Annotated in this window: 52 protein-coding genes, 2 tRNA genes and 5 pseudogenes; 48 read left to right on the forward strand and 11 right to left on the reverse strand. The window is 62.3% G+C overall.

The features are described 5' to 3' along the window. The first annotated feature begins 9 nt into the window (after positions 1-9). Both M1B35_RS28640 and M1B35_RS28645 read left to right on the forward strand, forming a co-directional pair. Positions 10-85, forward strand: a tRNA-Glu gene (locus tag M1B35_RS28640). A 3-nt stretch (positions 86-88) separates the two neighbouring features. After that, positions 89-164, forward strand: a tRNA-Gly gene (locus M1B35_RS28645). Between the two features lie 115 nt (positions 165-279). On the opposite strand, the gene M1B35_RS28650 is transcribed toward M1B35_RS28645, so the two are convergent. Beyond that, positions 280-915 (reverse strand): LysE family translocator, encoded by a 636-nt coding sequence (locus M1B35_RS28650; protein ID WP_268263729.1) that lies wholly within the window; start codon positions 913-915, stop codon positions 280-282. A 62-nt stretch (positions 916-977) separates the two neighbouring features. After that, on the reverse strand, positions 978-1,604 hold the full coding sequence (locus tag M1B35_RS28655) for an alanyl-tRNA editing protein (protein WP_123330305.1): 627 nt from the start codon (positions 1,602-1,604) through the stop codon (positions 978-980). Positions 1,605-1,692: 88 nt separating this feature from the next. Here M1B35_RS28655 and M1B35_RS28660 point away from each other — a divergent pair, with 88 nt between their 5' ends. Next, a complete protein-coding gene (locus tag M1B35_RS28660) occupies positions 1,693-2,658 on the forward strand; it encodes a LysR family transcriptional regulator (RefSeq protein WP_268263730.1) in 966 nt (321 codons plus the stop codon). Positions 2,659-2,745: 87 nt separating this feature from the next. Here M1B35_RS28660 and M1B35_RS28665 read toward each other — a convergent pair whose 3' ends face one another. After that, positions 2,746-3,153 carry a PA2817 family protein gene (locus M1B35_RS28665; RefSeq protein WP_123330309.1) on the reverse strand — a complete coding sequence of 136 codons (408 nt, stop codon included), beginning with the start codon at positions 3,151-3,153 and terminating at the stop codon, positions 2,746-2,748. Between the two features lie 86 nt (positions 3,154-3,239). Then, positions 3,240-5,686: pseudogene (locus M1B35_RS28670) on the reverse strand (acyl-CoA dehydrogenase). Positions 5,687-5,903: 217 nt separating this feature from the next. Between M1B35_RS28670 and M1B35_RS28675 the strand changes: the two are divergent. The 4 genes and pseudogenes from M1B35_RS28675 to M1B35_RS28690 all read left to right on the forward strand — a co-directional run bounded on the left by M1B35_RS28675 (position 5,904) and on the right by M1B35_RS28690 (position 9,069). Continuing rightward, positions 5,904-6,562, forward strand: a pseudogene (locus M1B35_RS28675) (transglutaminase-like domain-containing protein). A gap of 42 nt (positions 6,563-6,604) precedes the next feature. After that, positions 6,605-7,228 carry a glutathione S-transferase family protein gene (locus tag M1B35_RS28680; RefSeq protein ID WP_268263731.1) on the forward strand — a complete coding sequence of 208 codons (624 nt, stop codon included), beginning with the start codon at positions 6,605-6,607 and terminating at the stop codon, positions 7,226-7,228. 132 nt (positions 7,229-7,360) lie between these two features. Then, positions 7,361-8,293 (forward strand): ABC transporter ATP-binding protein, encoded by a 933-nt coding sequence (locus M1B35_RS28685; RefSeq protein WP_268263732.1) that lies wholly within the window; start codon positions 7,361-7,363, stop codon positions 8,291-8,293. After that, the gene (locus M1B35_RS28690) at positions 8,290-9,069 is read left to right on the forward strand and encodes an ABC transporter permease (RefSeq protein WP_268263733.1); all 780 of its coding nucleotides are present in this window, start codon (positions 8,290-8,292) and stop codon (positions 9,067-9,069) included. The genes M1B35_RS28685 and M1B35_RS28690 overlap by 4 nt, the downstream gene beginning before the upstream one ends. Before the next feature lie 57 nt (positions 9,070-9,126). Here M1B35_RS28690 and M1B35_RS28695 read toward each other — a convergent pair whose 3' ends face one another. Then, a complete protein-coding gene (locus M1B35_RS28695) occupies positions 9,127-9,642 on the reverse strand; it encodes a DUF2062 domain-containing protein (RefSeq protein WP_123330320.1) in 516 nt (171 codons plus the stop codon). Positions 9,643-9,783: 141 nt separating this feature from the next. Here M1B35_RS28695 and M1B35_RS28700 point away from each other — a divergent pair, with 141 nt between their 5' ends. The 12 genes from M1B35_RS28700 (at position 9,784) to M1B35_RS28755 (ending at position 21,238) form a co-directional block, all read left to right on the forward strand. Then, positions 9,784-12,015, forward strand: a complete 2,232-nt coding sequence (locus M1B35_RS28700) for a DNA internalization-related competence protein ComEC/Rec2 (RefSeq protein ID WP_268263734.1) — start codon at positions 9,784-9,786, stop codon at positions 12,013-12,015. 102 nt (positions 12,016-12,117) lie between these two features. Continuing rightward, a complete protein-coding gene (locus tag M1B35_RS28705) occupies positions 12,118-12,753 on the forward strand; it encodes a MotA/TolQ/ExbB proton channel family protein (protein WP_185039164.1) in 636 nt (211 codons plus the stop codon). Beyond that, positions 12,750-13,178, forward strand: coding sequence for an ExbD/TolR family protein (locus M1B35_RS28710; RefSeq protein ID WP_123330327.1), 429 nt, complete (start codon positions 12,750-12,752; stop codon positions 13,176-13,178). The genes M1B35_RS28705 and M1B35_RS28710 overlap by 4 nt, the downstream gene beginning before the upstream one ends. Next, on the forward strand, positions 13,178-14,188 hold the full coding sequence (lpxK, locus tag M1B35_RS28715; RefSeq protein WP_268263735.1) for a tetraacyldisaccharide 4'-kinase: 1,011 nt from the start codon (positions 13,178-13,180) through the stop codon (positions 14,186-14,188). Before M1B35_RS28710 ends, lpxK begins: the two co-directional genes overlap by 1 nt. Before the next feature lie 24 nt (positions 14,189-14,212). Continuing rightward, entirely contained in the window at positions 14,213-14,398 is a 186-nt protein-coding gene (locus M1B35_RS28720) for a Trm112 family protein (RefSeq protein WP_003442540.1), read from the forward strand. Continuing rightward, positions 14,395-15,159 carry a 3-deoxy-manno-octulosonate cytidylyltransferase gene (gene kdsB / locus M1B35_RS28725; protein ID WP_123330330.1) on the forward strand — a complete coding sequence of 255 codons (765 nt, stop codon included), beginning with the start codon at positions 14,395-14,397 and terminating at the stop codon, positions 15,157-15,159. The genes M1B35_RS28720 and kdsB overlap by 4 nt, the downstream gene beginning before the upstream one ends. Then, entirely contained in the window at positions 15,159-15,623 is a 465-nt protein-coding gene (locus M1B35_RS28730; protein ID WP_123330332.1) for a low molecular weight protein-tyrosine-phosphatase, read from the forward strand. Before kdsB ends, M1B35_RS28730 begins: the two co-directional genes overlap by 1 nt. Beyond that, on the forward strand, positions 15,620-16,639 hold the full coding sequence (murB, locus tag M1B35_RS28735; protein WP_268263736.1) for a UDP-N-acetylmuramate dehydrogenase: 1,020 nt from the start codon (positions 15,620-15,622) through the stop codon (positions 16,637-16,639). Before M1B35_RS28730 ends, murB begins: the two co-directional genes overlap by 4 nt. A 246-nt stretch (positions 16,640-16,885) precedes the next feature. Next, positions 16,886-17,356: a (2Fe-2S)-binding protein gene (locus tag M1B35_RS28740; RefSeq protein ID WP_268263737.1), complete on the forward strand. Its 471-nt coding sequence runs from the start codon at positions 16,886-16,888 to the stop codon at positions 17,354-17,356. Beyond that, positions 17,353-19,671, forward strand: coding sequence for a xanthine dehydrogenase family protein molybdopterin-binding subunit (locus M1B35_RS28745; RefSeq protein WP_268263738.1), 2,319 nt, complete (start codon positions 17,353-17,355; stop codon positions 19,669-19,671). The genes M1B35_RS28740 and M1B35_RS28745 overlap by 4 nt, the downstream gene beginning before the upstream one ends. Then, the gene (locus tag M1B35_RS28750) at positions 19,671-20,654 is read left to right on the forward strand and encodes an XdhC family protein (protein ID WP_268263739.1); all 984 of its coding nucleotides are present in this window, start codon (positions 19,671-19,673) and stop codon (positions 20,652-20,654) included. The genes M1B35_RS28745 and M1B35_RS28750 overlap by 1 nt, the downstream gene beginning before the upstream one ends. Continuing rightward, positions 20,654-21,238: a nucleotidyltransferase family protein gene (locus tag M1B35_RS28755; RefSeq protein ID WP_268263740.1), complete on the forward strand. Its 585-nt coding sequence runs from the start codon at positions 20,654-20,656 to the stop codon at positions 21,236-21,238. Before M1B35_RS28750 ends, M1B35_RS28755 begins: the two co-directional genes overlap by 1 nt. Positions 21,239-21,331: 93 nt before the next feature. Here the strand turns inward: M1B35_RS28755 and rne are convergent, their stop codons facing one another. Further along, the gene (gene rne / locus M1B35_RS28760) at positions 21,332-24,556 is read right to left on the reverse strand and encodes a ribonuclease E (protein WP_268263741.1); all 3,225 of its coding nucleotides are present in this window, start codon (positions 24,554-24,556) and stop codon (positions 21,332-21,334) included. A 715-nt stretch (positions 24,557-25,271) separates the two neighbouring features. Here rne and rluC point away from each other — a divergent pair. Genes rluC through sppA form a run of 3 tightly spaced genes read left to right on the forward strand, consistent with a single transcriptional unit; the run spans position 25,272 to position 27,891 of the window. Further along, complete coding sequence (gene rluC / locus M1B35_RS28765) at positions 25,272-26,228, forward strand: 23S rRNA pseudouridine(955/2504/2580) synthase RluC (protein ID WP_123330346.1); 957 nt, start codon at positions 25,272-25,274, stop codon at positions 26,226-26,228. After that, positions 26,218-26,880: an HAD-IA family hydrolase gene (locus tag M1B35_RS28770; protein ID WP_123330348.1), complete on the forward strand. Its 663-nt coding sequence runs from the start codon at positions 26,218-26,220 to the stop codon at positions 26,878-26,880. The genes rluC and M1B35_RS28770 overlap by 11 nt, the downstream gene beginning before the upstream one ends. Before the next feature lie 21 nt (positions 26,881-26,901). Next, complete coding sequence (sppA, locus tag M1B35_RS28775) at positions 26,902-27,891, forward strand: signal peptide peptidase SppA (RefSeq protein WP_123330350.1); 990 nt, start codon at positions 26,902-26,904, stop codon at positions 27,889-27,891. Positions 27,892-27,960: 69 nt separating this feature from the next. Here the strand turns inward: sppA and M1B35_RS28780 are convergent, their stop codons facing one another. Next, entirely contained in the window at positions 27,961-28,539 is a 579-nt protein-coding gene (locus tag M1B35_RS28780; RefSeq protein WP_268263742.1) for a Maf family protein, read from the reverse strand. Between the two features lie 104 nt (positions 28,540-28,643). On the opposite strand from M1B35_RS28780, the gene M1B35_RS28785 reads away from it, so the two are divergent. From M1B35_RS28785 to M1B35_RS28910, 26 genes and pseudogenes are all read left to right on the forward strand, one after another. After that, on the forward strand, positions 28,644-29,174 hold the full coding sequence (locus M1B35_RS28785; protein ID WP_123330354.1) for a YceD family protein: 531 nt from the start codon (positions 28,644-28,646) through the stop codon (positions 29,172-29,174). Positions 29,175-29,187: 13 nt separating this feature from the next. After that, positions 29,188-29,370: a 50S ribosomal protein L32 gene (gene rpmF / locus M1B35_RS28790; protein ID WP_003179396.1), complete on the forward strand. Its 183-nt coding sequence runs from the start codon at positions 29,188-29,190 to the stop codon at positions 29,368-29,370. Between the two features lie 4 nt (positions 29,371-29,374). After that, the gene (gene plsX, locus M1B35_RS28795; protein WP_268263743.1) at positions 29,375-30,385 is read left to right on the forward strand and encodes a phosphate acyltransferase PlsX; all 1,011 of its coding nucleotides are present in this window, start codon (positions 29,375-29,377) and stop codon (positions 30,383-30,385) included. Between the two features lie 126 nt (positions 30,386-30,511). Further along, positions 30,512-31,450 carry an ACP S-malonyltransferase gene (gene fabD, locus M1B35_RS28800; protein ID WP_268263744.1) on the forward strand — a complete coding sequence of 313 codons (939 nt, stop codon included), beginning with the start codon at positions 30,512-30,514 and terminating at the stop codon, positions 31,448-31,450. Between the two features lie 16 nt (positions 31,451-31,466). Further along, entirely contained in the window at positions 31,467-32,207 is a 741-nt protein-coding gene (gene fabG, locus M1B35_RS28805) for a 3-oxoacyl-ACP reductase FabG (RefSeq protein WP_268263745.1), read from the forward strand. Between the two features lie 196 nt (positions 32,208-32,403). Further along, positions 32,404-32,640, forward strand: a complete 237-nt coding sequence (gene acpP / locus M1B35_RS28810; protein WP_003175607.1) for an acyl carrier protein — start codon at positions 32,404-32,406, stop codon at positions 32,638-32,640. A 110-nt stretch (positions 32,641-32,750) separates the two neighbouring features. Next, positions 32,751-33,995, forward strand: coding sequence for a beta-ketoacyl-ACP synthase II (gene fabF / locus M1B35_RS28815; protein ID WP_123330362.1), 1,245 nt, complete (start codon positions 32,751-32,753; stop codon positions 33,993-33,995). Next, positions 33,995-34,809 (forward strand): annotated as a pseudogene (pabC, locus tag M1B35_RS28820) (aminodeoxychorismate lyase). Before fabF ends, pabC begins: the two are co-directional and overlap by 1 nt. A 3-nt stretch (positions 34,810-34,812) precedes the next feature. Then, complete coding sequence (gene mltG, locus M1B35_RS28825; RefSeq protein ID WP_268263746.1) at positions 34,813-35,964, forward strand: endolytic transglycosylase MltG; 1,152 nt, start codon at positions 34,813-34,815, stop codon at positions 35,962-35,964. 19 nt (positions 35,965-35,983) lie between these two features. After that, positions 35,984-36,616, forward strand: coding sequence for a dTMP kinase (gene tmk / locus M1B35_RS28830; RefSeq protein ID WP_268263747.1), 633 nt, complete (start codon positions 35,984-35,986; stop codon positions 36,614-36,616). Beyond that, positions 36,609-37,595, forward strand: coding sequence for a DNA polymerase III subunit delta' (locus tag M1B35_RS28835; RefSeq protein WP_123330370.1), 987 nt, complete (start codon positions 36,609-36,611; stop codon positions 37,593-37,595). Before tmk ends, M1B35_RS28835 begins: the two co-directional genes overlap by 8 nt. A gap of 85 nt (positions 37,596-37,680) precedes the next feature. Next, positions 37,681-38,472, forward strand: a complete 792-nt coding sequence (locus M1B35_RS28840; protein WP_268263748.1) for a TatD family hydrolase — start codon at positions 37,681-37,683, stop codon at positions 38,470-38,472. Between the two features lie 786 nt (positions 38,473-39,258). Then, on the forward strand, positions 39,259-39,897 hold the full coding sequence (locus tag M1B35_RS28845) for a TetR/AcrR family transcriptional regulator (RefSeq protein ID WP_123330374.1): 639 nt from the start codon (positions 39,259-39,261) through the stop codon (positions 39,895-39,897). 138 nt (positions 39,898-40,035) lie between these two features. Continuing rightward, positions 40,036-41,004 carry a GTP 3',8-cyclase MoaA gene (locus M1B35_RS28850; RefSeq protein ID WP_123330376.1) on the forward strand — a complete coding sequence of 323 codons (969 nt, stop codon included), beginning with the start codon at positions 40,036-40,038 and terminating at the stop codon, positions 41,002-41,004. Positions 41,005-41,176: 172 nt separating this feature from the next. Beyond that, positions 41,177-41,779 carry a DUF4823 domain-containing protein gene (locus M1B35_RS28855; protein ID WP_123330378.1) on the forward strand — a complete coding sequence of 201 codons (603 nt, stop codon included), beginning with the start codon at positions 41,177-41,179 and terminating at the stop codon, positions 41,777-41,779. A gap of 19 nt (positions 41,780-41,798) precedes the next feature. Beyond that, positions 41,799-42,362: a DUF1285 domain-containing protein gene (locus tag M1B35_RS28860; RefSeq protein WP_268263749.1), complete on the forward strand. Its 564-nt coding sequence runs from the start codon at positions 41,799-41,801 to the stop codon at positions 42,360-42,362. A gap of 127 nt (positions 42,363-42,489) precedes the next feature. Then, positions 42,490-43,218 (forward strand): FadR/GntR family transcriptional regulator, encoded by a 729-nt coding sequence (locus M1B35_RS28865; RefSeq protein WP_268263750.1) that lies wholly within the window; start codon positions 42,490-42,492, stop codon positions 43,216-43,218. A 37-nt stretch (positions 43,219-43,255) separates the two neighbouring features. Continuing rightward, entirely contained in the window at positions 43,256-44,131 is an 876-nt protein-coding gene (locus M1B35_RS28870; protein ID WP_268263751.1) for an SMP-30/gluconolactonase/LRE family protein, read from the forward strand. Between the two features lie 267 nt (positions 44,132-44,398). Then, the gene (locus M1B35_RS28875; RefSeq protein ID WP_123330386.1) at positions 44,399-45,217 is read left to right on the forward strand and encodes an SDR family oxidoreductase; all 819 of its coding nucleotides are present in this window, start codon (positions 44,399-44,401) and stop codon (positions 45,215-45,217) included. Positions 45,218-45,371: 154 nt separating this feature from the next. Further along, positions 45,372-46,376, forward strand: a complete 1,005-nt coding sequence (locus tag M1B35_RS28880) for a substrate-binding domain-containing protein (protein WP_123330388.1) — start codon at positions 45,372-45,374, stop codon at positions 46,374-46,376. A gap of 75 nt (positions 46,377-46,451) precedes the next feature. After that, entirely contained in the window at positions 46,452-47,984 is a 1,533-nt protein-coding gene (gene araG / locus M1B35_RS28885; RefSeq protein ID WP_268263752.1) for an L-arabinose ABC transporter ATP-binding protein AraG, read from the forward strand. 25 nt (positions 47,985-48,009) lie between these two features. Further along, complete coding sequence (gene araH, locus M1B35_RS28890; protein WP_123330393.1) at positions 48,010-48,978, forward strand: L-arabinose ABC transporter permease AraH; 969 nt, start codon at positions 48,010-48,012, stop codon at positions 48,976-48,978. A gap of 148 nt (positions 48,979-49,126) precedes the next feature. Beyond that, positions 49,127-49,841, forward strand: a pseudogene (locus tag M1B35_RS28895) (GntR family transcriptional regulator). Then, on the forward strand, positions 49,838-50,836 hold the full coding sequence (locus M1B35_RS28900; protein WP_268263753.1) for an ADP-ribosylglycohydrolase family protein: 999 nt from the start codon (positions 49,838-49,840) through the stop codon (positions 50,834-50,836). The pseudogene M1B35_RS28895 and the gene M1B35_RS28900 overlap by 4 nt, the downstream one beginning before the upstream one ends. 148 nt (positions 50,837-50,984) lie before the next feature. After that, positions 50,985-52,451 carry a purine-cytosine permease family protein gene (locus tag M1B35_RS28905; protein WP_123330397.1) on the forward strand — a complete coding sequence of 489 codons (1,467 nt, stop codon included), beginning with the start codon at positions 50,985-50,987 and terminating at the stop codon, positions 52,449-52,451. Continuing rightward, positions 52,444-53,370 (forward strand): PfkB family carbohydrate kinase, encoded by a 927-nt coding sequence (locus M1B35_RS28910; RefSeq protein WP_123330399.1) that lies wholly within the window; start codon positions 52,444-52,446, stop codon positions 53,368-53,370. Before M1B35_RS28905 ends, M1B35_RS28910 begins: the two co-directional genes overlap by 8 nt. 49 nt (positions 53,371-53,419) lie before the next feature. Here M1B35_RS28910 and M1B35_RS28915 read toward each other — a convergent pair. From M1B35_RS28915 to M1B35_RS28930, 4 genes and pseudogenes are all read right to left on the reverse strand, one after another. Continuing rightward, a pseudogene (locus tag M1B35_RS28915) lies at positions 53,420-53,799 on the reverse strand (Rho termination factor N-terminal domain-containing protein). A 38-nt stretch (positions 53,800-53,837) separates the two neighbouring features. Next, positions 53,838-54,164, reverse strand: a complete 327-nt coding sequence (locus M1B35_RS28920; RefSeq protein WP_123330403.1) for a hypothetical protein — start codon at positions 54,162-54,164, stop codon at positions 53,838-53,840. An 86-nt stretch (positions 54,165-54,250) separates the two neighbouring features. Beyond that, complete coding sequence (locus tag M1B35_RS28925; protein ID WP_425273459.1) at positions 54,251-55,468, reverse strand: MFS transporter; 1,218 nt, start codon at positions 55,466-55,468, stop codon at positions 54,251-54,253. A gap of 117 nt (positions 55,469-55,585) precedes the next feature. Then, positions 55,586-56,236 (reverse strand): HD domain-containing protein, encoded by a 651-nt coding sequence (locus tag M1B35_RS28930; protein WP_268263754.1) that lies wholly within the window; start codon positions 56,234-56,236, stop codon positions 55,586-55,588. Positions 56,237-56,270: the final 34 nt, after the last annotated feature.

A 56,270-nucleotide genomic window follows, 5' to 3' on the forward strand; every position in this document is an offset into this window, starting at 1 on the left:
GGGGTTTGCGTCCCCTTCGTCTAGTGGCCTAGGACACGGCCCTTTCACGGCGGTAACAGGGGTTCGAGTCCCCTAGGGGACGCCATTTGCGGGAATAGCTCAGTTGGTAGAGCACGACCTTGCCAAGGTCGGGGTCGCGAGTTCGAGTCTCGTTTCCCGCTCCATTTTCACAAAAACGCCGCTCATTGAGCGGCGTTTTTGTTTGTCTGCGATTTATACCGCTTTGCAAAAAAAAGCCCGTCAGCTTTGCTGTGAGGGCTTTTGCGTGTGTGGCGCGGGTTATATCGAGAGAATCAGGCGGCCAGCGAACAGCACCAGGATCAGCCCCATGCTTCGTTCAAACCAATGCCCCAGGCGCATAAACAGCGAGCGCACGCCGGGTTTGGAGAAAAATAGCGCCACGGCGATAAACCACAGGGCGTTCACCAAGCACATCCAGGCCCCGTAGAGTGCCTGGACCTTCAGCGGTGTCGAGGCGCTGATCACGGTGGTAAAGATGGCCAGGAAAAACAGCGTGGCCTTGGGGTTGGTGGCGTTGGTCAAAAAGCCGGTCATAAAGGCTTTGCCGGCGGTCTGTTGCAACTCCAGTTGTTCGAGGGCTTCTCCCGGCAGCGAGGCTTTGGGTTGGCTGCGCAGCAGGCTGACCCCCAGGTAAAGGATGTAGGCGCCGCCCAGTACTTTGGCCGCACTCAGTAGCCAAGGCGTGCTGTGCATCAGGGCACCGACGCCCAGCAGCGTATAGAGCACGTGCACCGAGATCCCGGCGCCGATCCCGACGGCGGTGCAGATGCCGATCAGTCGACCAAAGCGCACGCTTTGGCGGATGGTCACCGCGAAGTCGGGTCCTGGGGCAACCACCGCCAGAAAGTGGATGGTGGCCAGAGCGATAAATTCGCCCAGATAGGGGGAAGGCATAAAGAAGCTCCGCGAGGCGCAGGGGACGATTGACGAGGTAAAAGGGGGCAGGGGAGCGGGTTTCAGTCCAGGTCGTAGAGCACGGCCAACACACCTTTTTTCTGGGTGATCGAGGTGATTCTCACCTGGCCCAGTTCCAGCAGGCTGCGCACGTGGGTGCCGCCACAGCCATAGGCGGGCAGGCTGCCAAAACCAATTTGACGCAGGCCGATGTCCAGGCTGATTTGCCGTTCCAGGTCTTCGGCGATCCACTGGTCGAGGCGTTGTTGCACCTGTTCTATGTCCACTGGCTGCGGATCGTCGCCCGGCTTGAATGACACCTTGCCCTCACCAGGCCAGTGATGCGCCTTGATCGGCGTCCAGCCCAGCGCTTGTACGCAATGGCCGATCAAGTGCCCGGCCGAATGCATGCGGCTGTTGAAGAGGCGCCGGGCTGCATCGACGTGCGCGGTCAGCAGCCCCGGTTCCACGGCCTGGCTGACGTAATGCAGGACGCGTTCGCCGTCTTGGAGTACCCGCAGCACCTGACTGTTGCCGATCCAGCCGGTGTCCCAGGGTTGGCCGCCGCCTTGGGGATGAAAGATCGTCGCCTGCAACTCCACGACGAACTCATGCTCGTGGGGCGTGCAGTGCAGCACCTGTACCGGGTGTTGCAGAAGGTCGTGCTGGAAAAACAGGCGTTGCGTCATGTTCCGGGTCCTGAGTGGAGGAGGTTTTTATTATGTGGCCAGGCGGATTGCGTGATAATCCGTTCACATCTCAAAGGACTGTTGCGCTATGAGCATAAATCTTCCCCTGCCGCTGCTCGGTGAAATGGCGATTTTCGTCAAGGTCGTGGAGACCGGCAGCTTCTCCGAGGCGGCCCGGCAAATGGGCACTTCGCCGTCGGCGGTCAGCCGCAGTATTTCCCGGCTGGAGAAGGCCCTGGCCATGAGGTTGCTGCAACGCACCACGCGCAAGTTGCGCTTGAGCGACGGCGGAGAGGAGGTGTTCAAGCGTTGCAGCGAAATGGTCAGCGCCGCCCGTTCGGTGATGGAGATCAGCGGGCAGTTCACCCAGGAGCCCGAAGGTATTGTGCGAGTCAGCGTGCCCAAGGCCGTGGGGCGTTTTGTCGTCCATCCCCATATGCCGGAGTTTTTGCGGCGCTACCCCAAGGTCGATGTGGAACTGCTGCATGAAGACCGCGATGTCGACCTGATCGACGATCACGTGGACCTGGCTATTCGCATCACTGATCGCCCGCCGGTGGGGTTGATCGGGCGCCAGCTATTGCGCATCGACCACTTGCTGTGTGCCACGCCGCGCTACCTGGAGGAGCGCGGAACGCCTGCCCATCCCCATGACTTGCTCGAACACAGTTGTATCTACCTGGGTGAAACCCCCAGCGATGCCCGCTGGAAATTCCGCCGGGGCAGCAAGTCGGTCACGGTCGGGGTGCGCGGGCGTTACGCGGCCAACCATACCGGCGTGCGCCTGGATGCGGTGTTGCAGCATTTGGGGATTGGCAGCTTGCCGTATTTCACCGCCCGGCATGCTCTGGAGCAGGGGTTGATCGTGCAGGTGTTGCCGGAGTGGACCTTTCTCGCTTCCTACCACGGGGGGGCCTGGTTGCTGCATTCGCCCACCCGCTATCTGCCGCCCAAGCTACGGGTGTTTATCGACTATCTGGTGGAGTGCCTGGCTCGGGAACCGACCTTGGGGCGGCCGAGCCTCGGGGTGGCGGCGCCGGGCAGCGGGCAATAGGCCAGCCTGGGAATCGCTTGCACCTGACACCATAAAAAAGGCCCGCCGGTCGAACCGTGCGGGCCTTTTGTGTACCTGGCGCAGCAATCAGTGCTTGCTGTCGTCGGCGGAAAGCGCCAGCAACTGTTTTTCCTGGTTCCAGTCGAAGGGCTCGTCGTTCTGTTCGGCTTCAAAACGGCGTTCTTCGAGGGCCTGGTACAGGTCGATTTCTTCGTCGGGCATGTAGTGCAGGCAGTCGCCGGCGAAGAACCACAGCAGGTCCCGTGGCACCAGGTGCGCCACTTGCGGGTAGCGTTGCATGACCTGGCACAGCAGGTCCTGGCCCAGATACTGGCTTTCAATCGGGTCGATGGGCAGCGAAGCGCGCAGTTCGTCGAAGCGCTCCAGGAACAGGGCATGGCTTTCTTCGGGAACCTGTTCGGCTTCACCTACCGCGACCAGGATGCTGCGCAGGTGGTCCAGCAGGACCAGATGATCGGCGACGACGTTGGACATGACAGGGGGCCTCAAGAGCAAAACGGGCGCGGGAGTATATAGCTCCCGCGCCCGGTTTCATAATCGCCCCGCTGTGGGGCCAGGGTTCAGCGGACTTTGCCTTCGCTCAAGGTCAGCTCGTCTTTGGCGAAGTCGTCCACATCGATGACCTTGCGCCGCGCCGCTTCCGCCTCGCGCAGGCTCTGTGCCTCGGCCGGTTGCAGGACCCCGGCTTCCAGTGCCGCGTCGATGGCGTGTTCGCCAGCAGCGGGTTTGACCTGGCCGCTTTTCAGCGCTTCGTGCAGGGTCTTCTGCAGGGGATGGGCAGCGCTCAGCAAGTCGCAGGCATGTTGCAGGGCACCCACCGGATCGTCGTTCGATTGCGGGCGATAGCAACCGGCAAGCACGGCTTCCAGGGCCGGATCGCCCTTGGCGCGACCAATGATCGCGGCCACTTCTGCGTCCAGTCGGTCCGACGGGCCTTTGTGCCGGCGACCGAAGGGGAAGACCAGCACCCGCAGCAGGCAACCGAGGGTACGGCTGGGGAAATTGCTCAGCAGTTCGTCCAGGGCCCGTTCCGAGTGGCCGAGGCTTTCTTCCATGGCCCAGGCGAACAGCGGCTGCAGATACTGCGGCGAGTCCAGGTCGTGGTAGCGCTTGAGCGCGGCAGAAGCCAGGTACAGATGGCTGAGCACATCACCCAGGCGCGCCGAGAGGCGTTCACGACGCTTCAGTTCGCCGCCCAGAAGCATCATGGACAGGTCCGCCAGCAAGGCGAAGGCGGCAGCCTGGCGATTGAGGGCTCGGAAGTAGCCCTGGCTGAGCTTGTCGCCCGGGGCCTGCTCCAGGTGGCCAAAGCCCAGGTTGAGCACCAGGGTGCTGGCGGCGTTGCTCACAGCAAAGCCGATGTGCTGCAGCAGCAAGCCGTCGAATTCTTTCACGGCCTGGTCATGGTCTTCGCGACCGGCCAGGGCCATTTCCTTGAGCACGAAGGGGTGGCAGCGGATCGCCCCCTGGCCAAAGATCATCAGGTTGCGCGAAAGGATGTTGGCGCCTTCCACGGTGATGAAGATCGGCGCCCCCTGCCAGCTACGGCCCAGGTAATTGTTGGGGCCCATGATGATGCCCTTGCCGCCGTGTACGTCCATGGCGTGGCCGATGCATTCACGGCCGCGCTCCGTCAGGTGGTATTTGAGGATCGCCGAGAGCACCGAGGGTTTTTCCCCCAGGTCGACGGCATTGGCGGTGAGCATGCGGGCGCTGTCCATCAGCCAGGCGTTGCCACCGATGCGGGCCAGGGCTTCCTGGATGCCCTCGAAGGCCGAGAGCGGAACGTTGAACTGCTCGCGAACCTGGGCGTACTGGCCGGTCACCAGGCTGGTGAACTTGGCGGCGCCGGTGCCCACGGCCGGCAGGGAGATGGAACGGCCCACGGACAGGCAGTTCATCAGCATCATCCAGCCTTTGCCGAGCATGTCCTGGCCACCGATCAGGAAATCCAGGGGGATGAACACGTCCTTGCCGGAGTTGGGGCCGTTCATAAAGGCGGCGCCCAGGGGCAGATGGCGGCGGCCGATGTCCACGCCGGGGGTGTCGGTGGGGATCAGCGCCAGGCTGATGCCCAGGTCTTCCTGGTCGCCCAGCAGGTGGTCGGGGTCATGGGCCTTGAATGCCAGGCCGAGGAGGGTGGCGACCGGGCCCAGGGTGATGTAGCGCTTTTCCCAGTTCAGGCGCAGGCCGAGGGTTTCCTCGCCTTGCCATTGGCCTTTGCAGACAATCCCGGTGTCGGGCATGGCGCCGGCATCAGAGCCGGCCAGGGGGCCAGTGAGGGCGAAGCAGGGGATGTCGTCGCCCCGGGCCAGGCGCGGCAGGTAATGGTTGCGTTGTTCGTCGGTGCCGTAGTGCAGGAGCAGTTCGGCTGGGCCCAGGGAGTTGGGGACCATCACCGTGGACGCCAAGTCACCGCTGCGGGTGGCCAGTTTCATCGCCACTTGCGAGTGGGCGTAGGCGGAAAAACCCTTGCCGCCAAACTCCTTGGGAATGATCAGGGCAAAGAAACCGTGCTCCTTGATATGGGCCCAGGCTTCGGGCGGCAGGTCCATGGACTGGCCGATCTGCCAGTCGCTGACCATGGCGCAGAGCTCTTCGGTCGGGCCGTCGATAAAGGCCTGCTCTTCCTCGGTCAACTGGGCCTTGGGGTAGGCCAGCAGTTTGTTCCAGTCCGGGCGCCGCTAAATAGCTCGCCATCCCACCACACGGTGCCGGCATCAATGGCATCACGTTCGGTCTGGGACATGGGCGGCAGGACTTTCTGGAACCAACCGAACATGGGGGCGCTGAAGTATTTACGGCGCAGGTCCGGCAGCAACAGGGGCGCGGCGACGGCGGCCAGCAGCACCCAGAAAATCAGCAGGAGCCAGCCCGGTGAGCGGCTGAAGGCACCCATCGCCAGCAGGTAGACCGCCACGGCGCCGAGGGCGGCCAGGGGCGCGACGCGGCGGTGCGCCAGGTAGGCGATCCCGAGTACCAGAACCAGTATCCACAACAACAGCATATGCAATCCTCCATGAAGCCAGGGGCAAAATAACCCTCAGAGCTTAGTCGGCATCCGCTGAAGCGGATGGCCGGAACGGTGCGTTGGCAGCGATGAAAAAACAGCCGCTGGGGCGCGCTTGGGCAGGTGGGTGCCGGCACTGAGATTTGGCCGAAACGTCGTTATCGCTGTGGCGGACGCCCCGATAGACTCGGAGCTTCACTTGGAGGTCATCCTCATGCGCCCGTACCTGAGTCCCAGTCGCTTCATCGATAGTGACCACCCTGCGGTGGTGGAGTTCGCCGAAACTCACCGCGGTGCCAGTGCCGATCCACAGCAGCAAGCTGTCAGCCTCTATTACGCCGTGCGCGAAGCGGTGCGCTAAACCCCTACACCTTCAGCCTGGACCCGCAGACCTTGCGCGCCAGTCATGCCCTGGCCACCGGTGAAAGTTACTGCGTGCCCAAGGCCACGCTGTTGGCCGCCTGCGCGCGGCACTGCGGGATTGCCGCGCGGATCGGCCTGGCGGATGTGCGCAATCACCTGTCCACCCCGCGTCTGCTGGAGTTGCTGCGCAGCGATGTGTTTGCCATGCACGGCTACACCGAGTTGTACCTGCAGGGGCGTTGGGTCAAGGCTACCCCGGCATTCAATCAGGGCCTGTGCGAACTGTTCGATGTGGCACCGCTGGAATTCGATGGGCTCAATGACAGCGTGTTTCACCCGTTCAATCGCCAGGGCGCGCAGTTGATGGAGTACCTGGTGGATCACGGCCAGTTTGCCGACGTACCGCTGCCGTTCTTCTTCGAGCACCTGGAAAAATGCTATCCCCATCTGTTCGCTGACCACCTGCCCCAGAGCCTGGGCGATATGCAGAGCGATTTGAGTCGCCTGTGAACCGGCGTAGACTGCCCCGGCATTCATTAGCGAGGAGCGGTCATGCTGAAGATCTGGGGTCGGAAAAACTCGTCGAACGTGCGCAAGGCACTCTGGTGCGCCGAGGAGCTGGGCTTGGCCTACGAGGCCGTGGACGCGGGAGGTGCCTTTGGTGTGGTGAACACCCCGGAGTACCGGGCGCTGAACCCCAATGGCCGCATCCCTTTGCTGGAAGACGATGGTTTTGTGTTGTGGGAATCCAACACCATCGTGCGTTACCTCGCGGCTCGGCATGTTGCCAACAGCCATTGGTATCCCGCCGATGTGCAGGTCCGGGCCAGCGCTGAAAAGTGGATGGACTGGACCACCTCGACTTTTGCTGAACCCTTCCGCCAGGTGTTCTGGGGTGTGCTGCGTACCCCGGCCAAGGAGCAGGACTGGGACAAAATCAACGCCGCGAAAACTACCTGCTGTGAACTGTTGTCGATGGTCGAGCGCACCTTGAGCGAGCAACCTTATCTGTCCGGAGCTGAAATTGGCGTGGGCGATATTCCTTTGGGCAGTTTTATTTATGCCTGGTTCGAGATGCCCATCGAACGTCCGTCGATGCCCGCCCTAGAGGCGTGGTACGGGCGTTTGCAGGAGCGTCCGGCTTACCGCAAAGCCGTTATGACCGCGTTGACTTAATAGCCAATATCAACACGCGTGACTGTACTTGTGGGGCGTCGGCAAGCACCATTGGTGGCTTCCGGCGCCGTTGCAATGCTGACGAGCTGCCCTTATCTCTAATGCTTTCCCTTCCTTGGTGCGTAATCCTTTATGAGTTCCGCTCTGTCCATCCGGCAGCTAACCAAAACCTACGGCAACGGTTTCCAGGCCCTGAGTGGTATTGATCTGGACGTCGCCGAAGGTGACTTTTTCGCCTTGCTCGGCCCTAACGGTGCCGGTAAATCCACGACCATCGGCATTCTCTCGACCCTGGTGAACAAGACCAGCGGCACCGTTAATGTCTTCGGCCACGACCTGGACCGCGAGCCGGCGGCGCTCAAGCGCTGCATCGGCGTGGTGCCGCAAGAGTTCAACTTCAACCAGTTTGAAAAGACCTTCGACATTGTCGTGACCCAGGCCGGCTATTACGGCATTCCGGCGAAAATCGCCAAGGAACGGGCCGAGCAATACCTGACCCAGTTGGGGTTGTGGGACAAGCGCGATGTGCCGTCGCGTTCGCTGTCCGGCGGCATGAAGCGGCGGCTGATGATCGCCCGGGCCCTGGTGCACGAGCCGCGCCTGCTGATTCTCGATGAGCCCACCGCCGGCGTGGACATCGAACTGCGCCGGTCGATGTGGACCTTCCTCACCGAACTGAACCAGAAAGGCATCACCATCATCCTCACCACCCACTATCTGGAGGAGGCTGAGCAGCTGTGCCGCAACATCGGCATCATCGACCATGGCACCATTGTCGAGAACACCAGCATGCGTAATCTGCTGGGCCAGTTGCATGTGGAAACCTTCCTGCTTGACCTGAAAAACAACCTGTCGGTGGCGCCGCAACTGCTGGGCTACCCCAGTCGCATGCTGGACAGTCACACCCTGGAAGTGCAGGTCGACAAAGCCATGGGTATTACCGCGTTGTTCACCCAGTTGGCGGCGCAGAACATCGAAGTGCTGAGCCTGCGCAACAAAACCAATCGCCTTGAGGAGTTGTTCGTGTCCCTGGTGGAGAAAAATCTGGCGAAGGTGGCGGTATGAGTTCCGAACTGCAACCCAACCTCGTCGCGCTGCAAACCATTGTTTATCGCGAAGTGAAGCGTTTTACCCGGATCTGGCCGCAAACCCTGCTGCCGCCGGCCATCACCATGGTTCTGTACTTCGTCATCTTCGGTAACCTGATTGGCCGGCAGATCGGTGACATGGGTGGCTTCACCTACATGGAGTACATCGTGCCCGGGCTGATCATGATGTCGGTGATCACCAACTCCTACGGCAACGTGGTCTCGAGCTTCTTCGGCAGCAAGTTCCAGCGCTCGATCGAAGAGCTGATGGTGTCGCCGGTGTCGCCCCACACCATTCTCATCGGTTACACCTTGGGTGGTGTGCTGCGCGGCTTGATGGTGGGCGTGATCGTGACCCTGTTGTCGTTGTTCTTCACCAAGCTGCAAGTGCATCACTTGGGCGTCACGGTGCTGGTGGTGGTACTGACGGCGACGATTTTCTCGTTGCTGGGGTTCATCAATGCGGTGTTTGCGCGCAACTTCGATGACATCTCGATCATCCCGACCTTTGTGCTGACGCCGCTGACCTACTTGGGCGGGGTGTTCTACTCCATCTCTTTGCTGCCGCCGTTCTGGCAGACGGTGTCCCTGGCCAACCCGGTGCTGCACATGGTCAACGCTTTCCGTTTCGGCATCCTGGGCGTCTCGGACATCAAGATCAGCGTGGCCATCACCTTTATGCTGGTAGCGACCGTGGTGCTCTACATCGGTTGTGCGCGCCTGTTGGTGAGCGGGCGTGGCATGCGCCAGTAAGCTTTTCTTCTGCGGCATAAAAACGCCTCCCTTGTGGAGGCCGTTTGCGTTGTGGAGTTACAGGCGGCTCTGTTTACGCCGCCGCCATTGCCGGGCGACCCACCAGCGCCAATAAAGCATGGTCAGGCAATAGGCCAGTGCGCCGAGCAGCAACCCGGCCACCACCGAGCCTAGTAGGAAGGGTTGCCAGAGGGTCGACAGTTGGCCGCTGATCCATTCCCAGGTCAGTTCGTCCGGCAGGCTGCGGGGCGGCACGTTCATCAGCCAGGCACCGAGCTGGTAGGTGCAGAAAAACACTGGCGGCATGGTAATGGGGTTCGTCAGCCAGACCAGGCTCACGGCAATTGGCATATTGCCGCGCACCGAAACGGCGAGCGCTGCGGCCAGGAGCATTTGCATCGGAATCGGGATAAAGGCAGCGAACAGGCCAACGGCCATCGCACGGGCGACGGAATGGCGGTTGAGGTGCCAGAGGTTGGGATCGTGCAGCAATTTGCCGAGAAAGCGTAAGGACTTGTGTTCCCGGATGCTGGTCGGATCTGGCATGTAACGTTTGAATAAGCGCCGGGGCATAAGGCTTCTCGGTCGGTGCAGGCGGCAAGTATGACCGGATTCTACGGATCACAAATTCAGACTTTGTGACAAATGATAAAGCTGGCACTCCGAGGACTGGGCTAAGCCAAGAGAAGGGCAGTAACTCTCAAGGACGAGCTGATGCGCACAGGGATGCTGGCGCTGGCCGCGGGGCTGCTGGCACTGCGCTTTCTGCCGGTGCTGCCGCCGGGCTGGCTATTACTGTTGATGCCGATTCTGGCGTTGATGCTGTTGCCGTTTCGTACATATCCGGTGGCATTTTTTCTCTTCGGTTTCACTTGGGCCTGTGTTTCGGCGCAGTCGGCGCTCAGTGATCGCTTGCCCCGGGAGCTGGATGGGCAGACGCGCTGGGTCGAGGGGCGGGTGGTGGGCTTGCCGCAGCAGGCGGGGCGGGTGGTGCGTTTCCAACTGCGCGATGGCCAATCACGGCGCGGCCGCTTGCCGCGCCTGGTGCGCCTGTCCTGGCACGACGGCCCCAAGGTCAATAGCGGCGAGCGCTGGCGTCTGGCTGTCACCCTCAGGCGCCCGGCCGGGCTGCTCAACCTGCAGGCGTTTGACTTCGAAGCCTGGCTGTTGGCGCAGCGTATTGGCGCGACCGCAACGGTCAAGGATGGCCGCTTGCTCGGTCCGGCAGGCTCGTCCTGGCGCGATGGCTTGCGCCAGCGTCTGTTGAGTGTCGATGCCCAAGGGCGAGAAGGCGGGCTGGCGGCCTTGGTCATGGGGGACGGTTCCGGGGTGTCGAGCCACGACTGGCAAGTGCTGCAGGACACCGGCACCGTGCACCTGATGGTGATTTCCGGGCAGCACATCAGCTTGCTGGCGGGGGTGGTCTATGTGCTGGTGGCGGGCCTGGCGCGCTACGGGCTATGGCCGGGGCGTTTGCCTTGGCTGCCCTGGGCCTGTGGCCTGGCGTGGGTGGCAGCCCTGGTTTATGGCCTGTTGGCGGGTTTTGACGTGCCGGTGCAGCGGGCCTGCGTGATGATTGCCCTGGTGCTGTTATGGCGCCTGAGGTTTCGTCATCTGGGGTCCTGGTGGCCGCTGCTGTTGGCCTTGAACGCCGTGCTGCTGTTCGAACCGTTGGCCAGCTTGCAGCCCGGCTTCTGGCTGTCGTTCGCGGCGGTGGCGGTGCTGATCTTCACTTTTGGTGGTCGTTTAGGCCCCTGGCGTTGGTGGCAAAGCTGGACCCGCGCTCAATGGTTGATAGCCATCGGGCTGTGCCCGGCCATGCTGGCGCTGGGCTTGCCCATCAGCCTCAGTGGCCCCCTGGCCAATCTACTGGCTGTGCCCTGGATCAGCCTGGTGGTGTTGCCGCCGGCGTTGTTGGGCACCCTGTTGTTGCCTGTGCCTTATGTGGGCGAGGGGCTGCTGTGGTTGGCGGGCGGATTGCTTGAAGGGTTGTTTCGCTTTCTCGGCTGGCTGGCGGCGCATTGGCCGGCCTGGGTCGCCCCGGTCATTCCCCTTTGGGCCTGGTGCATCAGTAGCCTGGGGGCGTTACTTTTGCTGCTGCCCAAGGGCGTACCGCTGCGCCTGTTGGGGTGGCCCTTGTTGCTGCTGGCGGTGTATCCACCGCACAAGGCCGTGCCCCTGGGGCAGGTCGAGGTCTGGCAACTGGATGTGGGGCAGGGCCTGGCCTTTGTCCTGCGCACCCGGGAACACGCAATGCTGTATGACACCGGCCCGCGTTTCGGTGATTTCGACCTGGGGCAGCGAGTGGTGCTGCCAGCTTTGAAAAAGCTGGGAATCAAGCGGTTGGACCTGATGTTGATCAGCCACGCCGATGCCGACCACGCGGGCGGCGCCCTGGCCGTGTGGCGGGGCTTGCCGGTGGCCGAAGTGCGCAGCGGAGAAGCCGATGCATTGCCGTCGAGCCTGCAGTCCGGGCCTTGCCAAAGTGGCTTGAGTTGGCAATGGGACGACGTGCGTTTCACCCAGTGGCAATGGGCGGCGGCCGAAGACGGTAACCAGCGTTCCTGCGTGCTGCTGATCGAAGCGCGCGGCGAACGCTTATTGTTGACCGGTGATATTGATGTGCGCGCCGAGCGGGCCCTGCTCGCCAGCCCGCTGGCGGTGCCGACCCAGTGGTTGCAGGCGCCCCATCACGGCAGTGGCACCTCATCGTCCATGGCGCTGCTCAAGGCGCTTTCGCCTACAGCGGTGTTGATTTCCCGAGGGCAGGGCAACGCTTTTGGTCACCCTCATCCCGTGGTGATGGCGCGCTATCGGCAACTGGGCCTGGCTATTTATGACAGTGCCGAACAAGGTGCGGTGCGCCTGCAGCTGGGGGCATTCACGACGGCGACCCGGTTAAGGGCCGAGCGGCGTTTCTGGCGCGACGTGCCGCGAATGCCTTAAATAACCGTGAGTTATTAAAGGCGGGGAACATGCGACATCACGGTCTTCGGTGCGCCTGGACCCTATGTTAGAGTGGCGCACTTTTTCGAGGGGACTGTCACTGTGTGGGAATTGGTCAAATCCGGCGGCTGGATGATGTTGCCGATCATTCTGAGTTCCATCGCAGCACTTGGCATCATTGCCGAACGCCTGTGGACCTTGCGCGCCAGCCGTGTCACGCCGCCCCATCTGTTGGGCCTGGTCTGGCGCTGGATCAAAGACAAGCAACTGAACAAGGACAAGCTCAAGGAGCTGCGGGCCGATTCCCCCCTGGGCGAGATCCTCGCCGCCGGCCTGGCCAACTCCAAGCACGGTCGCGAGATCATGAAGGAGTGCATTGAAGAAGCCGCGGCCCGGGTTATCCACGAGTTGGAACGCTACCTCAATGCCCTCGGCACCATCGCTGCCATGGCGCCTCTGCTGGGGCTGCTGGGTACGGTGCTGGGCATGATCGATATCTTCAGCTCGTTCATGGGCTCGGGCATGACCACCAACGCGGCCGTGCTCGCCGGGGGTATTTCCAAGGCACTGATTACCACGGCAGCGGGCCTGATGGTGGGCATCCCGGCGGTGTTCTTCCACCGCTTCCTGCAACGGCGCGTCGATGAGCTGGTGGTCGGCATGGAGCAGGAAGCCATCAAGTTGGTGGAAGTGGTGCAGGGCGACCGTGACGTCGATCTGGTTGAGGGCAAAGCGTGAAATTCCGCCGCAAACCTCGGGAAACCGTCGATATCAACCTTGCGTCGTTGATCGACGTGGTGTTTATCCTGCTGCTGTTTTTCGTCGTCACCACCACGTTCACCCGTGAAACCCAGTTGCGCGTCGACCTACCGGAAGCGGTCAGCGGCTCGCCGGCCGAAGACCAGCAGGTCAAGCAACTGGACATCGCCATCAGCGCCGACGGGGTGTTTTCGGTGAACAACCAGGTCTTGCCCAAGAGCGACCTGGCCAGCCTGATCGAGGCCTTGCAGAAGGAATCGGCGGGAGACACCCAGATGCCGCTGTCCATCAGCGCCGACGGCAAGACCCAACATCAAGCGGTGATCACCGCCATGGACGCGGCCGGCAAGCTCGGCTTCAGCCATCTGCGCATGACCACCGTCGAGGCGGCACCGGCACCCTGATGGCTCTTTCCGATCGTTTGCTCGCCGCCTGGTACAACGGCCACCCCGGGCTGCAACTGTTGCGGCCCCTGGAGTGGTTGTACCGGCGGGTGGTGGTGCGCAAGCGCCAGCGGTTCCTGGACCGCGAGGGCACGATCTACCAGCCTCCGGTGCCGTTGATCGTGGTGGGCAACATCACCGTGGGCGGGACCGGCAAGACACCGCTGATTTTGTGGATGATCGAACACTGCCGGCGCCGCGGCCTGCGGGTGGGCGTGGTAAGCCGTGGTTATGGCGCCAAGCCGCCGCAATTGCCTTGGCGGGTCGAGGCTGAGCAAAGTGCCGATATCGCCGGCGATGAACCGTTGCTGATTGTGCAGCGCACCGGTGTGCCGCTGATGATTGACCCTGAGCGCAGCCGCGCGGTGCAGGCCTTGCTGGCGGCAGAGCCCCTGGACCTGATTCTTTCCGACGATGGCATGCAGCATTACCGCATGGCCCGGGATCTGGAACTGGTGCTGATTGATGCCGCCCGTGGCCTGGGCAACCGCCGTTGTCTGCCAGCCGGTCCGCTGCGTGAGCCGTTGGAGCGTCTGGAGAGCGTGGATGCCTGCCTTTACAACGGCGCCGAGGCCGACCGCGACGACGGTTTTGCCTTTCGTCTGGAGCCTTCTGCGCTGGTCAACCTGCGCAGTGGCGAGCGCCGCGCGATCACCCACTTTCCGCCGGGCCAGGCGCTGCATGCCGTGGCCGGCATCGGCAACCCGCAGCGTTTCTTCAACACCCTTGAAACGCTACACTGGCAGCCTGTTCCCCATGCTTTTGCCGATCACGCCGAATACAGCGCCCAAGCCTTGAATTTCAGCCCGTCCCTGCCTCTGGTCATGACCGAGAAGGATGCGGTGAAGTGCCGTGATTTCGCCGCTGCCGACTGGTGGTATCTAGCGGTGGACGCGGCCCCTTCGCCGGCGTTCGTGGCCTGGTTCGATACCCAGCTGATGCGCCTGCTGCCTGATCGTCTTTTGCCTTAAAACGCTGTTATCCAGGGAGTTCTCATGGACACCAAGTTGCTCGATATCCTCGCCTGCCCGGTCTGCAAAGGCCCGCTCAAACTCAGTGCCGACAAAACCGAACTGATCAGCAAGGGTGCAGGTCTGGCCTATCCGATTCGTGACGGCATTCCCGTGATGCTGGAAACCGAAGCCCGCACCCTCAGCACCGATGAGCGCCTGGATAAATGACCACCGCCTTTACCGTTGTTATCCCGTCGCGTTTCGCCTCGACCCGCCTGCCGGGCAAGCCGCTGCAACAGATCGCCGGCAAGCCGATGATCCAGTGGGTCTGGGAACAGGCCAGCAAGAGTAGTGCCGAGCGGGTGGTGGTTGCCACGGATGATGCGCGCATCGTCGAGGCCTGCAAGGGTTTTGGCGCCGAAGTGGTGCTGACCCGTGAAGACCACAACTCCGGTACCGATCGCCTGGCGGAAGTGGCAAGCCAATTGGGCTTGGCGGCGGACGCCATTGTGGTCAACGTGCAGGGCGACGAGCCTTTGATCCCGCCGGCGGTGATCGACCAAGTGGCTGCCAACCTGGCGGCCCACCCCGAGGCACGGATGGCGACCCTGGCCGAGCCGATCGAGGATCTGGACACCCTGTTCAATCCCAATGTGGTCAAGGTGGTCAGTGACCTCAACGGTCTGGCCCTGACCTTCAGCCGCGCCACCTTGCCCTGGGCGCGGGACGCGTTCGCCAAGAGCCGTGAGCAACTGCCGGCCGGCGTGCCTTATCGCCGCCATATCGGCATCTATGCCTACCGCGCCGGCTTCCTGCATGACTTTGTCAGCTGGGGCCCGTGCTGGTTGGAAAACACTGAATCCCTCGAGCAATTGCGCGCGCTCTGGCACGGTGTGCGGATCCACGTCGCCGATGCCCTGGAAGCGCCGCCGGCCGGTGTCGACACCGCTGAAGACCTCGAGCGCGTTCGTCGTCTGCTGGAGGCCTGATGCGCGTTTTGTTCGTTTGCCTGGGCAATATCTGCCGTTCACCTTCGGCCGAGGGCGTGCTGCGACACAAGCTGCACGAGGCCGGCCTGGGCGACCAGGTCGAGGTTGCCTCCGCGGGGACTGGCGACTGGCACATCGGCAAGGCGCCTGATGCCCGCAGCCAGCGTGCGGCGCTGCGGCGCGGCTACGACTTGTCGGCCCAGCGGGCGCAACAGGTCAGCCGCGACGACTTCGCTCGATACGACCTGATCTTCGCCATGGACCACAGCAACCTGAGCCACCTCAAAGCGTTGCAACCGGCTCAGGGCAAGGCCGAGCTGGACCTGTTCCTGCGGCGCTTTGATGCGCCCCTGGAAGAAGTACCGGACCCGTATTACGACGGTGAGCAGGGCTTCGAACAGGTGCTAGACCTGCTTGAGCAGGCGTGCGACCGGCTGGTGATCGAATTGAAGGGGCGGCTATGACCTTGCAGTTGCAGTCGCAGGTTTCGCTGAAACCCTTCAATACCTTTGGCGTCGAGGTGAAGGCCCAGTGGTTCGCAGAGGCCCACAGCGATGACGATGTGCGCGAGGCGCTGGCGTATTCGGCCCAGCACTCGTTGCCATTGCTGGTGATCGGGGGGGGCAGCAACCTGTTGCTGACGGCCGATATTCCGGCACTGGTCTTGCGCATGGCCACCCGAGGCATTCGCTTGCTCAGCGACAACGGTGAGCAGGTGGTGGTCGAGGCGCAAGCCGGTGAAGCTTGGCACCCCTTTGTCCAGTGGACCCTGGAGCAGGGGCTTTCCGGCTTGGAGAACCTTAGCCTGATCCCCGGTACGGTCGGCGCTGCCCCGATGCAGAACATCGGTGCCTACGGCGTGGAGATCAAGGACGTGTTCGCCGGCCTGACCGCCCTCGATCGCCAGACCGGCGAGTTGCGGGAGTTCAGCCTGGCGGACTGCGAGTTCGCTTACCGCGACAGCCTGTTCAAGCAGCAAGCCGGGCGCTGGCTGATCCTGCGGGTGCGGTTTGCCCTCAATCGCGCTGCCCATCTGCACCTGGACTACGGCCCAGTGCGTCAGCGCCTGACCGAGCAAGGCATCGAGCAACCGACACCGCTTGATGTCAGCCGGGCGATTTGTGCCATTCGCAGTGAAAAACTCCCCGATCCCGCGGTGCTGGGCAACGCCGGCAGCTTCTTCAAGAACCCGCTGGTGCCGGCGTCGCTGGCGGCGCAGATCAAGCAGACCCATCCAGGTTTGGTGGCTTATCCACAGGCCGATGGCCAAGTGAAACTGGCGGCGGGGTGGTTGATCGAGCAGGCGGGGTGGAAGGGCTTTCGCGAGGCCGACGCAGGGGTGCATCGCCTGCAATCCTTGGTGCTGGTGAATTATGGCGCGGCCACAGGCCTGCAGTTGCTGCACCTGGCGCAACGGATCCAGCAGGACATCGCCGAGCGCTTCAATGTGCAACTGGAGATGGAACCCAATCGTTATTGATCGGCGCTTCTTGAGCTAAGCTCAAAGCCTCACGCCAAAGCCTTGCAGGGGTCATGCCTTGCAAGGCTTTTTTGTTCATCGGCGCTTAACTTAGCTAGCTAACAATGCAAGTATTTACCCCCACAAAGGCCCGGTGAAGCCCAGCTTCACAAGAGAGCCCATTAGCCTGAGTCGATCTGCTCTAAACCGTCGCATTGCGCCGCAGATTGCTCGACCCCATAACCCAAGACCTATGCGGGCGTGCCCATGATTACCCTGAAACTCAATGGCCAAGATCATCAACTGGATGTCACCGAGGACATGCCCCTGCTGTGGGCCATTCGCGACGTGGCGGGCTACAACGGCACCAAGTTCGGCTGCGGCATGGGCCTGTGCGGTGCCTGCACCATCCATATCGACGGAGCCCCGGCGCGCAGCTGCATCACTCCGATCGGCTCGGTGATCGGGAAGAACGTCAGCACCATCGACAACCTGCACACCGATTCGGTGGGCCAGGTGGTCCAGCAGGCGTGGTTGGATACGGCGGTGGCCCAGTGCGGTTATTGCCAGGGCGGGCAGATCATGTCCGCCACGGCCTTGCTCAAGGTTCATCCCAACCCCAGCGACGAGCAGATTGAAGAGGCGATGGTCGGCAACATCTGCCGCTGCGGCACTTACAACCGCATCAAGACGGCGATTCGCCAGGCCGCCACCCATCTGCAGGAGGCCAAGGCATGAACCGCACAGCCAACGATTTTGCCCTGAGCAACCTCAGTCGCCGTGGCTTTCTCAAGGGCGTCGGGGCCACCGGGGCCTTGGTGCTGGCGGCCAGCTGGGGATGGCAGGAAGCTTTTGCCGAAGAGAAAAAGTTTGGTGCCGAAGGCATGCCCCACGGTTGGATCGATGACCCCAAGGTCTACGTCAGCATTGCCGTCGATGGCAGCGTGACGGTGATTTGCAATCGTTCGGAAATGGGCCAGGGCGTGCGCACCAGCCTGAGCATGGTGGTGGCCGATGAGCTGGAAGCCGACTGGGCGCTGGTGAAGGTCAAGCAGGCGCCGGGCGATGAAGTGCGCTTCGGTAACCAGGACACCGACGGTTCGCGCAGCATGCGCCATTGGTTCGAGCCGATGCGCCGCTGTGGCGCTGCGGCGCGGAGCATGCTGGAGCAGGCCGCCGCCGACCAGTGGAAGGTGCCGGTGGCTGAGTGCCGGGCGCAGTTGCACAAAGTGTTGCATCAGCCCAGCGGTCGCGAATTGGGTTACGGCGCCCTGGCCCTGGCTGCCGGCGCCCTGGCCGTGCCAGCCCGTGACAGCCTGCGCCTGAAGGCGCCAGCCGAGTTCCGCTACATCGGTAAGGAGGCAGTGCGCGCCATCGACGGTGAAGACATCGTCAAGGGCGCCGCAGTGTACGGCGCCGATGTGCATTTTGACGGCATGTTGTTCGCCGCTGTGGCCCGGCCACGAGTCTACGGCGGTACGGTCAAGTCCTTCGATGGCAGCGCGGCATTGAAAGTCCCTGGGGTGATCAAGGTGCTGGCGATCGAAAGCCGTCCGGTGCCCTCGGAGTTCCAGCCCCTGGGGGGCGTGGCGGTGGTTGCCAGCAACACTTGGGCGGCGATCAAGGGGCGCGAGGCGCTGAAGATCGAGTGGGAAGATGGCGCTAACGCTTCCTACAACTCCATCGCCTACCGCGAGGAGCTGGAGGCCGCGGCCCGCAAGCCAGGCAAGGTGGTGCGCAATACCGGCAGTATCGACGAGGCCTTGAGCACGGCCGACAGCAGCCTGGAAGCCTCCTATTACCTGCCACACTTGGCGCAGTCGCCCATGGAACCGATGGTGGCCGTGGCGCGTTTTCATGAGGGCCAGTGCGAGGCCTGGGCACCGAGCCAGGCGCCCCAGGTGACCCGTGAGCGGATCGCCGAGCGTCTGGGGATCGGCTTCGACAAGGTCACGGTCAATGTCACCCTGCTGGGCGGCGGCTTTGGGCGCAAATCCAAGCCGGACTTCGTTTTGGAAGCGGCGATCCTGGCCAAGGAGTTCCCAGGCAAGGCGGTGCGGGTGCAATGGACCCGGGAAGACGATATCCACAACTCGTATTTTCACACCGTGTCGGCGGAGTACCTCAAGGCCGGCCTCAATCAGGACGGCATGCCTTCAGGCTGGCTGCACCGAACCGTGGCGCCGAGCATCACTGCGCTGTTCGCCCCGGGCATGAACCACGAAGCGGCATTCGAGTTGGGCATGGGGTTCACCAACATGCCCTATGCGATTCCCAATGTGCGACTGGAAAACCCTGAAGCCACGGTGCACACCCGGGTCGGCTGGTACCGCTCGGTGTCGAACATACCCCACGGTTTTGCGATCCAGAGTTTTGTCGATGAACTGGCCCACAAAGCTGGTCAAGACCCGCTGAAGTATCAGCTCAAGCTGTTGGGACCGGATCGGCAGATCGACCCGCGGACCCTCAGTGAAGAATGGAACTACGGCGAATCCCCGGAGCGTTACCCCATCGACACCGCGCGCCTGCGAACGGTGCTGGAAACCGCGGCCAAGGCGGCTGGCTGGGGACGCACGCTCGCCAAAGGCCGAGGCCTGGGGTTGGCAGTGCACTACAGCTTTGTGACCTACGTGGCGGCGGTGATCGAGGTGGAGGTCAAGGACGACGGCACGCTGATTGTGCACAAGGCCGATATCGCCGTGGACTGCGGGCCGCAGATTAATCCCGAGCGCATCCGTTCGCAGTTTGAAGGGGCGTGCGTCATGGGGTTGGGGAATGCGGTGCTGGGGGAAATCAGCTTCAAGGACGGCAAGGTCCAGCAGGACAACTTCCACATGTATGAAGTGGCGCGCATGTCCCTGGCGCCCAAGCAGGTTGCCGTGCACCTGGTGACGCCGCCGGGCGAGGTGCCCCTGGGCGGCGTCGGCGAACCGGGCGTGCCACCGATTGCGCCGGCCCTGTGCAACGCGATCTTCGCCGCCACCGGCAAGCGCATCCGCAACCTGCCGGTGCGCTACCAGTTGCAGGGCTGGCAGCAGGGTGCGAAGGCCTGATGGACAGTGTCGACTTGAATGTCCTGCGCAGCGTGCTGGAGTGGCGCCGCGCAGGATGGCCGGTGCTGCTCTACAGCGTGGTCCAGACTTGGGGCAGTGCACCGCGTCCACCGGGGGCCATGCTGGCCTTGCGCGGCGATGGGGTGGTGATGGGTTCGGTGTCCGGCGGTTGTATCGAGGACGACTTGATCACCCGCTTGCACGACGGTCGACTGCCTGAGACGGGGCCGCCTGTGCAATTGCTGACCTATGGCGTGACCCGTGATGAGGCGGCGCGGTTTGGCCTGCCTTGTGGCGGGACACTGCGCCTCACCGAGGAGCGGGTGGGCGACCCGGCCTGGGTCGCCGAGTTGCTGGCTCGCTGTGAAGCCCATGAGCTCGTTGCACGGGAGCTGGTTCTGGCCACCGGCGCCGTCACCTTGAGCGGCGCCGGCAAGGGGGATGCGCTGAGTTTTGATGGCGAGCACTTGCGGGCCATTTATGGTCCGCGCTGGCGCCTGCTGCTGATCGGTGCCGGCCAGTTGTCGCGTTATGTGGCGCAAATGGCGCGGATGCTGGATTTCGAGGTGCTGATCTGCGACCCCCGCGAGGAGTTCGTCTATGGCTGGGAAGAGCAGCAAGGTCGTTTTGTGCCGGGCATGCCCGATGAAGCGGTGCTGGCTATTCAAACCGATGAGCGCACGGCAATCATCGCTCTGACCCACGATCCCCGTCTGGATGACATGGCGTTGCTCACGGCGCTGACCTCCAGGGCCTTTTACGTCGGCGCCCTGGGCTCGCGGGTGAATAGCCAGAAGCGTCGTGAGAACCTCGCGGCCCTGGGCCTGCCCGCCGAAGCCATCAGGCGCTTGCACGGGCCTATTGGCCTGCATATTGGCAGCCATACCCCGGCGGAGATTGCCTTGTCGCTGATGGCGGAAATCGTCGCCATCAAGAACGGCGTGGCGGCGGTGCAGAAGAAGCCATTGCCGGAGGAGGCGTAATGTCGGTCACGGCGATTGTCCTGGCGGCAGGGCAGGGCAGTCGTTTTCGCGCACTGGCCGATCAGGACAAGCTATTGGCGCCTTGCGTGGGGCGTGATGGCGTGACGCGTAAGGTGATTGAGCAGGTGCTAGTGAGCTTGCCGGCCAGTATTCAGCAGCGTTGGGTTGTGACGACGCCGGACCGGACCGAGGTCATTCGGCTGGCTGGGGTTTATGGCTGTGAGGTGTTGCTGCTGCAGTCGGCGGGCATGGGCGACAGCATTGCCGCTGCAGTCACTGCCTGTGCTGGCGCCCATGGCTGGCTGATGCTGCTGGGGGATATGCCGTTTATCTTGCCGTCGAGTATTGAGCAGGTCGTTGATGAGTTGGTAGCGGATGGCATCAGCGTTCCGGTGCATAGAGGGCAGTTCGGTCATCCCGTGGGGTTTGGCAGTTCCTTCGGGCCTGCCTTGATGGCGCTGAGCGGTGATCGCGGGGCAAAGCCGTTGTTTGCCGAGGCACCGGTGCGGGAGGTGCGGGTGGATGATCCCGGTGTGTTGTGGGATGTGGATGTGCCGGAGCGACTGGATTTCAAACACAGTTAGCAGGCTAGCCTGTGTCGACCATGTTGTTCGAATGTTGGGTATAAAAAAGCCCCGCCTGATCGCTCAGGCGGGGCTTTTTAGTGGCCGTTGGAATCAGACGAGGGGTTTAGGCTCGTGTTCTTCCTGGGCTTTGGCCGGCTGTTCAACCTGTTCCTCAACGATGCGCGGGGCTTCTTCGAGGGGCAGAGCGGTCTGCTCAGCAACGGGTTGAGCTTCTGGAGCCGGAGCGGCCTCAGCGACTTCAACTGCCGGAGCGTGCTCGGCGACTACGGGTGCTTCAACCGGAGCAGCAGCGGCGGCCAATTCGGCTTCCTTCTGCAGGCGCTCTTCTTCACGCTTGCGGCGACGCACTTCACGTGGGTCGTTCGGCGCGCGGCCGTTGCTGGTCAGGGCAATGGCCGGTGCGGCCTCCACAACCGGAGCGGGTGCTTCTTCGACCACGGCAGGTGCTGCAACCGGAGCAGGCTCGGCGATCACCACTGGTTCGACGATAGCCACGGCTTCAGCAGCAGGCGCTGCTTCGGCAACAGGGGCTTCAACGACAATGGCTTCGGCTACGCGTTCGAAGGCGCTAGGTGCTTCCTCGGCAGGCTCGGGAGCTTTCTCCACAACCGGTGCTTCAACCACTGGCTCAGCAACGATGACCGGCTCAGGCTCAGCCACCACGGCAGGTTCTGCAGCCACTTCAGCCTGAGGCTGTTGCTCTTGAACCGCTGCAACCTCGACGGCTGGAACAACCGGGGCTTCAACTGGGGTCGTCGCTTCAACCACCGGTGCTTCAGGGGCTTGTTCGGCCACTGCGGCGGTGGCGCGCTCAGCCTGTTGCTGGGCTTCAGCTTCGGCTGGAGCGCTGATCACGCTGCTGGCAACGGCTTCGGTGACGGCCAGGCCGGCAGCCAGGTCGGCGTTGCTTGGCTCTTCGCCATTCTCTTCCGAGCCTTCGATCACGTTGCCGTTGGCGTCACGTTGACGCTCGCGACGGTTGCTGCGACGACGCTGGCCACGGGAGCGACGACGTGGACGATCGCCTTCGGCGTTGTCCTGGCCATCTTCCTGCAGTTGCTCTTCGTTGCTCAGCAGTTCTTCTTCGCTGGTGGCCGCAGCCTGTTCGGCACGTGGTTGACGCTCTTCACGTGGCGGACGCGGTTGACGCTCTTCGCGCGGCTGGCGTGCTGGACGCTCCTCGGCGGTGACACCCACTGCGGCTGCAGCGGCTGCAACGGCCGGGGCGGCATCCAGGGGTTCGCGCAGTTCACGAACCCGCTCTTCACGCTCGCCACGTGGCTTGCGATCTTCCCGCGGGGCGCGAGGCTGGCGTTCTTCACGAGGTGCGCGTGGTGCGCGCTCTTCACGAGCAACACCTTGGACTTCTTCACGGGCTTCACGCACTTCACGAGGCTGACGCTCTTCCCGTGGGGCGCGTTCTTCGCGTGGTGCACGCTCTTCACGCGGAGCACGTTCTTCACGAGGCTTGCGCTCTTCATCGCGGCGACCGTTACGGTTGCGGCTCTGCTGGCGACCGTTGCGACGCTCTTCGTTGCTGCGCGCTGGGCGTTCGGTAACAGGCTTCTCGACCACGACCGGAGCCGCTGGCTCTTCCTTGGTGGCGAACAGGCTCACCAGGGATTTCACCAGGCCTTTGAACAGGCTTGGTTCTGCAACGACGGGCGCAGGAGCGGCGACTGGTGCGACGACTTCGGTAGGGACCGGAGCGTTGGCGCGGGCAGGTGCGGTCTTCACCGCGGCTTCCTGGCGAACCAGGGTGCGGGTGGCGGCAGCCGGTTGCACGTCTTCGACTTCAGCGGCTGCTGCAGCGATTTCGTAGCTGGACTGGTTGGTGTTGGCTTCGGGGCTGTCATCGCGCAGGCGCTGAACTTCGAAATGCGGGGTTTCGAGGTGATCGTTCGGCAGAATGACGATGCGTGCACGGGTGCGCAGTTCGATCTTGGTGATCGAGTTGCGTTTTTCGTTGAGCAGGAAGGCAGCAACCGGGATCGGCACTTGGGCACGAACTTCGGCAGTGCGGTCTTTCAGGGCTTCTTCTTCGATCAGGCGCAGGATCGCCAGGGACAGCGATTCAACGTCACGGATGATGCCGGTGCCGTTGCAACGCGGGCAGACGATGCCGCTGCTTTCGCCCAGGGATGGACGCAGGCGCTGACGGGACATTTCCAGCAGGCCGAAGCGCGAGATGCGACCGACTTGCACGCGAGCGCGGTCGGCTTCCAGGCATTCGCGGACTTTCTCTTCCACGGCGCGCTGGTTCTTGGCAGGGGTCATGTCGATGAAGTCGATGACGATCAGGCCGCCGATGTCGCGCAGGCGCAACTGACGGGCGATTTCTTCGGCGGCTTCAAGGTTGGTCTGCAGGGCGGTTTCTTCGATGTCGCTGCCTTTGGTGGCGCGCGCCGAGTTGATGTCGATGGACACCAGGGCTTCGGTCGGATCGATGACGATGGAGCCGCCAGAAGGCAGTTCGACCACGCGCTGGAAGGCGGTTTCGATCTGGCTTTCGATCTGGAAACGGTTGAACAGCGGAACGCTGTCTTCGTACAGCTTGATCTTGCTGGCGTACTGCGGCATCACCTGGCGGATGAAGGTCAGGGCTTCGTCCTGGGCTTCAACGCTGTCGATCAGCACTTCGCCGATGTCCTGGCGCAGGTAATCGCGGATCGCGCGGATGATCACGTTGCTTTCCTGGTAGATCAGGAATGGCGCGGAGCGATCCAGCGATGCTTCTTTGATGGCGGTCCAGAGTTGCAGCAGGTAATCGAGGTCCCACTGCATTTCTTCGCTGCTGCGGCCCAGGCCGGCAGTGCGCACGATCAGGCCCATGTCGGCAGGTGCAACCAGGCCGTTCAGTGCTTCACGCAGTTCGTTGCGCTCTTCACCTTCGATGCGACGGGAGATGCCGCCGGCACGCGGGTTGTTCGGCATCAGCACCAGGTAACGACCGGCCAGGCTGATGAACGTGGTCAGGGCTGCGCCCTTGTTGCCGCGTTCTTCTTTCTCGACCTGGACGATGACTTCCTGGCCTTCGCTCAGGACGTCCTTGATGTTCACGCGGCCTTCGGGGGCTTTCTTGAAGTATTCGCGGGAGATTTCTTTGAGGGGCAGGAAGCCGTGGCGCTCAGAGCCGAAATCGACAAAGGCAGCCTCAAGGCTTGGTTCGATACGAGTGATTCGGCCTTTATAGATGTTGGCCTTCTTCTGCTCGCGTGCACCGGATTCAATGTCCAGGTCGTAGAGGCGCTGGCCGTCTACCAGTGCAACACGCAACTCTTCGGGTTGAGTTGCGTTAATCAGCATTCTTTTCATGTAGTACCGTCGGTTTCCGGGCTGCCGGAAACGGCGTTCGGCACACACGACTTCTCACGGTCGGTGTCAGGTGCGTCAGGAGTGGTTGACCACTCGAGTGTCTAGCGAGGTTCGACCAAAAATGGGTACGAAGTCGCGACTCACGCGTCCTGCTTGCTGTGGTGACATAAAGGTCACCGCTTAAGCAAAAGTCTGTCAGGAGGAGGAATCGACCGGCGACTGTGGACGAGATGAAGCGTCTTGATAAAGCCTAATGCTACACAGTCCGACGGTTGTGCATCTCCACCCTACACGTATCCCTGATAATTCGGGTGCTGCCGCGCGCAGAATCCGCAGCGGGTTGGCATTTACCGTGAGCTCCGAAAGGGGAGGTCACGCATCATGGCTAAAGGCGTTGTTTCCGTAACCTTCGCTCGGGGTCGTTTGTCGCTGACTGCACTTTGTGAACTGGCCGTTAATCGCTGCGTAAGAGGCGAGTGATAACTCTGCTTATTACGGGTTTCAGGCCTTATGTCACCTGCGCTTGTTACAACGCCGAACTCTTCCGTTAGGTAGCAAAAGTTGCGTAGGACGGCCTCGCGTCCTTATGAATTGCGTTGGTCAGGGCCGGCAATTTGCCGCTGATCCGCTGGCCAGCCGCTTTTGGCGGCGTTCGCGACTATAGCAGCAATCATTAAGTGCTTCAAATCCATAAAAAATTGTTATCATTCGCGCCATGACGACTACTGCCCCCTCGACCCCAGGCGTCCAACTGCTTGAGGTCTCGCCGGAATATGCCGGCCAACGTATTGATAATTTCCTTCTCGCTCGGCTCAAGGGCGTGCCCAAGACTTTGATTTATCGCATTTTGCGCAAAGGCGAAGTGCGGGTGAACAAAGGTCGGATCAAGCCTGAGTACAAGTTGCAGGCGGGCGACATTGTGCGCGTGCCGCCGGTGCGCGTGCCTGAGCGCGACGAGCCTGTGCCTTTGGCCCAAGGGCTGCTGCAGCGCCTGGAAGCCTCGATCGTCTTCGAAGATAAAGCCCTGATTGTGATCAACAAGCCGGCCGGCATTGCCGTGCATGGCGGCAGCGGCTTGAACTTCGGTGTGATCGAAGCCTTTCGTCAGTTGCGCCCGGATGCCAAGGAATTGGAGTTGGTGCATCGCCTCGATCGCGATACGTCCGGCCTGCTGATGATTGCCAAGAAGCGCAGCATGTTGCGCCATTTGCACGCAGCCCTGCGTGGTGACGGCGTGGACAAACGCTATATGGCGCTGGTGCGTGGCAACTGGGCGACCGCCATCAAGCAGGTGAGGGCGCCGTTGCTCAAGAGCAACCTGCGCTCCGGCGAGCGCATGGTCGAGGTCAATGAAGAGGGCAAGGAGGCCTTGACCCTGTTCAAGGTACTGCGCCGCTTCGGCGATTTCGCCACCATGGTCGAGGCCAAGCCGGTGACGGGGCGGACTCACCAGATTCGCGTGCACACCCTGCATGCCGGTCACTGCATTGCCGGTGACAGCAAGTATGGTGATGACGATTTCACCAAGGAAATTCGCGACCTGGGCGGCAAGCGCCTGTTTCTCCATGCCTACATGCTGACTGTGCCGCTGCCGGATGGTGGCGAGCTGAAGCTGCAAGCGCCTGTGGATGAGATGTGGGCCAAGACCGTGGAGCGCTTGAGTGCACCCTGATTACCAGCTGCTGATCTTTGACTGGGACGGTACTCTGGCTGATTCCATTGGCCGGATCGTCCAGGCGATGCACGTGGCCAGTGATCAGTCGGGATTCCCGCGACGCGATGATGTTGCCGTGAAGGGCATTATCGGGTTGGGTTTGCCGGAAGCGATCCAGACCCTGTATCCGGACATCGACGATGCCCAGTTGATCGCCTTCCGCCAGCATTACGCTGATTGCTATATCGCCCTGGAGACTGAGCCTTCGCCTTTGTTCGAGGGTGTTGTGCAGTCCCTGGAGGCGTTTCGGCAGGAGGGGTATCGACTGGCTGTGGCGACCGGCAAGGCTCGGCGCGGGCTGGATCGAGTGTTGAAGTCTCACGGCTGGGAAGCATATTTCGATATCACCCGAGCGGCGGATGAAACCGCGAGCAAGCCTCACCCGTTGATGCTTGAGCAGATTCTTGCGCATTGCGGTGTGCGGCCTGAGCGGGCGCTGATGGTGGGGGATTCGTCCTTCGATCTGCAGATGGCGCGTAACGCCGGGATGGGTTCGGTGGCGGTCAGCTACGGCGCGCAATCCATTGAAGCGTTGCAGGCGTTTGAGCCACGCCTGTCGATCGATAGGTTTCCTGAGTTGCATGCCTGGCTCAGCCAGGGTGCCCAGTAAGTTTTAGCCGGGGAAGATGGCATGACTGATGAGTGGAAAGCACCAAGCAAGGCCAGCGCCGAAGGTGGCGATGACAAGAGCTGGAAGCTGTTGGAAAAAACCTTGCTGGCGGGGGTTCAAGAACAGCGTCGCTCGCGGCGTTGGGGGATCTTTTTCAAGTTGCTGACCTTTGTTTATCTGTTTGGCGCCCTGTTGTTGTTCACCCCGCTGATGGATATGGAAAAAAGTGCGGGGCGCGGCGCCAGCTACACGGCTCTGATCGAGGTTACAGGGGTGATCGCCGATAAGGAGTCAGCCAGCGCGGACAATATTGTCGGCAGCCTGCGTACTGCGTTTGAGGACCCCAAGGTCAAGGCAGTGGTGTTGCGGATTAACAGTCCAGGCGGTAGTCCGGTGCAGTCCGGTTACGTTTATGACGAAATTCGGCGCCTGCGCGCGCTGCACAAAGACACCAAGGTCTATGCAGTGATTTCCGATCTCGGCGCCTCCGGTGCTTATTACATTGCCAGTGCGGCTGACGAGATCTACGCCGATAAGGCGAGTCTGGTGGGTTCCATTGGTGTGACAGCGGCCGGCTACGGCTTTGTCGGCACCATGGAGAAGCTGGGTGTGGAGCGGCGTACTTACACCTCGGGTGAGCACAAGTCTTTCCTTGATCCGTTCCAGCCGCAAAAGGCGGAAGAAACCCAGTTCTGGCAAGGCGTGCTGGATACCACTCATCGGCAGTTCATCGCCAGCGTCAAGCAGGGGCGTGGTGATCGGCTCAAAGACAAGGATCATCCGGAGCTGTTTTCCGGTTTGGTCTGGTCGGGCGAGCAGGCGCTGCAACTGGGCTTGATCGATGGCCTGGGCAGTGCCAGTTCGGTCGCGCGGGATGTGGTCGGGGAAAAAGAGCTGGTGGACTTCACGGTCCAGGAGTCGCCTTTCGATCGCTTCTCGAAGAAGCTTGGCGCCAGTGTGGCTGAGCAGTTGGCGATGTGGATGGGGTTTCAGGGGCCTACCCTGCGTTAATTGCGTACTCCCCAAAAAAAGCCGGCCTGAGTGCCGGCTTTTTCATGGGCGATGTTCATGCCCTATGAATCAGGGGATCTGCACCCCTTCGGCCTGTAGCATGTCCACCAGGCGGATCAGCGGCAGGCCGATCAGGCTGGTGGCGTCCGGGCCTTCTGTGCTTTGAAACAGGCTCACGCCCAGGCCTTCGGCTTTGAAGCTGCCGGCGCAGTCGTAAGGCTGTTCTGTGCGCAGGTAGCGTTCGATGCGTGGGGCGTCCAGGTGGCGCATGTGCACGGTGAAGGGGATGCAGTCGACCTGGCATTCCCCGGTCTGGCTGTTGAGTAGGGCCAGGCCGGTGAGAAAGCTCACGCTGGCACCGCTGGCGGCCAGTAGTTGTTCCCGGGCGTTTTCGAAGGTGTGGGGCTTGCCGATGATGCGCCCATCGAGCACCGCGACCTGGTCAGAGCCAATAATCAGGTGATTCGGGTAGGCGGCGGCCAGGGCCTGGGCTTTTTCCCGGGCCAGGCGTTTGACCAGTTCAATTGCCGGCTCGCCGGGCTGGTGGCTTTCGTCGATGTCTGGCGAGCTGCAGCTGAATGGGAGTTGCAGGCGGGTCAGCAATTCGCGGCGATAGACCGAGCTTGAGGCGAGTAATAAAGGCAGCATGAGCGTCTCCTGGGGCGGTCGCAAATTCTAGCGGGGCTTGCAAGTGACGGACAGGGCTGAATTTCCTTTGACATGGCTGGGTGCATCCCTATAATGCTGCGCCTATGTTGAATGACCCGATTCCACCTCACGTTGACCCGCGCAAATTGGCTGACCGTGGCACCACCCTCAAAGGTGAACTGCTGCTGGCCGATTTGGAGAGACTCTGCGACCCGCTTTCCGACGATGTCGGTACGGTGCAGGCTAAATTCGTTTTTGAGCGAGATGAACGTAAAGCTGTGGTAATCCACAGTTTTATCGACACCGAAGTCAAAATGGTTTGCCAGCGTTGTCTTGAGCTGGTCACCCTGCCGATCCACAGCGAGTGCAGTTATGCTGTGGTGAAGGAGGGTGCGAATACCCAGTCGTTGCCGAAAGGTTATGACGTGCTGGAACTGGGCGAAGATCCTTTGGATCTGCATGCACTGATCGAGGAGGAGCTTTTGCTCGCCTTGCCCATTGTGCCTGCTCATCATCCGGAAGAATGCCAGCAGCCGGCGGGCCTCGATGACGAGCCCGAACCGAGCGAGGACGAGGTAACGCGGTCCAACCCGTTCAGTGTATTGGCGCAGTTAAAGCGTGACCCAAACGTTTAGGAGTTAATCAATTATGGCTGTTCAGCAGAACAAAAAATCCCGCTCCGCCCGTGACATGCGTCGTTCCCACGACGCTCTCGAGGCTAGCACCCTGTCCGTAGAAAAGACCACCGGTGAAGTTCACCTGCGTCACCACGTATCGCCAGAAGGCGTATACCGTGGCCGTAAAGTGATCGACAAGGGCGCTGACGAGTAATCACTTGTCCGCTCAAGTCATCGCGATTGACGCAATGGGCGGGGACTTCGGTCCCCGCAGCATTGTTCAGGCCAGCCTCGCTTGCCTGTCTGCAACGCCCTCGCTGCACCTGACCCTCGTCGGTCAACCCTCCCTTTTAGAAGATCTGCTTTCCGGCCATTCGGCTGTGGATCGCTCGCGCCTGACGATTACTCCGGCGACACAAGTGATCACCATGGACGAAAAGCCTTCCCAGGCCCTGCGTGGCAAGCCTGACTCGTCGATGCGCGTGGCCCTCGAGCTGTTGCGCGAGGGCAAGGTCCAGGCCTGTGTCAGTGCCGGCAACACCGGTGCGTTGATGGCGCTGTCGCGCTATGTGCTCAAGACCCTTCCGGGGATCGATCGCCCGGCCATGGTGGCGGCCATTCCTACCCAGCGCGGCTATTGCCAACTGCTGGATCTGGGGGCGAACGTCGATTGCAGTGCCGAACACCTGTTCCAGTTTGCGGTGATGGGCTCGGTGGCCGCCGAAACCCTGGGGGTGGTGCGGCCGCGGGTGGCGCTGCTGAATATCGGCACCGAAGACATCAAGGGCAATCAGCAGGTCAAGCTGGCGGCAACCTTGCTGCAAAGCGCCCGGGGGCTGAACTACATCGGTTTTGTCGAAGGGGATGGTCTGTATCGCGGCGAGGCGGATGTGGTGGTGTGTGACGGCTTTGTCGGCAATATCCTGCTCAAATCCAGCGAGGGGCTGGCCACCATGATTGCTGCGCGGATCGAGGCGCTGTTCAAGCAGAATGCCTTGTCGCGCATGGTGGGTGCCCTGGCGTTGCCGTTGATGCGGCGCTTGCAGGCAGACCTGGCGCCGGCGCGGCACAATGGTGCGAGCTTTCTCGGTTTGCAGGGCATTGTGGTGAAAAGTCACGGTTCGGCGGGGGTGGAGGGCTTTCAGAGCGCGATTCAGCGTGCGTTGATCGAGATCCAGGAAAATCTCCCCGAGCGCCTGCACGGTCGTCTCGAAGACTTGTTGCTTTAGGCGTTTTCCCTTGGGAGTGCTTAAATGTGACCGCTCAGTTCAATTGGCCATCCAACTGTCAGTTTCTTGCGTCCACTTCTGTGGGACGTCAATTCTCCGACGACAAGATCATTAGGGGCTTGTTACATGTCTGCATCCCTCGCATTCGTCTTTCCAGGACAGGGCTCGCAGTCCCTCGGCATGTTGGCCGAGTTGGGCGCGCAGTACCCGTTGATCCTCGACACCTTCAAAGAAGCCTCCGATGCTCTGGGCTACGACCTCTGGGCGCTGACCCAGCAAGGTCCTGAAGAGCTGCTCAATCAAACCGACAAGACCCAGCCGGCCATCCTCACCGCCTCCATCGCCCTGTGGCGTCTGTGGTTGGCGGAAGGCGGCGCGCGTCCGGCCTTTGTGGCCGGTCACAGCCTGGGCGAGTACAGCGCCCTGGTCGCTGCTGGCAGCCTGACACTGGCTGAAGCCGTGAAGCTGGTCGAGCGTCGTGGCCAGTTGATGCAAGAAGCCGTGCCTGCGGGGCAGGGCGGCATGGCGGCGATTCTCGGCCTGGAAGACGCTGATGTATTGGCGGCCTGCGCTGAAGCGGCGCAAGGCGATGTGGTCAGCGCGGTCAATTTCAACTCCCCAGGCCAGGTGGTGATCGCCGGTGCCAAGGCGGCCGTCGAGCGCGCCATCGAAGGCTGCAAGGCCCGTGGTGCCAAGCGCGCCATGCCGCTGCCGGTCAGCGTGCCCTCCCACTGCGAGCTGATGCGCCCGGCTGCCGAGCGCTTCGCTGAATCGATCGCCGCGATCAACTGGCAAGCGCCGCAGATCCCGCTGGTGCAGAACGTCAGTGCTGCCGTGGCGCCTGACCTCGAGACCCTCAAGCGCGACCTGCTGGAGCAACTCTACAAGCCGGTACGTTGGGTGGAATCGGTTCAGACCCTGGCGGCCAGCGGTGCTGTACAGCTGGTGGAATGCGGTCCTGGCAAGGTCCTGGCTGGCCTCAACAAGCGCTGCGCCGAAGGCGTATCGACCTCTAACCTGAATACCCCAGATGCCTTCGCTGCCGCCCGTGCGGCGCTGGCCTGAATTAGGAGAAGCCTGCATGAGTCTGCAAGGTAAAGTTGCACTGGTGACCGGCGCCAGCCGTGGTATTGGCCAGGCTATCGCCCTGGAGCTGGGGCGTTTGGGCGCCATTGTCGTGGGCACCGCGACGTCCGCGTCGGGCGCTGAGCGTATTGCTGCAACCCTGAAGGAAAACGGCATCCAAGGCACTGGCCTTGAGCTCAACGTCACCAGTGATGAGTCCGTTGCTGCCGTGCTGGCTAGCATCCAGGAGCAGTTCGGCGCGCCGGCGATCCTGGTGAACAACGCCGGCATCACCCGCGACAACCTGATGATGCGCATGAAAGACGACGAGTGGTACGACGTGGTCGATACCAACTTGAACAGTCTGTATCGCCTGTCCAAGGGCGTTTTGCGCGGCATGACCAAGGCGCGTTGGGGTCGAATTATCAGTATTGGCTCGGTAGTGGGTGCCATGGGCAACGCAGGCCAAGTAAACTACGCCGCCGCCAAGGCTGGTCTGGAAGGTTTCAGCCGTGCCCTGGCGCGTGAAGTCGGCTCGCGGTCGATCACTGTCAACTCGGTCACTCCTGGTTTTATCGATACCGATATGACCCGTGAACTGCCTGAGGCGCAGCGTGATGCCCTGCTGACACAAATTCCGCTGGGTCGTCTGGGTCAGGCTCAAGAGATCGCGCAAGTGGTCGCTTTTCTGGCTTCGGACGGTGCGGCCTACGTTACTGGGGCTACAATCCCGGTGAACGGCGGGATGTATATGTGAGTTAAATGTGACGGATTGCTTCAAAAAAATGTCATACGAGCTGTCTAAAATCCGTTATAAAGCTGCAATCTATTTATAGGCAGATGGCCAAAGGGTTTGAGGAGTGAAGCTTTCAGTTGAAAAGCTGAAAAGCCTTTCTATACACTTACCCACTGGCCAGCTGCCTGAATTTGTCCATTAGGAGTGAAAACAAGGTATGAGCACCATCGAAGAGCGCGTCAAGAAAATCGTTGCTGAGCAACTGGGCGTTAAAGAAGAAGAAGTTGTTAACACTGCTTCCTTCGTTGAAGACCTGGGTGCTGACTCCCTTGACACCGTTGAGCTGGTGATGGCTCTGGAAGAGGAATTCGAGACCGAAATCCCTGACGAAGAAGCTGAAAAAATCACTACCGTTCAAGCAGCTATCGACTACGTTACCAGCCACCAGGCTTAAGCGTTTGTAGTCGCCGTTTGCTGTTATGGAAAAACCGCACTGCCGTTACGGCGTGCGGTTTTTTCTTTAGGCCTGATGCAAAGTGTCGTCATTAGAAAAAGGAGAGTGCTGTGTCGCGTAGACGCGTCGTAGTCACCGGTATGGGTATGTTGTCGCCACTGGGTACGGATGTCCCGAGTAGCTGGCAGGGCATTCTGGCTGGCCATAGTGGCATTGGTCTGATTGAGCACACCGACCTTTCTGCCTATTCCACCCGTTTTGGCGGCTCGGTAAAGGGCTTCAATGTCGAGGAGTACCTGTCGGCCAAAGAGGCCCGCAAACTCGACCTGTTCATTCAATACGGCTTGGCGGCCGGTTTTCAGGCAGTGCGTAATGCCGGCCTGGAAGTCACCGATGCCAACCGTGAGCGCATTGGCGTGGCCATGGGTTCGGGTATTGGCGGTCTGACCAATATCGAAGAAACCAGCCGCACCCTGCATGATTCCGGCCCACGACGGATCTCTCCGTTCTTCGTGCCTGGCTCGATCATTAATATGATTTCCGGCTTCCTGTCCATCCATCTGGGTGCCCAGGGACCGAACTACGCCATTTCCACGGCGTGCACCACCGGTACCCACTGCATCGGCATGGCGGCGCGCAATATCGCCTTTGGCGAGGCGGATGTGATGATCGCCGGCGGCGCCGAAATGGCGGCCTGCGGTCTGGGCATGGGCGGCTTCGGTGCGTCCCGTGCACTGTCGACTCGCAACGACGAGCCGACCCGCGCCAGCCGACCTTGGGACAAGGGCCGTGACGGCTTCGTCCTGTCTGACGGTGCCGGTGCCCTGGTTCTCGAAGAGCTGGAGCACGCCAAGGCCCGTGGTGCGACCATCTATGCCGAGCTGATCGGCTTTGGCATGAGTGGCGACGCCTACCACATGACGTCGCCGCCCGCCGATGGCGCCGGTGCTGCTCGCTGCATCGCCAACGCTCTGCGCGACGCCAAGCTCAATGTCGACCAGGTGCAGTACATCAACGCCCACGGCACCTCGACGCCGGCTGGCGACCTGGCGGAAGCCGAAGCGATCAAGAGCGTGTTTGGCGATCACGCCTACAAGCTGGCGGTCAGCTCCACCAAGTCCATGACCGGTCACCTGCTGGGTGCTGCCGGGGCGATTGAAGCGATCTTCAGCGTGCTGGCGATCAACAGCCAGGTGGCGCCTCCGACCATTAACCTCGATGAGCCGGACGAAGGCTGCGATCTCGATTTCGTGCCGCACACCGCGCGCAGCATGGACATCGATGTGGTGCTGTCCAACTCCTTTGGTTTTGGCGGTACCAACGGCTCCCTGGTGTTCCGCCGGTTCGCTGAGTGATGCACAGCTGGGTCGACGGTCAGCCGGCTGACGCTTTGTCGCTCAAGGACCGCGGCCTGGCTTATGGCGATGGGTTGTTTGAAACCATCGCCGTCAAGGCGGGGCAGCCCGCTTGCTGGAGCGTCATCTGGCGCGTCTGGCCGAGGGTTGTTCACGCCTGGCAATCACGGCGGACCACGTGCTGATCCGCAGTGAGGTGCTGGCGTATGCCGAGGCCCTGGGGGAGGGCGTGCTCAAGCTCATCCTCACCCGTGGCGACGGCCTGCGCGGCTATGCGCCCGACCCCCAGGCCCAGGCGCGGCGGATTCTGCAAGGCAATCCCCCGGCGGCCTATGCCCCGATCCACAGCGAGCAGGGCGTGCGCCTGTTTCCCTGTGCTACCCGTCTCTCCGAGCAGCCTTTGCTCGCGGGTCTCAAGCATCTCAATCGCCTGGAGCAGGTCCTGGCCCGCGCCGAGTGGCGGGATGCCGAGCATGCCGAAGGCTTGATGCTGGATGCCTCCGGGCGGGTGATCGAAGGCGTATTCAGCAATCTGTTCCTGGTGCGTGACGGCTGTCTGGTGACCCCGGACCTGAGTCGCTGTGGTGTGGCGGGGGTGATGCGCGCTGAAATATTGTTTCAGGCCGCGTCGTTGGGGATTGCCACGCAAGTAGCGGAGATCCACGTCGATCAACTGCAACAGGCCGATGAGGTGTTCGTGTGCAACAGCGTTTATGGCATCTGGCCGGTATTGGCCTGTGCAGGGATGAGCTGGTCGGCCGGACCGCTCACCCGTAAACTGCAGGCCATTTCCCGCGCGCTATTGGATGCTTGATTCGTGAGACGTAAATTTCTGCTTCTGCTGGAGACCGGACTGGTTCTGGCAGGGCTGCTGCTGGGCGCCGGCGCCTGGAAACTGCACTCGGCCCTGGAGCAACCGCTCAACCTGAGTCAGGAGCAACTGCTCGATGTGCCTACTGGCTCCACGCCCACCGGCACGTTCAATCGCCTGCAGGCCGACGGTGTGATCCGCGACGGCTTTTGGCTGCGCCTGTACTGGCGTTTCAACCTTGATGGCCAGCCCCTGCACAGCGGTGAATACCGCATGACCCCGGGCATGACTGCCGAAGGCCTGATCGGCCTCTGGCAGCGTGGCGAAGTGGTGCAGTACAGCTTGACCCTGGTGGAAGGCTGGAACTTTCGCCAAGTGCGCGCCGCCTTGGCCAAGCACGACAAGCTTGAACAGACCCTGACCGGCCTGAGCGACAGCCAGGTCATGGAAAAGCTCGGCCATGCCGGGGTCTTTCCCGAAGGCCGTTTCTTTCCCGACACTTACCGTTTCGTGCGGGGCATGAGCGACGCCGAGCTGCTCGAGAAAGCCTACGACCGCCTGGACGAGGTGCTGGCCAAGGAGTGGAGCAAACGCGCCGCCGATGTGCCCTACACCGAGCCTTACCAGGCGCTGATCATGGCGTCCCTGGTGGAGAAAGAGACCGGTGTGCCCCAAGAGCGGGGGCAGATTGCCGGGGTGTTTGTGCGCCGCATGCAGATTGGCATGTTGCTGCAAACCGATCCCACCGTTATTTATGGCCTGGGCGAACGCTACACCGGCAAGCTGACCCGTGCGCACCTCAAGGAAGCCACGCCTTACAACACTTATGTGATTGCCGGCTTGCCGCCGACGCCGATCGCTATGGTCGGGCGCGAAGCGATTCACGCGGCGCTCAACCCGGTGGATGGCAAGAGTCTGTATTTTGTCGCCCGTGGCGATGGCAGCCATGTGTTCTCTGATGACCTGGACGCCCATAACAGTGCCGTGCGCGAGTTTCAGCTCAAGCGCCGGGCCGACTACCGCTCCAGCCCTGCACCTGCGGCGGCTCCGGATGCTAGCAGCCCACCGGCGGAGGCATCGACACCGCCCGTAACCCCAGAATCCGCACCAGCGCCGGGCGAGACTGCTCAGGAGCCCGCGCCGCAAAGCCCGCAATGAACATGATTAAGGACTGCCTGTGACTGGCTTGTTTATTACCCTGGAAGGCCCGGAAGGCGCTGGTAAAAGCACCAACCGCGAATACCTGGCCGAGCGTCTGCGCGCCGCCGGTATCGAGGTGCTGCTGACCCGCGAGCCGGGCGGCACGCCGCTGGCCGAGCGTATCCGCGAGGTATTGCTGACCCCTGGCGATGAAGTGATGAATGCCGACACTGAGCTGTTGCTGGTGTTTGCCGCTCGGGCTCAGCACCTGGCTGCGGTGATCCGTCCGGCGTTGGCCCGTGGCGCGGTGGTTCTGTGTGACCGTTTTACCGATTCCACCTACGCCTACCAGGGCGGTGGTCGTGGGTTGTCGGTGGAGCGCATTGCCACCCTGGAACGTTTTGTCCAGGGGGAGTTGCGCCCTGACCTGACCCTGGTCTTTGACCTGCCTGTGGAAATCGGCCTGGCCCGGGCCAGCGCGCGCGGTCGCCTGGACCGTTTCGAGCAGGAAGGCCGGGTGTTTTTCGAAGCGGTGCGCAACGCCTACCTGAAGCGCGCCGAAGCCGATCCGGCGCGTTATCAGTTGGTGGATGCGGCCCAGCCCCTGGCCCAGGTCCAGCAGGCCCTGGATGGCCTGTTGCCGCAGTTGCTGGAGCGCGCCCGTGGCTGAGGCCTTCCCCTGGCAAGACAGCCTCTGGCAGCAATTGGCGGGGCGTGCCCAGCATGCCCATGCCTACCTGCTCCACGGGCCGGTGGGCATCGGCAAGCGCGCATTGGCCGAACGCTTGATGGCTCGTCTGTTGTGCCAGCGCCCTGAAGGCCTGGAAGCCTGCGGGCAGTGCAAATCCTGTCATCTGTTGCAGGCCGGCAGTCACCCAGACAACTACATCCTGGAGCCGGAAGAGGCGGACAAGGCGATCAAGGTCGATCAGGTCCGTGATCTGGTGAGCTTCGTGGTGCAGACCGCACAGCTGGGCGGACGCAAGGTGGTGCTCATCGAGCCGGTGGAGTCGATGAACATCAACGCTGCCAACGCCTTGCTCAAAAGTCTGGAAGAGCCCTCCGGCGATACGGTGCTGCTGTTGGTCAGCCATCAGCCCAGCCGTTTGTTGCCCACCATCAAGAGTCGTTGCGTGCAGCAGGCTTGTCCGTTGCCCAGCGAGGCTCTGAGCCTGCAATGGCTGGCAGGGGCGCTGCCCGAGTGCTCGGCCGAGGAGCGCGGCGAGTTGCTGACCCTTGCCGCCGGTTCGCCCCTGGCCGCCGTCAGCCTGCAAGCCCAAGGCGCGCGTGAGCAGCGGGCGCTGGTGGTGGATGGGGTGAAGAAGCTGCTCAAGCAGCAGCAATCTCCGACCCAGTTGGCCGAGAGCTGGAATGCCATCCCGTTGTTGCTGCTGTTTGACTGGTTTTGCGACTGGTCGAGCCTGATTCTGCGTTATCAGCTGACCGAGGACGAAGACGGCCTGGGCCTGACTGATATGCGCAAGGTGGTGCAGTACCTGGCGCAGAAGTCGAACCAGGGCAAAGTGCTGACGTTGCAGGACTGGATCCTGGCGCAGCGACAGAAAGTCCTGAGCAAGGCCAACCTCAACCGCGTGCTGCTATTGGAAGCGCTGCTGGTGCAGTGGGCGGCCTTGCCGACCCAGAAGTAATGCGTTGCGCCTGAGATCAGGCTTGTCGTGGGCTGTCGTGTTGGCGGCGGCCTTTTCACTCATTCGGATGCAGTTTTAGCCCCTTATGCTCGTAGATTCCCATTGCCACCTTGATCGCCTCGACCTTGCCGCCCACGACGGCTCCCTGGATGCCGCGCTGGAAGCGGCCCGGCAGCGTGGCGTCGGGCATTTCCTGTGCATTGGCGTCAGCGCCGACAACGCGGCAGACGTCAAGGCGCTGGCTGAGCGTTACGAGGATGTCGACTGCTCGGTGGGCGTGCACCCGCTGGATGTGCAACCCGGCGCCGAGCCGGCCCTGGACTGGCTGCTGCAGGAGCTGAACCACCCGCGAGTGGTGGCCATTGGCGAGACCGGGTTGGACTACCACTACGAACCCGAAGCCGCCGAGGTGCAGCAGGCTTCCTTCCGCTTGCACCTGCAGGCGGCGCAGCAAACCGGCAAACCGGTGATTGTCCACACACGCGGTGCTCGGGCGGATACCTTGGCCTTGTTGCGTGAAGCCGCGTTGCCCCAGGCCGGGGTGTTGCATTGCTTCACCGAAGACTGGGAGATGGCCAAGGCTGCGCTAGATTTGGGCTTCTATATTTCCTTGTCCGGGATCGTTACCTTCCGCAACGCCGATGCCTTGCGTGACGTGGCTCGCCAGGTACCGGCGGATCGCCTGCTGGTGGAAACCGACTCGCCGTACCTGTCACCCATTCCGTATCGCGGCAAACCCAACTTGCCGCAGTACGTGCGGGAAGTGGCGGAATACCTGGCGATGTTGCGCGGGCAACCCTATGAAGCCTTTGCCCAGCAGACCACGGAAAATTTCAAGCGCCTGTTCCCGTTGGCCCACGTCAAGAGTGCCGGATAAGCCCGGTAGCGAAGCCCAAATCGCGGGCAAAAAAAACCCGGGTTCTGGGGGGTGAATCCGGGTTAAGACCATTAGGAGTAAAACAAAGGCCCGCGGTCCATCGCTACCTTTATCAGCGCTTCACTTGGGGGAGATGTCGCGCTGACAGGTGAAGTATTGATCACTATCGCGTTGAGTCCAGTGGGTGTTGGTCGGTTTTTAAACAATTTTGGAATACGGGCGCTTCGGTTGAGTTCTCATTTCCGTTCAATAGCCGCCATAACCTGAACAATGGCAGCGATTCACAGGTTTTTGAGGGCGAACGCCAAGAGTTATTGGGGTTTTCTCCAGTCTTTCGCTCACAACCTGTTGCAGTTTGGTCGCTGCTTCTTCATGGCCCAAAGGCTTTCCTTCCTCATAAGTCGCTCCCCACTCTCCCAGGGTTGGGCGTTTCCCGTGGTTGATGAGCGGAATAGGGCGCCTTAAATACGATTGATTTTTGACTGGAATCGGTTTCTGCGTCGCTGTTGAGCAAGCAATGGTGTCGCGGGTTCATGATGTGTGGCTTCATCTGCACAGGGTCTGGATTCACCCTTGATAGCCCCTGAAAGTCCCGCTCAGTACCGGCTGCAAAGCCTTCGGCCGCGTAATCGCCCCGCTTGAAAGGACTCTTTCCAGGCAAATAGCGGTGGGGCGTGACCAGGCAAATTCATCCAGAAACACAGTGATGGTCGGATGATCCGTGCATTTTGGCGCAAGTTAGGCATAATACGCGGCTTCGATTTTGACCCCGACAGACCTTTTCTTATGCAAAAAGAACCCCGTAAGGTCCGTGAGTTTCGTCGCCGCGAGCAAGAAATTCTCGATACCGCGCTCAAGCTGTTCCTCGACCAAGGTGAAGACAGCGTCACCGTCGAGATGATCGCTGATGCCGTGGGTATCGGCAAAGGCACCATCTACAAGCACTTCAAGTCCAAGGCGGAGATCTACCTGCGCCTGATGCTCGACTATGAGCGCGACCTCAATGAGTTGCTGCACTCTGCCGACGTCGACAAGGACAAGGAGGCGCTGTCCCGGGCCTACTTCGAATTCCGCATGCGCGACCCACAGCGTTATCGGCTGTTCGACCGCCTGGAAGAGAAGGTGGTCAAGGGCAACCAGGTGCCGGAAATGGTCGAGGAACTGCACAAGATCCGTGCGTCCAACTTCGAGCGCCTGACCTTGTTGATCAAGGGCCGCATCAGCGAAGGCAAGCTTGAAGACGTACCGCCTTACTTCCACTACTGCGCGTCCTGGGCGCTGGTGCACGGCGCGGTGGCGCTGTACCACTCGCCATTCTGGAGCAATGTGCTGGAAGATCAGGAAGGCTTCTTCCAGTTCCTGATGGACATCGGCGTGCGCATGGGCAACAAGCGCAAGCGCGACCCGGAAATACCCAGCAGCTGATCCATTCAGTTGCTTTATTGCGCCGTGATTTACCTATATGGCGCAGTGCCCCAGGAATATACTCAGGCGTGGGACTTGCAAAAACCTGATTTGTGAGTCAAGTTTTTGCGGTCCTCTCTTCCTCCGCCGGAGTCATCCATGATCGTTGATCGTCAAGGCAGGCGTTTTCGCAATTTGCGCATCAGCCTGACCTCTGCCTGCAACTATGCGTGCACTTACTGCGTGCCTGACGGCAAGCGGCTGGTGGCGGCGCAGGATGAGCTTTCGGCCGACGCCATGGCCCGCGGCGTCGCTTATCTGATCGAAGCGGCCGGCATTGAGCGCCTGCGTATCACCGGCGGCGAACCCTTGGTCAGTCCCAAGTTGGAAACCTTTATGGGCGCTGTCGGGCAGATGGGCCTGGACGACATCAGCCTGACCACCAACGGCCAGTTGCTCACGCGCAAATTGCCGCTGTTGGTCGACGCCGGAATCCGCCGGATCAACGTTTCCCTGGATACCCTGGACGCTTCAGCGTTCCGCAGCATTGCCCGTGGTGGCGACTTGGCTACCGTACTCGACGGCATGCAGCGGGCGAGCGAGGCGGGGCTGAAGATCAAGGTCAATATGGTGCCCCTGCGCGGGCAGAACTTCGACCAGGTCCTGCCGCTGCTGGATTACTGCCTGGAACGGGGCTACGAGCTGCGCTTTATCGAACTGATGCGCATGGGCCACCTGGCCAGTGATGGCAATGCCTTCCTGCAACAGTTCGTCAGCCTGCAGCAATTGCTCGGGTTGATTGGCGAGCGTTACGAATACCTTCAGGCCGATGCGCCGGTCGACGCCACGGCGGTGCGCTACCACATTCCCGGACAGGGCTTTTTCGGTGTGATCGCCAACGAAAGCGTGCCGTTCTGCCGGACGTGCTCGCGCCTGCGTCTGTCCTCCACCGGTTGGCTCCATGGCTGCCTGTCCTCCAGTAACCGTCACTACGTCGGCGACCTGCTGGACAAGCCCCGTCACCAAGCCTTGCCGGCCCTGCAGCGCCTGTTGGTGAAAGCCCTGGGTGACAAGCAGGACGTGGCGTTCTCCGGCGGCGCCACGGTGATGAAAATCATCGGCGGCTGACCGGGCGTTATCCCTGCTGCGCCGATCCCCTGAGCCTTTCTTTTACGACGAAAAACTGCACCAATCCGACTGCCCATAGACGCGGCAACCCACCGTAAATGGCGAGCTGGCGCGGAAGCTGCATCTCGTGCCCATTCGCCGGTTTTCCGTCACCGGTTTTTGGGAGGATAGGATGCGTAGCCTGGTTTTGCTGCTGGCCTTTTTGGCACTCGGCGGCTGCATGAATGTCAGCGATATGGGCGAGGGGGTTCGTTATCACCTGAGCGACGCCGGCATGCTCGATCACAGTGATACTCGTCGTTCGAACTCCTTCCGTATCCAGCCGGACTCGTTCATTTTCATCGCCCAGGGTTCTTTCACCCCGCCGGGCAGCGCCTATCCACGGCCGAACGTGGTGGCTGAAGAGGCCTTTAACGGTTTTGTCGAATACTTCCCCATGGTCCGCCGCGCCCGTGCACCGGAAGGCCTGGACCAGGCCATGGCCGAGGCCCGTGAAGTCGGCGCCCACTATTTGCTCTACACCCGTTACGCCAAGGCGGACGACCGCATTGGCAACTCCGATGAGTGGTTCGACCAGGAAGCCGTTGACCGCCTGGGGGTGGACAACGGGGTGATTCAGATCATGCTGATCGAGACCAGCACCCAGTATTTGATTGATACTGCGCGAATTCGCAGCCGTGGCGGTTTACTGACGTTCCACGACAACAAGCCACAAGACCTGCTCGGCCCACCGCTGGCGCAATACGCCCGCAGCCTGCTGGGTTTGAGCGACTGAGTTTGACGAGGAGAACAGCATGAGTGGTCCGGCCACAGTCAACGACCTGTTGGCACAGATTCCCAAGGCCGAAAAGGGCCTGCCGCCGGTCCACCTGTGGAACCCTACGTTCTGCGGTGACATCGACATGCGCATTGCCCGGGACGGTACCTGGTACTACCTGGGCACGCCCATCGGCCGCAAGCCGATGGTCAAGCTGTTCTCCACCATCATCCGCCGCGACGGCGATGATTATTTCCTGATTACCCCGGTTGAAAAGGTCGGCATCAAAGTCGATGACGCGCCGTTCGTGGCCGTGACCCTGGACGTGCAGGGGGAGGGTGAGGCGCAGGTGCTGCGCTTTACCACCAATGTCGATGAGCAGGCCGAGGCCGGGGCCGAGCACCCGCTGCGGGTGGTGATCGACGAGCACAGCCAGGAACCCGCGCCTTATGTGCATATCCGCAGCAACCTCGAAGCCCTGATCCACCGCAACGTGTTCTACCAACTGGTGGAACTGGCGGTCAGTCGGGAGATCGACGGTCAGCGCTGGCTCGGCGTCTGGAGCGGCGGCGAGTTTTTCCCTATCGGTCTTGAACCCTGATCCCACCCGGGCGCGCTTGAGTTCCCCTGGTCAGTGCCCGCACAAAACCCGTTGACAGCCAATCGTATGATGAATAGCGTGAGCTGATTCTGTTCGCTCACGTCTTGTCGTCATGTCGAGGGGCTCCATGTCCAGCAGTTTCCACGCATCCACGGTTGACTGGCTCGGCTCCTGGATCGCTGCCGGGCAGGTCAAGGCCGGGCAGGCCATCAAGGTCGAAGCCGATTTGGGGGCCCAGCTCGGGGTCAGCCGCACCGTGATTCGCGAGGCCATCAAGACCCTGGTGGCCAAAGGCATGCTGGAGGTGGGGCCCAAGGTCGGCACTCGGGTCCTGCCGGTGCGCCGCTGGAACCTGTTCGACCCGCAAGTGGTGGGCTGGCTGTCGCGCAACGGCTTGCCGGAACATTTTGTCGACGACTTGCTGGACCTGCGCCGCACCATCGAACCGATGGCGGTGCGCTGGGCCTGTGAGCGCGCCACCGGTGAACAGGTCGAGGCCATTCTGTTGGCCTACAACGCCCTGGCGCGGGCGGTGGACAGTGGCATCGACTACAACTTGGCCGACCAGTACTTCCACGAATGCATCCTGGCTGCCAGCCACAACCAATTCATCGAGCAGATGGTGCCGGCTCTCGGCGCCTTGCTGGCGGTGTGTTTCGAGGTCTCGGCAGCCGACCCGGATGAGCTGCGACGCACCTTGCCGATCCACAAAGACATGGCCGACGCCATTGCCGCCCGGGACCCCGGGCGCAGTGTCTGGGCCTGCATGACCCTGATCGACAACGCGGCCCTGGCGATCAAGCGCTACTACCCGGACCTGATGGCCGGCAAGGCGGCGAGTGGTTCCGGGCACTGATATCACCTGACCCATAACAATAAGAGCGGGAGGTTGCATGGACTGGACAGCGGTGAGCGCCCATCGGGCGCAACTGGGGGAGGGGCCTTTCTGGGAGGCTCGGGAGCAGGCGTTGTATTGGGTCGATATTGTCGGCCAGCGGGCCTTGCGCCAGCAGGACGGCCAGTTGCGCAGTTGGCACCTGCCCGAGCCCGGGTCGGCGTTTATTCCTACAGAACGCGGCGATGCCCTGGTGACCCTGGGCAGTGGGGTGTATCGGCTGGACCTCGACTCGCCGGAGCACGCCCCTCGATTGCAACTGTTTTGCGTCGCCGACCGGCAGGCCGGCAACCGGGCCAATGAGGCCCGTTGTGATGCCCAGGGCCGGCTCTGGCTTGGCAGCATGCAGAACAATATTGGTCCCGACGGTGAGGATCTGCCGGTGTTGCGGCGCTCCGGCGGCTTGTTTCGGGTGGATGCCGATGCCCGGGTCACGCCGCTGCTGGAAGGCCTGGGCATCGCCAATACCTTGCTGTGGAACGACGACGGCAGTGTTCTGTACTTCGCCGACAGCCTGGACGCCACCCTGTACCGGCATGAAGTTCGGGCAGACGGCAGTCTTGGCCCGGCCCAGGTGCATTTGGCGCCCCATGCCCGGGGCGTGCCCGACGGTTCGGCGATGGATGCCGACGGCGATATCTGGAATGCGCGCTGGGACGGCAGTTGCCTGTTGCGCCTGAGTCCTGAAGGCACGGTGCGCCAGGTCATCGAGCTGCCGGTCAGCCGGCCCACCAGTTGCGTGTTCGGCGGCCCTGACCTGCGCACCCTCTACGTCACCAGCGCCGCCAGCCCGAACCGGCATCCATTGGACGGCGCGGTGCTGTCGATCCGGGTTGAAACCCCGGGTTTACCGTGCACGCGCTTTGCGGGTTAGTTCCCACTATGTGGGATGTAAAATTATATATTGAGATATTTCTACGGTCGGGTTTATAGTCGGCCCCAGCTCCACGCACTCACACAAAAAAATAATACCGGTGACGCGATGCAGAGATTTTCCCATCCACTCCCTCGTGGAGTTTGTGCCGATGGCCGTCCAGGCCCTCACGCGCACGCTTGCTCATCCTTGACCCTTTCGTCTGTTCTCGCCCGACCGTCCCAGCACGTTCGGCGCTTGTCTGCCTTGCCACAGGAGTCCCGATTCATGGCTGAAGCCCTTTCCTTGCCGCCGGTGCCTGAACCGCCCCGGGGCGAGCGCTTGAAAAACAAGGTGGTGTTGCTCACCGGTGGCGCCCAAGGCATTGGCGAGGCGATCGTCGCCTGCTTCGCCGCGCAGCAGGCCAAACTGGTGATCAGTGACATCCAGGCGGAGAAGGTCGAAGCCGTGGCCGCCCATTGGCGGGAGCAGGGCGCCGATGTCCAGGCGCTGCGGGCCGATGTTTCCTCCCAGCAGGACCTCAATGCCCTGGCCGCCATGGCCATGGAACTGCATGGACGGATCGATGTGCTGGTCAACTGCGCCGGGGTCAATGTGTTCCGCGATCCCCTGCAGATGACCGAGGAAGACTGGCGTCGCTGCTTTGCCATTGACCTGGACGGCGCCTGGTATGGCTGCAAGGCGGTCCTGCCGCAGATGATCGAGCAGGGCGTGGGCAGCATCATCAACATCGCTTCCACCCATTCGACGAACATCATTCCCGGCTGCTTCCCCTACCCGGTGGCCAAGCACGGCCTGCTCGGCCTGACGCGGGCCCTGGGCATCGAGTACGCGCCCAAGGGCGTGCGCGTCAATGCCATTGCCCCGGGTTACATCGAAACCCAGTTGAACGTCGATTACTGGAACGGTTTTGCCGATCCCCATGCCGAGCGTCAGCGTGCCCTGGACCTGCACCCGCCGCGGCGTATCGGCCAGCCCATTGAAGTGGCGATGACGGCGGTGTTCCTGGCCAGCGATGAAGCACCGTTTATCAACGCCTCGTGCATCACCATCGATGGTGGTCGCTCGGTGCTGTACCACGATTGAGTCGGTGCCGATTTCAGGGCATGGGTCTGCCTGAAATTTAATGATCATATGATATGACTATTGCTTTACTGCAGTGACGGCTCCCACCGGGGGCGTACGGGTCAGGTGACCCAGCTGGACGTTGTTGGCTTTCAATAAAAATAAGGAGTGAGCTATGAATCGTCGTCGTGGGATCCGTTCCCTGTGTCACGCCGCCCTGGCGGTCACCGCGTTCAGCCTGAGCAGCAGCCTGCTGGCGGCCGAAGCAGTGAAAATCGGTTTTCTGGTCAAGCAGGCGGAAGAGCCCTGGTTCCAGACCGAGTGGGCCTTTGCGGAAAAAGCCGCCAAGGACAAGGGCTTTACCCTGATCAAGATCGCCGTGCCTGACGGTGAGAAGACTCTTTCTGCCATCGATAGCCTGGCGGCCAACGGCGCCAAGGGGTTTGTCATCTGCCCGCCGGACGTGTCCCTGGGTCCGGCAATCATGGCCAAGGCCAAGCTCAATGACCTCAAGGTAATGGCGGTGGACGACCGCTTCGTCGACGCCAACGGCAAGTTCATGGAAGAGGTGCCGTACTTGGGCATGGCGGCCTTTGAGGTGGGCCAGAAGCAAGGCAACGCCATGGCCACCGAAGCCAAGAAACGTGGTTGGGACTGGAAGGACACCTACGCGGTGATCAATACCTTCAACGAGCTGGACACCGGTAAGAAACGTACCGACGGTTCAGTCAAGTCCCTCAAGGACGCCGGTTTGCCCGAGGCCCATATCATCTACGCGGCGCTCAAGACCCTGGACGTGCCGGGCAGCATGGACGCCACCAACTCGGCTCTGGTGAAACTCCCCGGCGCGGCGAAGAACCTGATCATCGGCGGGATGAACGACAACACCGTGCTCGGCGGCGTGCGCGCCACGGAAAGCGCCGGCTTTGCCGCGGCCAATGTGATCGGCATCGGCATCAACGGCACCGACGCCATCGGCGAGCTGAAAAAACCCAACAGCGGTTTCTTCGGTTCCATGCTGCCCAGCCCGCACATCGAGGGCTACAACACCGCGAGCATGATGTTCGAGTGGGTCACCACCGGCAAAGAACCGCCCAAGTACACCGCCATGGATGACGTCACCCTGATCACCCGGGAGAACTTCAAGCAGGAGCTGGAAAAGATCGGCTTGTGGAATTGACCGCCGAGGGCTTCGACAGGGGCCCGGCAACGGGCCCGATCAACGGGTGAAGAGGCGACAGGGCGAGGAGGCATTATGCACGCGCAAACAAGCAGCCCGGCTGCGGCTGGGCCGGGCGGCAGCCTGAGTTTCAAAGGTATCGGCAAGCGTTTTCCCGGGGTTCAGGCCCTGGCCGACATCAGTTTTGTGGCCCATCCGGGCACGGTGCATGCGCTGATGGGGGAGAACGGCGCGGGCAAGTCCACGCTGTTGAAGATTCTCGGCGGGGCCTATGCACCCAGTAGCGGCCATTTGCAGATCGGCGAACAGACGCTGAGTTTCAAATCCACCGCACAGAGCATCGCCAGCGGTGTGGCGGTGATTCACCAGGAACTGCACCTGGTGCCGGAAATGACCGTGGCCGAGAACCTGTTTCTTGGTCATTTGCCGTCGCGCTTCGGCCTGGTCAAGGGCGGTGAGCTGCGGCGCAAGGCCCTGGCATTGCTCAAAGGCCTGGCCGATGAAATCGACCCCCAGGACAAGGTTGGTCGCCTGTCCCTGGGGCAGCGGCAACTGGTGGAAATTGCCAAGGCGCTGTCCCGTGGCGCCCATGTGATTGCCTTCGACGAGCCTACCAGCAGCCTCTCGGCGCGGGAGATTGAGCGCTTGATGGCGATCATCGGGCGCCTGCGTGAAGAGGGCAAAGTGGTGCTGTACGTCTCTCACCGCATGGAGGAGGTGTTCCGCATCTGCGACGCGGTGACGGTGTTCAAGGACGGCCGCTACGTGCGCACCTTCGAGCAGATGAGCGAGCTGAGCCACGACCAATTGGTGACCTGCATGGTCGGTCGGGATATCCAGGACATCTACGATTATCGTCCCCGCGAACAGGGCCCGGTCAGCCTTAAGGTCGACGGCCTGTTGGGCCCGGGGCTGCGCGAGCCGGTGAGTTTTGCCGTGCACCAGGGCGAGATTCTCGGCCTGTTCGGCCTGGTGGGTGCCGGGCGTACCGAGTTGCTGCGGTTACTCAGTGGCCTGTCGCGCCAGAGCGCCGGCCGCCTGGAGTTGGCGGGGCAGCCGCTGACCTTGCGCTCGCCCCGTGACGCCATCGGTGCCGGCATCCTGCTGTGCCCCGAGGACCGCAAGAAGGAAGGCATCCTGCCGCTGGCCAGCGTCGCCGAGAACATCAACATCAGCGCCCGCGGTGCTCACTCCGCCCTGGGCTGCCTGCTGCGTGGCGACTGGGAACGGGGCAACGCCGACAAACAGATCAAGGCCCTGAAAGTGAAGACCCCGTCGCCCGGGCAGAAAATCATGTACCTGTCCGGCGGCAATCAGCAAAAGGCCATTTTGGGTCGCTGGCTGTCGATGCCGATGAAGGTCCTGTTGCTGGACGAGCCGACCCGGGGCATCGACATCGGCGCCAAGGCCGAGATCTACCAGATCATCCATAACCTGGCCGCCAGCGGCATTGCGGTGATTGTGGTGTCCAGCGACCTGATGGAAGTCATGGGCATTGCCGACCGCATCCTGGTGCTCTGTGAGGGCGCGGTACGCGGCGAGTTGCCCCGTGCCGAAGCCAATGAATCCAACCTGCTGCACATGGCTTTGCCCCGCCAGCGCGACTAAGGCCCTGGTGAACCAAGAGGTGTCTATGAATACGCAAAACACAACCCTGGATGCGCCGCGCAAAAGCCTCAACCTGCGACGCTTTTTCGATGACTGGGTGATGCTGCTGGCGGCCCTGGGGATTTTTGTCCTCTGCACCCTGTTGATCGACAACTTCCTCTCGCCCCTGAACATGCGTGGCCTGGGGCTGGCGATTTCCACCACCGGGATCGCCGCCTGCACCATGCTCTATTGCCTGGCGTCCGGGCACTTCGACCTTTCCGTCGGCTCGGTCATCGCTTGCGCCGGGGTCGTCGCGGCGGTGGTGATGCGGGCCACCAACAGCGTGTTCCTCGGGGTCAGCGCGGCGCTGCTGATGGGGCTGATCGTGGGCCTGATCAACGGTATCGTCATCGCCAAGCTGCGGGTCAACGCATTGATTACGACGTTGGCGACTATGCAGATCGTCCGCGGCCTGGCCTACATCTTTGCCGACGGCAAGGCTGTGGGCGTGTCCCAGGAAAGCTTCTTCGTCTTCGGCAACGGCCAACTGTTCGGTGTGCCGGTACCGATCCTGATCACCCTGGTGTGTTTCGTGTTCTTCGGCTGGCTGCTCAACTACACCACCTACGGGCGCAACACCATGGCCATCGGCGGCAATCAGGAAGCGGCGTTGCTGGCTGGGGTCAACGTGGACCGCACGAAGATCATCATTTTCGCCGTCCACGGGCTGATTGGCGCCTTGGCCGGGGTGATTCTCGCCTCGCGCATGACCTCGGGCCAGCCGATGATCGGCCAGGGCTTCGAGCTGACGGTGATTTCTGCCTGTGTACTGGGCGGTGTGTCCCTGAGTGGCGGGATTGGCATGATTCGTCACGTGATCGCCGGGGTGCTGATTCTGGCGATCATCGAGAACGCCATGAACCTGAAGAATATCGATACCTTCTATCAGTACGTGATTCGCGGTTCGATCCTCCTTCTGGCGGTGGTGATCGACCGTCTGAAACAGCGCTAGCCTGCACCTCTCCAGCGTATCGCCCGGTCCTGCCAAGCAGGGCCGGGCTGATACCGCTCAATGTCTTCCGGCGTCCTGCCGGTTATTTTTCTTGGATGACCAAATAAATTTGTTGCCGAAGCCGATACTTTTCAGCTTCAATTTGTACATGATTAAACATGTCCGATTCGATAAAAAAAACACGGGTGGTCGACGAACTGATTCGACGCATCGAGAGCGGCCTCATGGAGGACGGTTTCCTGCTGCCGGGTGAGCACCAGTTGGCTGAAGAATTCGGTGTCAGCCGCGGCACCTTGCGTGAGGCCCTGGCCGAGCTCAAGCGCCGCAAGTACATCGCCACGCAAAGCGGTGTGGGCTCCATCGTCACCTTCGACGGTGTGATCCTCGACCAAGGCAACGGTTGGGCCCAGGCCCTGGCTGACACCGGTGCCCTGATCAACACTGAAGTGCTGCGCCTGGAAGCGGTGCAACGGCCGGACCTGCTCAGCCGCTTCGGCACTGACCAGTTCATCGCCCTGGATCGCCGTCGACGCTCCACCGACGGTTCTGTGGTGTCCCTCGAACGTTCGTTGATGCCTGCCACGGGCGGCCTGGAAAGCCTGCCCCGCGTCGGCCTGATCGATAACTCCCTGACCATCACCCTGGCCGCCTATGGCTATATCGGTGAGCGTGGCGACCAGTGGATCGGTGCCGAGCCGTTGAACGCCGAACAGGCCGCACTGCTCGGTCGACCAGTGGGCACGGTGTTCCTCAAGGCCTTGCGCACCACCTACGATCGCCAGGGCCGGTTCATGGAGCAGGTGGAGAGTTTTCTCGACCCCGTGCATTTTCGTCTGCACCTGCAATTCGGGGCGCAGAAATGACCCCGTTCAATCGCGCCCTCGGCGCGTTCTACGGCCTGGCCTTGGGAGATGCCTTGGGCATGCCGACCCAGTCCCTGAGTCGCGCACAGATCCAACAGCGCTTTGGCGCCATCAGTGGCCTGGAAGACGCCGGCCCCGACCAGCCGATTGCCGCCAACATGCCCAAGGGCTCGATCACCGATGACACCGAGCAAGCGATCCTGGTGGGCCAGTTGCTGATCGACGGCCAGGGCCGGATTGAACCGGCATTGCTGGCCCAGCGCCTGATCGAATGGGAGGCGGTGATGCAGGCCAAAGGCTCGCAAGACCTGCTGGGCCCTTCGACCAAACGCGCCATCGAGATGATTCTCGCCGGCCATTCTCCTGAAGAATCGGGGCGCTACGGCACCACCAACGGCGCCGCGATGCGCATCACGCCGGTGGGCATCGCCGCCGATGTGGACCAAGGGCCTGCCTTTATCCAGGCCGTGGTTCAGGCCTGCCAGGTGACGCACAACACGACCTTGGGCATTTCCAGCGCGGCGGCAGTGGCGGCGGTGGTCTCGGCCGGCATCAACGGCGTGCCCCTGCTCGACGCCCTGCAAGTGGGCGTGCAAGTGGCCCAGCAAGCCGAGGCCCATGGGCATTGGGTCGCCGGTGGACGCATCGCCACGCGCATCAGTTGGGCGCGGACCCTGAGTGTGGAGAGCGACAAGGCGTTGCTCGCCGACCTGCTGTATGACGTGATCGGTACCTCCGTGGCCTCCCAGGAGTCGGTGGTGGTGTCCTTTGCCTTGGCGCAGCAGGTGGCCATGGGTGAACTCCAGGCCTTCGAGGCCCTGTGCATGGCCGCCAGCCTGGGTGGCGACACCGACACCATTGCCGCGATACTCGGGGCGATGCTCGGCGCGTGCCTGGGGTTGGAGTGCTGGCCCACCGACCTGGTCGAGCAGGTCAAGCAGGTCAACGACCTGGACCTTCAGCCGCTGGTGCAGGGGCTACTGGCCCTGCGCTGAGGCAAGCGCCGACCGGCCGGCCCCGGGCGGGCCCGGCGGGCGGCAAACAATTGGCAATGGAATGCACTGCAATGGCGAGGACTGCCAGGATGCTGATCAACTTCCGTAATTGCCTACAACCATAACAACGGCAACAGGAGCACGTTTCATGAGTTCACAGAGCATCGGACAAAGCGCCGGGCAATTGGAGACCCGGGGGATCGAACCGGTACCGGAAGGCGAATGCAACGGCCATCCGCTGCAACTGTTCTGGGTCTGGTTCGCCGCCAACATCAGCATCCTCGGCCTACCGCTGGGGGCGACCCTGGTGGCCTTTCGCGGGATGGCGATCTGGCAGGCGGTCATCGTGGCGATCCTCGGCGCGGCGGGCTCCTTTGCCGTGGTGGGGATCATCTCAATCGCCGGGCGCCGCGGTCGCGCGCCCAGCCTGACCCTGTCACGGGCGATCTTCGGCGTGCGGGGCAATATCGGCCCGACCCTGGTGTCGCTGATGTCGCGCCTGGGCTGGGAAACCGTCAACACCACCACCGCGGCCTTCGTGCTGCTGTCCTTGTGTTCCATCCTGTTCAACTCGCCTGTGCAAGCCAAAAGCGCACCGCTGCTGACCTTGCTGTTCATCGGCATTTTCGTGCTGCTGACCCTGGCGGTTTCCGGGCTGGGCCACGCCACGCTGCTGGTGATCCAGAAGTGGGCCACCTACGTCTTCGGGGCCCTGAACCTGCTGGTGGGCGGCTTCCTTTGCGCCACCATCGATTGGACCGCAGTGTTCAACGCCACCCCGGCGCCCCTCAGCGCCATGATCATTGGCGTCGGCACCATGGCCGCGGGCACCGGCATCGGTTGGGCCAATGCCGGCGCAGACATGTCCCGCTACCAGCACCGCAGCGTCAAGGCGGCGCGCCTGGTGGCTTCGGCCGCATTCGGCGCCGGTATTCCCTTGGTGCTGTTGATCACCCTGGGTGGCTTGCTGTCGGTGGGCAATAACGACCTGGCCTCGGCCACGGACCCGATCATCGCCATTCGCGACATGCTGCCGACCTGGATGGCCGTGCCGTACCTGATCACCGCATTCGGTGGCCTGCTGCTGTCGAACAACCTCTCGGTGTATTCCGCCGGCCTCACCACCTTGACCCTGGGGCTCAAGGTCAAGCGCTTGCACGCAGTCGTGGTGGACATCGTGGCGATCTTTGCCGGCTCGATTTACTTCATGCTGATTGCCGAGAGCTTCTACGGGCCCTTCATTACCTTCATCTCCTTGCTGGCGGTGCCGATCACCGCGTGGGTGGGGATTTTCGTGGTCGACCTGATTCATCGCCATTACTACAGCCCCAAGGACCTGCTGGATGTCAGCCCGAGCAGCGCCTACTGGTATCGCGGCGGCGTGGAGTGGCGCGCCTTCGGTGCCTGGGCCCTGGCCATTGTCCTGGGTTTCAGTTTCACCACCATCGGCACCACGGCCGAAAACACCTGGTTCGCCGGCCCCTTGGCCGACTCCTGGCTGGGCCATAACGGCCTCGGCTGGATCGTCACCTTCCTGGTCGCCGGTGGGGTTTACGGCCTGCTGGGCGGGGCCCGGGATCGCCGTGCCGGGTTGATCGAGAATGCCCATGCCTAGATTGCTGCACAGCGGCCAGGTGATCGTCGACCTGGTCATGGCCGTGGACCATTTGCCCTGTTCCGGGGGGGACGTGCTGGCGCAATCCGCCCGTTTTGAAACCGGTGGCGGCTTTAACGTGATGGCCGCGGCGGCGCGCAATGGCTTGCCGGTGCTGTACCTGGGGCGCCACGGTCAGGGCCGTTTCGGCGACCTGGCTCGGGCGGCGATGCACGCCGAAGGCATCCAGGCCAGCCTCGGCCCCAGCGTGCACCGGGATACCGGTTTGTGCGTGGCCCTGACCGAAGCCTCGGCCGAACGCAGCTTTATTTCCCACATTGGCGTCGAGGGCGAGCTGAGCGCCGAGGACTTGGCGGGTGTGCAGGTGGCGGCTGACGACTATGTCTACGTCAGTGGCTACAGCCTGCTGCTGGCGGACAAGGCCCAGGCTTTGCTCGACTGGCTGGCCGCCTTGCCCCGGGAGGTGTGTGTGGTTTTCGACCCCGGACCGCTGGTGGATTCGGCGGATGGTTCGTTGATGGCGGCGTTGTTGCCGAGGGTCGACCTCTGGACCAGCAACGCTATCGAAGCCCAGCAATTTACCGGCACCCAGGACATCGCCGGCGCCTTGCTGCGGCTGCAGGACCTGCTGCCGGCCGGGGCGCTGCTGGTGGTGCGTGATGGTCCTCAGGGGTGCTGGATCTCTCGCCAGGGCCGGACCGAGCATGTGCCGGGGTTCAAGGTCGAGGCGCTGGACAGCAATGGCGCAGGCGATGCCCACGCCGGGGTGCTGATTGCCGGGTTGGCCCAGGGCCTGCAGCCGTTGCTGGCGGCGCGTCGGGCCAACGCGGCGGCGGCGCTGGCTGTGACCCGACGCGGTCCAGCCACCGCGCCGGGCACGGCACAGGTGGATGAGTTGCTGGCTGGCGTGGGTGCCTGACTGGACGCCTGATTGAAGAGCCAGCCCTCAATCAGGCGCCACGGCTGAATCAACCGGCTTTGCGCAGCGCTTCGATCAGCTCCTCTTTGCGCATGGTCGAGCGCCCGGGATGTCCTTGTCCCGGGCCTCTTTCAGCAGGCTGCTTTTTTTCATGCTGGCCAGCGAGGCCACGCTATTGCGGGCATGCCCCTGGCGTGTGGCCACAGCCCGACGCGCCGATTCCCGACGATCACTGGCCTTGGCGCTTTCAGCTTTGTGTTGGCCCGAGCCGCCGGCGCGCTCGCCGCCGCCCGACTGTTTGTTCACCGTGGCCCAGGCGCGGGCCTGGGCTTGCGCTTCAGGCAGGCCGCGCTCTTCGTAGCTGGCTTCGATTTGTGCGGCGCGGCGCCGTTGCGCGGCGGTGTATTTGCGTTTACTGCCTCGAGTCATGGGATCACTCCTCGGTTGTTCGACGGTGCCGGCTGCGGCTACTGGCTGCGGCCTTCGGAGCCGGAACCGCCGGTGGTGGTTTTCGATCCGCTACCGGATGGCGTCTTGTCCGGCTCACTGGAATCCAGGGTGCCGACCCCGCCCTGGCGCCCGCTGTCATTGCCCTGCACCCGCGGGTCGGTGCCGGTGGCGGGTGGCAAAGAGCCTTCTTCCATGGGCGGCGGGTTGATGTTGATCTTCGGCATGCCCTGGGGGGCGGGGGAGGTGGGGCCTTCCACCGGGTCGGTGGGCCCGGTGGCGCCGGCGAAGGCCCCCGAGGACAGCAGCCCGGCCAGGGCCAGGGCAGTCAGTTGAACCTTGATCATGGTATCGCCTCCTTTCGTTGCAGGGTCGCTACCTGATATTGGTCAGCCCTGAGGGGAGGTTGGTGCCACAGGATCGACGAACGGTCTCAAGCGCGCTGGGGGATTTTTGCCTGTTGCCAACCGCGCCAGAACAAGCGCCCGAGGCTGATCGCCCAGTTCAGCAGGGCGATGCCCAGGACAGTCAGCATCAAGGCCTGCATGCCGTATTGCACAATGATCTGGCCGGCCAGCAGGGGAAAGCCGAACACACCGATAAAGTAGGCCAGGCTGAACAACAGCAGGGCCTGGGGCGTGCTGCCGGTCGGGGCTTCATTGGCCGCCAGGCCGTTGATCACCGAGTAGGTCAGGCCGTAGCCGACGCCCAACACCACGGCGGCCAGCAGGTAGCTGAAGCGGCTGTCCACGGCGAACTGGAACAGCAGGATCGACACCACCATCAAACCGGACAACAGGCACGCGGCGCGGTAGGGGTCGCGCTTGACCACCATCCCGGCAATCAGCAGGCGGCTGGTGATCGCCGCACTGATAAAGCCGAGAAAGAACAGCGAGTAGTCCAGGCCGCGAGAGGCTGCGTAGCTGGTCTGGAAACTCGACAGCCCACCGAACACGCAGCCGCCCAGGCCCACCATGAGGATGGGAAACAGTGCTTTGGAGGACAGCACTTGGGTGCTGCTGGCCCAGCTGATTTTCGCTGCCGACGTACCCAGGTGATTGGTGGTGGTGCGCAGGCGCTCGCCGAGGAACCAGAAGATCACCATGCCCAGCAGGCTGGCCGCCGCAGCAATGAAAAACGCGGCAGTCAGTGGATAGCCCAGGGCATTGGCCAGGCGCCCCAGCAGCGGGCCGCAACCAATGCCGGTCATCATGCTGCCGGACAGCAGGGCGAAGTGCCGGGCGCGCTGGGCCGGCTCCACCATCATCGCCACCAGGATCGGCCCCAGGGTGTAGAACAGGCCCCAGCCCAGCCCCAGGGTCAGACCGAAGAACAGCAGGCTGTGGCCGAATCCCGGGGTCAGGGCAAAGCCCAGGCTGGCCACCACCAGCAGCCCGCCGAACAAGGCAATGGCCCGTGCCGCGCCCAGCCGGTCACACAGGTGGCCCGAGCACAGCACCGCGACAAAGGTGCTGAGCATGGCGGCGGAAATCACGCTGCCGGCGTCGTGCTCATTGCCGCCACGGGAGCCAATCAGCAACGACAGCAGAAAGGTCGAGCCGTAAGACAGTGAGAGCAGGAAGCTGGCCAGACAGAACAGCCCGAACAGCGTTCCTGAAACCTTGGGTTGTGCAGTGCCTTGCATGGGCATGAGTCCGCCTTGTCCTGATGGAGTTAGGGGCGGATTTCTACCATGGGCACGCGGGCGGTTTGTTGTGTTCCTGCTGGTCTCAGGATTAGTCGCTGGCGGAGTAAGTGGGAGGCCGCCTCAGGCGCCGATCTCTTCCAGGAGTTCGTCCATGAAACGTTGCAGGCGCTGATGACGCACCTCCGCCAACTGGCTGCCGGCGAGGGTCTGGAAACCCTGGGCCAGGTGCAGCAGCTTGGTGCTGAAGTGGTCCAGGGTGAAGCGGCTGTCGTCGTAATCCCGGGCCTGTGCGCGTGGGTCGCCAGGGTCATACAGGGCGTTGCCCATGCGCCCGGAGAGGTAGAAGGTGCGGGCGACACCCAGGGCGCCGAGTGCGTCGAGGCGGTCGGCGTCCTGGAGGATCCTGGCTTCCAGGGTGCGCGGCGTGATCCCGGCGGAGAAACTGTGGGCTTCGATGGCATGGGCGGCGGCGTCGATCTTCTCCGCCGGCCAGGCCCGTTCGGCGAGGATCTCGCGGGCCCTGTTCGCCGCCAAACGTGACGCCTGTGAGCGCAGCGGCGAGTTCTTTTCCACGGCCACGCAGTCATGCAACAGGGTGGCGGCCAGCAATACCTCAAGGTCGCCGCCTTCCTGGTGGGCGATGCGCCGGACGTTGTTCCACACCCGCTGCAGGTGCGACAGGTCATGGGCGCCGTCCGAACCCGGTTCCAGGGCGTGGGGCAGCAGCACACGGGCGAGGTCTGGCAGCGGGGCAAAGACGTGGGCGGTCATCTGGGGGCCTGGGCAATCCGAACGGGCGGACACT

It is taken from the genome of Pseudomonas morbosilactucae, from assembly GCF_023241665.1.
GTDB classification, from domain to species: domain Bacteria; phylum Pseudomonadota; class Gammaproteobacteria; order Pseudomonadales; family Pseudomonadaceae; genus Aquipseudomonas; species Aquipseudomonas morbosilactucae.

Coding starts and splice junctions, on each gene's coding strand:
- M1B35_RS28650 (WP_268263729.1), bottom strand. CDS start 915: ATGCCTTCCCCCTATCTGGGCGAATTTATCGCTCTGGCCACCATCCAC.
- M1B35_RS28655 (WP_123330305.1), bottom strand. CDS start 1,604: ATGACGCAACGCCTGTTTTTCCAGCACGACCTTCTGCAACACCCGGTA.
- M1B35_RS28660 (WP_268263730.1), top strand. CDS start 1,693: ATGAGCATAAATCTTCCCCTGCCGCTGCTCGGTGAAATGGCGATTTTC.
- M1B35_RS28665 (WP_123330309.1), bottom strand. CDS start 3,153: ATGTCCAACGTCGTCGCCGATCATCTGGTCCTGCTGGACCACCTGCGC.
- M1B35_RS28680 (WP_268263731.1), top strand. CDS start 6,605: ATGCTGAAGATCTGGGGTCGGAAAAACTCGTCGAACGTGCGCAAGGCA.
- M1B35_RS28685 (WP_268263732.1), top strand. CDS start 7,361: ATGAGTTCCGCTCTGTCCATCCGGCAGCTAACCAAAACCTACGGCAAC.
- M1B35_RS28690 (WP_268263733.1), top strand. CDS start 8,290: ATGAGTTCCGAACTGCAACCCAACCTCGTCGCGCTGCAAACCATTGTT.
- M1B35_RS28695 (WP_123330320.1), bottom strand. CDS start 9,642: ATGCCCCGGCGCTTATTCAAACGTTACATGCCAGATCCGACCAGCATC.
- M1B35_RS28700 (WP_268263734.1), top strand. CDS start 9,784: ATGCGCACAGGGATGCTGGCGCTGGCCGCGGGGCTGCTGGCACTGCGC.
- lpxK (WP_268263735.1), top strand. CDS start 13,178: ATGGCTCTTTCCGATCGTTTGCTCGCCGCCTGGTACAACGGCCACCCC.
- M1B35_RS28720 (WP_003442540.1), top strand. CDS start 14,213: ATGGACACCAAGTTGCTCGATATCCTCGCCTGCCCGGTCTGCAAAGGC.
- kdsB (WP_123330330.1), top strand. CDS start 14,395: ATGACCACCGCCTTTACCGTTGTTATCCCGTCGCGTTTCGCCTCGACC.
- M1B35_RS28730 (WP_123330332.1), top strand. CDS start 15,159: ATGCGCGTTTTGTTCGTTTGCCTGGGCAATATCTGCCGTTCACCTTCG.
- murB (WP_268263736.1), top strand. CDS start 15,620: ATGACCTTGCAGTTGCAGTCGCAGGTTTCGCTGAAACCCTTCAATACC.
- M1B35_RS28740 (WP_268263737.1), top strand. CDS start 16,886: ATGATTACCCTGAAACTCAATGGCCAAGATCATCAACTGGATGTCACC.
- M1B35_RS28745 (WP_268263738.1), top strand. CDS start 17,353: ATGAACCGCACAGCCAACGATTTTGCCCTGAGCAACCTCAGTCGCCGT.
- M1B35_RS28750 (WP_268263739.1), top strand. CDS start 19,671: ATGGACAGTGTCGACTTGAATGTCCTGCGCAGCGTGCTGGAGTGGCGC.
- M1B35_RS28755 (WP_268263740.1), top strand. CDS start 20,654: ATGTCGGTCACGGCGATTGTCCTGGCGGCAGGGCAGGGCAGTCGTTTT.
- rne (WP_268263741.1), bottom strand. CDS start 24,556: ATGAAAAGAATGCTGATTAACGCAACTCAACCCGAAGAGTTGCGTGTT.
- rluC (WP_123330346.1), top strand. CDS start 25,272: ATGACGACTACTGCCCCCTCGACCCCAGGCGTCCAACTGCTTGAGGTC.
- sppA (WP_123330350.1), top strand. CDS start 26,902: ATGACTGATGAGTGGAAAGCACCAAGCAAGGCCAGCGCCGAAGGTGGC.
- M1B35_RS28780 (WP_268263742.1), bottom strand. CDS start 28,539: ATGCTGCCTTTATTACTCGCCTCAAGCTCGGTCTATCGCCGCGAATTG.
- M1B35_RS28785 (WP_123330354.1), top strand. CDS start 28,644: ATGTTGAATGACCCGATTCCACCTCACGTTGACCCGCGCAAATTGGCT.
- rpmF (WP_003179396.1), top strand. CDS start 29,188: ATGGCTGTTCAGCAGAACAAAAAATCCCGCTCCGCCCGTGACATGCGT.
- fabD (WP_268263744.1), top strand. CDS start 30,512: ATGTCTGCATCCCTCGCATTCGTCTTTCCAGGACAGGGCTCGCAGTCC.
- fabG (WP_268263745.1), top strand. CDS start 31,467: ATGAGTCTGCAAGGTAAAGTTGCACTGGTGACCGGCGCCAGCCGTGGT.
- acpP (WP_003175607.1), top strand. CDS start 32,404: ATGAGCACCATCGAAGAGCGCGTCAAGAAAATCGTTGCTGAGCAACTG.
- M1B35_RS28840 (WP_268263748.1), top strand. CDS start 37,681: ATGCTCGTAGATTCCCATTGCCACCTTGATCGCCTCGACCTTGCCGCC.
- M1B35_RS28845 (WP_123330374.1), top strand. CDS start 39,259: ATGCAAAAAGAACCCCGTAAGGTCCGTGAGTTTCGTCGCCGCGAGCAA.
- M1B35_RS28850 (WP_123330376.1), top strand. CDS start 40,036: ATGATCGTTGATCGTCAAGGCAGGCGTTTTCGCAATTTGCGCATCAGC.
- M1B35_RS28855 (WP_123330378.1), top strand. CDS start 41,177: ATGCGTAGCCTGGTTTTGCTGCTGGCCTTTTTGGCACTCGGCGGCTGC.
- M1B35_RS28860 (WP_268263749.1), top strand. CDS start 41,799: ATGAGTGGTCCGGCCACAGTCAACGACCTGTTGGCACAGATTCCCAAG.
- M1B35_RS28865 (WP_268263750.1), top strand. CDS start 42,490: ATGTCCAGCAGTTTCCACGCATCCACGGTTGACTGGCTCGGCTCCTGG.
- M1B35_RS28870 (WP_268263751.1), top strand. CDS start 43,256: ATGGACTGGACAGCGGTGAGCGCCCATCGGGCGCAACTGGGGGAGGGG.
- M1B35_RS28875 (WP_123330386.1), top strand. CDS start 44,399: ATGGCTGAAGCCCTTTCCTTGCCGCCGGTGCCTGAACCGCCCCGGGGC.
- M1B35_RS28880 (WP_123330388.1), top strand. CDS start 45,372: ATGAATCGTCGTCGTGGGATCCGTTCCCTGTGTCACGCCGCCCTGGCG.
- araG (WP_268263752.1), top strand. CDS start 46,452: ATGCACGCGCAAACAAGCAGCCCGGCTGCGGCTGGGCCGGGCGGCAGC.
- araH (WP_123330393.1), top strand. CDS start 48,010: ATGAATACGCAAAACACAACCCTGGATGCGCCGCGCAAAAGCCTCAAC.
- M1B35_RS28900 (WP_268263753.1), top strand. CDS start 49,838: ATGACCCCGTTCAATCGCGCCCTCGGCGCGTTCTACGGCCTGGCCTTG.
- M1B35_RS28905 (WP_123330397.1), top strand. CDS start 50,985: ATGAGTTCACAGAGCATCGGACAAAGCGCCGGGCAATTGGAGACCCGG.
- M1B35_RS28910 (WP_123330399.1), top strand. CDS start 52,444: ATGCCTAGATTGCTGCACAGCGGCCAGGTGATCGTCGACCTGGTCATG.
- M1B35_RS28920 (WP_123330403.1), bottom strand. CDS start 54,164: ATGATCAAGGTTCAACTGACTGCCCTGGCCCTGGCCGGGCTGCTGTCC.
- M1B35_RS28925 (WP_425273459.1), bottom strand. CDS start 55,468: ATGCCCATGCAAGGCACTGCACAACCCAAGGTTTCAGGAACGCTGTTC.
- M1B35_RS28930 (WP_268263754.1), bottom strand. CDS start 56,236: ATGACCGCCCACGTCTTTGCCCCGCTGCCAGACCTCGCCCGTGTGCTG.